Source organism: Amycolatopsis sp. FU40, assembly GCF_021903635.1.
Taxonomy (GTDB): domain Bacteria; phylum Actinomycetota; class Actinomycetes; order Mycobacteriales; family Pseudonocardiaceae; genus Amycolatopsis; species Amycolatopsis dendrobii.
On record NZ_CP091381.1, the window covers coordinates 6274804 to 6331712 of the forward strand.

At 69.2% G+C, this 56909-nt stretch carries 54 protein-coding genes and 1 riboswitch (2 of these 55 only partly in view); of the genes, 32 read left to right on the top strand and 22 right to left on the bottom strand.

The genetic code is table 11. The annotated features are described in order from the left end of the window. The 3 genes in view from L3Q65_RS29345 to L3Q65_RS29355 are tightly spaced (each overlapping or abutting the next) and all read right to left on the bottom strand, a layout consistent with a single transcriptional unit that may run on beyond the window. Positions 1-507, bottom strand: the 5' portion of a protein-coding gene (locus L3Q65_RS29345; protein ID WP_237597184.1) for an ABC transporter ATP-binding protein. 498 nt of this gene lie to the left of the window's left edge; 507 of the gene's 1005 nt are visible here — the first part of the coding sequence; its start codon is at positions 505-507; the stop codon falls past the left edge of the window. Further along, positions 507-2144, bottom strand: coding sequence for an iron ABC transporter permease (locus L3Q65_RS29350; RefSeq protein WP_237597185.1), 1638 nt, complete (start codon positions 2142-2144; stop codon positions 507-509). Before L3Q65_RS29350 ends, L3Q65_RS29345 begins: the two co-directional genes overlap by 1 nt. Further along, positions 2120-3187 carry a thiamine ABC transporter substrate binding subunit gene (locus L3Q65_RS29355; protein ID WP_237600950.1) on the bottom strand — a complete coding sequence of 356 codons (1068 nt, stop codon included), beginning with the start codon at positions 3185-3187 and terminating at the stop codon, positions 2120-2122. The genes L3Q65_RS29350 and L3Q65_RS29355 overlap by 25 nt, the downstream gene beginning before the upstream one ends. Positions 3188-3218: 31 nt before the next feature. Continuing rightward, positions 3219-3330: riboswitch (TPP riboswitch) on the bottom strand. Positions 3331-3354: 24 nt separating this feature from the next. On the opposite strand from L3Q65_RS29355, the gene L3Q65_RS29360 reads away from it, so the two are divergent. Next, positions 3355-3645, top strand: coding sequence for a 4a-hydroxytetrahydrobiopterin dehydratase (locus L3Q65_RS29360; protein ID WP_182889958.1), 291 nt, complete (start codon positions 3355-3357; stop codon positions 3643-3645). Between the two features lie 383 nt (positions 3646-4028). Here the strand turns inward: L3Q65_RS29360 and L3Q65_RS29365 are convergent, their stop codons facing one another. Then, on the bottom strand, positions 4029-5006 hold the full coding sequence (locus L3Q65_RS29365) for a GlxA family transcriptional regulator (RefSeq protein WP_237597186.1): 978 nt from the start codon (positions 5004-5006) through the stop codon (positions 4029-4031). Positions 5007-5108: 102 nt separating this feature from the next. Here L3Q65_RS29365 and L3Q65_RS29370 point away from each other — a divergent pair, with 102 nt between their 5' ends. Further along, entirely contained in the window at positions 5109-5699 is a 591-nt protein-coding gene (locus L3Q65_RS29370; RefSeq protein WP_237597187.1) for a cysteine hydrolase family protein, read from the top strand. Between the two features lie 48 nt (positions 5700-5747). Here L3Q65_RS29370 and L3Q65_RS29375 read toward each other — a convergent pair whose 3' ends face one another. Both L3Q65_RS29375 and ychF read right to left on the bottom strand, forming a co-directional pair. Further along, positions 5748-6155 (bottom strand): hypothetical protein, encoded by a 408-nt coding sequence (locus L3Q65_RS29375; protein ID WP_237597188.1) that lies wholly within the window; start codon positions 6153-6155, stop codon positions 5748-5750. Positions 6156-6325: 170 nt separating this feature from the next. Beyond that, the gene (gene ychF / locus L3Q65_RS29380) at positions 6326-7408 is read right to left on the bottom strand and encodes a redox-regulated ATPase YchF (RefSeq protein ID WP_182889955.1); all 1083 of its coding nucleotides are present in this window, start codon (positions 7406-7408) and stop codon (positions 6326-6328) included. Positions 7409-7510: 102 nt separating this feature from the next. Between ychF and L3Q65_RS29385 the strand changes: the two genes are divergently transcribed. Then, positions 7511-8920 (top strand): DNA-3-methyladenine glycosylase 2 family protein, encoded by a 1410-nt coding sequence (locus tag L3Q65_RS29385; RefSeq protein WP_237597189.1) that lies wholly within the window; start codon positions 7511-7513, stop codon positions 8918-8920. Between the two features lie 13 nt (positions 8921-8933). Continuing rightward, positions 8934-9437 carry a methylated-DNA--[protein]-cysteine S-methyltransferase gene (locus L3Q65_RS29390; protein ID WP_182889954.1) on the top strand — a complete coding sequence of 168 codons (504 nt, stop codon included), beginning with the start codon at positions 8934-8936 and terminating at the stop codon, positions 9435-9437. A gap of 220 nt (positions 9438-9657) precedes the next feature. On the opposite strand, the gene L3Q65_RS29395 is transcribed toward L3Q65_RS29390, so the two are convergent. Beyond that, a complete protein-coding gene (locus tag L3Q65_RS29395; RefSeq protein WP_237597190.1) occupies positions 9658-12621 on the bottom strand; it encodes an AAA family ATPase in 2964 nt (987 codons plus the stop codon). After that, positions 12618-13772, bottom strand: coding sequence for an exonuclease SbcCD subunit D (locus tag L3Q65_RS29400; RefSeq protein WP_237597191.1), 1155 nt, complete (start codon positions 13770-13772; stop codon positions 12618-12620). The genes L3Q65_RS29395 and L3Q65_RS29400 overlap by 4 nt, the downstream gene beginning before the upstream one ends. Before the next feature lie 229 nt (positions 13773-14001). Here L3Q65_RS29400 and rmuC point away from each other — a divergent pair, with 229 nt between their 5' ends. Next, positions 14002-14916, top strand: coding sequence for a DNA recombination protein RmuC (gene rmuC, locus L3Q65_RS29405; RefSeq protein WP_237597192.1), 915 nt, complete (start codon positions 14002-14004; stop codon positions 14914-14916). Between the two features lie 1255 nt (positions 14917-16171). After that, the gene (locus L3Q65_RS29410) at positions 16172-17077 is read left to right on the top strand and encodes a DUF6542 domain-containing protein (RefSeq protein ID WP_182889951.1); all 906 of its coding nucleotides are present in this window, start codon (positions 16172-16174) and stop codon (positions 17075-17077) included. Between the two features lie 298 nt (positions 17078-17375). Here L3Q65_RS29410 and L3Q65_RS29415 read toward each other — a convergent pair whose 3' ends face one another. Further along, positions 17376-18386 (bottom strand): 4-hydroxy-3-methylbut-2-enyl diphosphate reductase, encoded by a 1011-nt coding sequence (locus L3Q65_RS29415; RefSeq protein WP_182889950.1) that lies wholly within the window; start codon positions 18384-18386, stop codon positions 17376-17378. A gap of 150 nt (positions 18387-18536) precedes the next feature. On the opposite strand from L3Q65_RS29415, the gene L3Q65_RS29420 reads away from it, so the two are divergent. The 7 genes from L3Q65_RS29420 (at position 18537) to L3Q65_RS29450 (ending at position 23420) form a co-directional block, all read left to right on the top strand. Further along, positions 18537-19169 carry a lipid droplet-associated protein gene (locus L3Q65_RS29420; RefSeq protein ID WP_182889949.1) on the top strand — a complete coding sequence of 211 codons (633 nt, stop codon included), beginning with the start codon at positions 18537-18539 and terminating at the stop codon, positions 19167-19169. Next, positions 19166-20431 carry an exodeoxyribonuclease VII large subunit gene (gene xseA, locus L3Q65_RS29425; protein ID WP_237597193.1) on the top strand — a complete coding sequence of 422 codons (1266 nt, stop codon included), beginning with the start codon at positions 19166-19168 and terminating at the stop codon, positions 20429-20431. The genes L3Q65_RS29420 and xseA overlap by 4 nt, the downstream gene beginning before the upstream one ends. Further along, positions 20431-20820, top strand: a complete 390-nt coding sequence (locus L3Q65_RS29430) for a hypothetical protein (protein ID WP_182890252.1) — start codon at positions 20431-20433, stop codon at positions 20818-20820. Before xseA ends, L3Q65_RS29430 begins: the two co-directional genes overlap by 1 nt. 154 nt (positions 20821-20974) lie before the next feature. Continuing rightward, a complete protein-coding gene (locus tag L3Q65_RS29435) occupies positions 20975-21208 on the top strand; it encodes a hypothetical protein (RefSeq protein ID WP_237597194.1) in 234 nt (77 codons plus the stop codon). Between the two features lie 70 nt (positions 21209-21278). Then, positions 21279-21500 carry an exodeoxyribonuclease VII small subunit gene (locus L3Q65_RS29440; protein WP_182889946.1) on the top strand — a complete coding sequence of 74 codons (222 nt, stop codon included), beginning with the start codon at positions 21279-21281 and terminating at the stop codon, positions 21498-21500. Between the two features lie 89 nt (positions 21501-21589). Beyond that, entirely contained in the window at positions 21590-22648 is a 1059-nt protein-coding gene (gene glpX / locus L3Q65_RS29445; protein WP_043828132.1) for a class II fructose-bisphosphatase, read from the top strand. A gap of 19 nt (positions 22649-22667) precedes the next feature. Continuing rightward, the gene (locus L3Q65_RS29450; RefSeq protein ID WP_237597195.1) at positions 22668-23420 is read left to right on the top strand and encodes a trypsin-like serine protease; all 753 of its coding nucleotides are present in this window, start codon (positions 22668-22670) and stop codon (positions 23418-23420) included. 1 nt (position 23421) lies between these two features. Here L3Q65_RS29450 and L3Q65_RS29455 read toward each other — a convergent pair whose 3' ends face one another. Further along, complete coding sequence (locus L3Q65_RS29455) at positions 23422-24393, bottom strand: NAD(P)/FAD-dependent oxidoreductase (RefSeq protein ID WP_182889944.1); 972 nt, start codon at positions 24391-24393, stop codon at positions 23422-23424. Between the two features lie 112 nt (positions 24394-24505). Here L3Q65_RS29455 and L3Q65_RS29460 point away from each other — a divergent pair, with 112 nt between their 5' ends. Further along, positions 24506-25903, top strand: coding sequence for a class II fumarate hydratase (locus L3Q65_RS29460; RefSeq protein ID WP_237597196.1), 1398 nt, complete (start codon positions 24506-24508; stop codon positions 25901-25903). Between the two features lie 3 nt (positions 25904-25906). Here the strand turns inward: L3Q65_RS29460 and L3Q65_RS29465 are convergent, their stop codons facing one another. Then, complete coding sequence (locus tag L3Q65_RS29465; protein WP_237597197.1) at positions 25907-26806, bottom strand: DMT family transporter; 900 nt, start codon at positions 26804-26806, stop codon at positions 25907-25909. A gap of 88 nt (positions 26807-26894) precedes the next feature. Between L3Q65_RS29465 and L3Q65_RS29470 the strand changes: the two genes are divergently transcribed. The 5 genes from L3Q65_RS29470 (at position 26895) to L3Q65_RS29490 (ending at position 33933) form a co-directional block, all read left to right on the top strand. Next, positions 26895-28256, top strand: a complete 1362-nt coding sequence (locus tag L3Q65_RS29470; RefSeq protein ID WP_237597198.1) for a PLP-dependent aminotransferase family protein — start codon at positions 26895-26897, stop codon at positions 28254-28256. Positions 28257-28346: 90 nt separating this feature from the next. Beyond that, complete coding sequence (locus L3Q65_RS29475; RefSeq protein WP_182889941.1) at positions 28347-30026, top strand: PstS family phosphate ABC transporter substrate-binding protein; 1680 nt, start codon at positions 28347-28349, stop codon at positions 30024-30026. 69 nt (positions 30027-30095) lie between these two features. Next, positions 30096-31712, top strand: coding sequence for an ATP-dependent DNA ligase (locus L3Q65_RS29480; RefSeq protein WP_237597199.1), 1617 nt, complete (start codon positions 30096-30098; stop codon positions 31710-31712). Positions 31713-31869: 157 nt separating this feature from the next. Continuing rightward, positions 31870-33174, top strand: coding sequence for a S8 family serine peptidase (locus L3Q65_RS29485; RefSeq protein WP_237597200.1), 1305 nt, complete (start codon positions 31870-31872; stop codon positions 33172-33174). 111 nt (positions 33175-33285) lie between these two features. After that, positions 33286-33933 carry a Pr6Pr family membrane protein gene (locus L3Q65_RS29490; RefSeq protein WP_182889940.1) on the top strand — a complete coding sequence of 216 codons (648 nt, stop codon included), beginning with the start codon at positions 33286-33288 and terminating at the stop codon, positions 33931-33933. Here L3Q65_RS29490 and L3Q65_RS29495 read toward each other — a convergent pair. Continuing rightward, positions 33893-35113 (bottom strand): NADH:flavin oxidoreductase/NADH oxidase family protein, encoded by a 1221-nt coding sequence (locus tag L3Q65_RS29495; RefSeq protein ID WP_182889939.1) that lies wholly within the window; start codon positions 35111-35113, stop codon positions 33893-33895. The two genes, L3Q65_RS29490 and L3Q65_RS29495, sit on opposite strands and share 41 nt — an antisense overlap. A 94-nt stretch (positions 35114-35207) precedes the next feature. On the opposite strand from L3Q65_RS29495, the gene L3Q65_RS29500 reads away from it, so the two are divergent. After that, on the top strand, positions 35208-35831 hold the full coding sequence (locus L3Q65_RS29500) for an MBL fold metallo-hydrolase (RefSeq protein ID WP_182889938.1): 624 nt from the start codon (positions 35208-35210) through the stop codon (positions 35829-35831). Positions 35832-35907: 76 nt separating this feature from the next. Here L3Q65_RS29500 and L3Q65_RS29505 read toward each other — a convergent pair whose 3' ends face one another. Next, positions 35908-36378: a DUF309 domain-containing protein gene (locus L3Q65_RS29505; protein WP_182889937.1), complete on the bottom strand. Its 471-nt coding sequence runs from the start codon at positions 36376-36378 to the stop codon at positions 35908-35910. A 67-nt stretch (positions 36379-36445) separates the two neighbouring features. On the opposite strand from L3Q65_RS29505, the gene L3Q65_RS29510 reads away from it, so the two are divergent. Further along, entirely contained in the window at positions 36446-37885 is a 1440-nt protein-coding gene (locus L3Q65_RS29510) for a GuaB1 family IMP dehydrogenase-related protein (protein WP_182889936.1), read from the top strand. A 53-nt stretch (positions 37886-37938) separates the two neighbouring features. Here the strand turns inward: L3Q65_RS29510 and L3Q65_RS29515 are convergent, their stop codons facing one another. Further along, positions 37939-39225, bottom strand: a complete 1287-nt coding sequence (locus tag L3Q65_RS29515) for a PhoH family protein (protein WP_093573301.1) — start codon at positions 39223-39225, stop codon at positions 37939-37941. 735 nt (positions 39226-39960) lie between these two features. Here L3Q65_RS29515 and L3Q65_RS29520 point away from each other — a divergent pair. Continuing rightward, positions 39961-40209 (top strand): hypothetical protein, encoded by a 249-nt coding sequence (locus L3Q65_RS29520; protein ID WP_067576545.1) that lies wholly within the window; start codon positions 39961-39963, stop codon positions 40207-40209. 105 nt (positions 40210-40314) lie between these two features. On the opposite strand, the gene L3Q65_RS29525 is transcribed toward L3Q65_RS29520, so the two are convergent. Further along, positions 40315-41073 (bottom strand): isoprenyl transferase, encoded by a 759-nt coding sequence (locus L3Q65_RS29525; RefSeq protein WP_182890249.1) that lies wholly within the window; start codon positions 41071-41073, stop codon positions 40315-40317. A gap of 105 nt (positions 41074-41178) precedes the next feature. Between L3Q65_RS29525 and L3Q65_RS29530 the strand changes: the two genes are divergently transcribed. Next, on the top strand, positions 41179-41853 hold the full coding sequence (locus L3Q65_RS29530; protein WP_199817900.1) for a hemolysin III family protein: 675 nt from the start codon (positions 41179-41181) through the stop codon (positions 41851-41853). Between the two features lie 123 nt (positions 41854-41976). On the opposite strand, the gene L3Q65_RS29535 is transcribed toward L3Q65_RS29530, so the two are convergent. After that, positions 41977-42657 (bottom strand): peroxiredoxin-like family protein, encoded by a 681-nt coding sequence (locus L3Q65_RS29535; RefSeq protein WP_237597201.1) that lies wholly within the window; start codon positions 42655-42657, stop codon positions 41977-41979. Positions 42658-42773: 116 nt separating this feature from the next. Between L3Q65_RS29535 and L3Q65_RS29540 the strand changes: the two genes are divergently transcribed. Beyond that, positions 42774-43418, top strand: a complete 645-nt coding sequence (locus L3Q65_RS29540) for a TetR/AcrR family transcriptional regulator (protein ID WP_237597202.1) — start codon at positions 42774-42776, stop codon at positions 43416-43418. Positions 43419-43706: 288 nt separating this feature from the next. Here the strand turns inward: L3Q65_RS29540 and L3Q65_RS29545 are convergent, their stop codons facing one another. The 4 genes from L3Q65_RS29545 to L3Q65_RS29560 form a co-directional block, all read right to left on the bottom strand. Next, a complete protein-coding gene (locus L3Q65_RS29545) occupies positions 43707-44393 on the bottom strand; it encodes a class I SAM-dependent methyltransferase (protein ID WP_237597203.1) in 687 nt (228 codons plus the stop codon). Positions 44394-44412: 19 nt separating this feature from the next. Next, the gene (locus L3Q65_RS29550; protein WP_237597204.1) at positions 44413-46308 is read right to left on the bottom strand and encodes an acyl-CoA dehydrogenase; all 1896 of its coding nucleotides are present in this window, start codon (positions 46306-46308) and stop codon (positions 44413-44415) included. Between the two features lie 58 nt (positions 46309-46366). Next, entirely contained in the window at positions 46367-46921 is a 555-nt protein-coding gene (locus L3Q65_RS29555) for a hypothetical protein (protein ID WP_182889934.1), read from the bottom strand. Positions 46922-47015: 94 nt separating this feature from the next. Beyond that, on the bottom strand, positions 47016-49007 hold the full coding sequence (locus L3Q65_RS29560; protein ID WP_237597205.1) for a thioredoxin domain-containing protein: 1992 nt from the start codon (positions 49005-49007) through the stop codon (positions 47016-47018). Between the two features lie 179 nt (positions 49008-49186). Between L3Q65_RS29560 and L3Q65_RS29565 the strand changes: the two genes are divergently transcribed. The 5 genes from L3Q65_RS29565 to L3Q65_RS29585 all read left to right on the top strand — a co-directional run bounded on the left by L3Q65_RS29565 (position 49187) and on the right by L3Q65_RS29585 (position 53917). Then, on the top strand, positions 49187-50734 hold the full coding sequence (locus tag L3Q65_RS29565) for a hypothetical protein (RefSeq protein ID WP_182889932.1): 1548 nt from the start codon (positions 49187-49189) through the stop codon (positions 50732-50734). Between the two features lie 231 nt (positions 50735-50965). Next, positions 50966-51367 (top strand): hypothetical protein, encoded by a 402-nt coding sequence (locus tag L3Q65_RS29570; protein ID WP_237597206.1) that lies wholly within the window; start codon positions 50966-50968, stop codon positions 51365-51367. Continuing rightward, a complete protein-coding gene (locus tag L3Q65_RS29575) occupies positions 51364-51978 on the top strand; it encodes a DUF3558 domain-containing protein (protein ID WP_237597207.1) in 615 nt (204 codons plus the stop codon). The genes L3Q65_RS29570 and L3Q65_RS29575 overlap by 4 nt, the downstream gene beginning before the upstream one ends. Further along, positions 51978-53183, top strand: a complete 1206-nt coding sequence (locus L3Q65_RS29580) for a hypothetical protein (RefSeq protein ID WP_237597208.1) — start codon at positions 51978-51980, stop codon at positions 53181-53183. The genes L3Q65_RS29575 and L3Q65_RS29580 overlap by 1 nt, the downstream gene beginning before the upstream one ends. A gap of 20 nt (positions 53184-53203) precedes the next feature. Continuing rightward, entirely contained in the window at positions 53204-53917 is a 714-nt protein-coding gene (locus L3Q65_RS29585) for an ESX secretion-associated protein EspG (protein WP_237597209.1), read from the top strand. Positions 53918-53938: 21 nt separating this feature from the next. Here the strand turns inward: L3Q65_RS29585 and L3Q65_RS29590 are convergent, their stop codons facing one another. Together L3Q65_RS29590 and mca are read right to left on the bottom strand one after the other, a co-directional pair. Further along, positions 53939-54286, bottom strand: a complete 348-nt coding sequence (locus L3Q65_RS29590; protein WP_182889928.1) for a hypothetical protein — start codon at positions 54284-54286, stop codon at positions 53939-53941. Continuing rightward, entirely contained in the window at positions 54283-55197 is a 915-nt protein-coding gene (gene mca, locus L3Q65_RS29595; RefSeq protein WP_037816719.1) for a mycothiol conjugate amidase Mca, read from the bottom strand. The genes L3Q65_RS29590 and mca overlap by 4 nt, the downstream gene beginning before the upstream one ends. A 216-nt stretch (positions 55198-55413) precedes the next feature. Here mca and L3Q65_RS29600 point away from each other — a divergent pair, with 216 nt between their 5' ends. From L3Q65_RS29600 to L3Q65_RS29610, 3 genes are all read left to right on the top strand, one after another. Beyond that, positions 55414-55833: a DUF4307 domain-containing protein gene (locus tag L3Q65_RS29600; protein ID WP_237597210.1), complete on the top strand. Its 420-nt coding sequence runs from the start codon at positions 55414-55416 to the stop codon at positions 55831-55833. Between the two features lie 187 nt (positions 55834-56020). Beyond that, the gene (gene greA, locus L3Q65_RS29605; RefSeq protein WP_037816721.1) at positions 56021-56521 is read left to right on the top strand and encodes a transcription elongation factor GreA; all 501 of its coding nucleotides are present in this window, start codon (positions 56021-56023) and stop codon (positions 56519-56521) included. 97 nt (positions 56522-56618) lie between these two features. After that, on the top strand, positions 56619-56909 hold the start of the coding sequence (locus tag L3Q65_RS29610; protein WP_182889927.1) for an MBL fold metallo-hydrolase. It continues 513 nt past the right edge of the window; the window shows 291 of its 804 coding nt (coding positions 1-291); the start codon lies at positions 56619-56621; the stop codon falls past the right edge of the window.

Here is a 56909-nt window from a genome sequence, read left to right on the forward strand (position 1 = left end):
CTCGCGGAGTCCAGCGTCCAATCCGGACAGTGGCTCGTCCAGCAGCAGCAACCGCGGTTCCGGCGCCAGCGCGCGAGCCAACGCGACCCGCTGTGCCTGCCCGCCGGACAGCTCAGTCACGCGTCGCCGTTCGTAGCCTTCCAGACCGACGAGCTTCAGCAGCTCCTCGACGCGCGCCGCGTGCCGTTCGCGAGGCACACCGTGCATCCGCAGGCCGAACGCGATGTTCGCGGCGACGTCGCGGTGCGGAAACAGCTGTCCGTCCTGGAACACCAGACCGAATTCGCGCTTGTGCACCGGCACCGCGGCGAGATCAGCGCCGTCCCACGACACCGAACCGGACGACACCGGCTCCAGTCCGGTGATCGCGCGCAGCAACGTCGACTTGCCCGAACCGGACGGGCCGAGCAGCGCGAGCACCTCGCCGTCGGCGATGTCCAGCTTCGCGTCGCGGACCGCGGCGAACGATCCATAGTGGACAGTCAGATCCCGTACCGTCAACGCCATCAGAACTCCCCGACCGTGCTGCGGCCGCGGACCGAGCCGAACCGGTCGATCAGCGCCACCGCCACCACAGTCACCACCATGAGCAGGGCGCACGAGGCGTACGCCATCTGGTTGTTCAGCTCTCCCGGCCGGCTGATCAGCGTCGCGACGGCCACCGGAAGCGTCGGCGCGTCCGGCCGGGCGAGGAAGCTGGTCGCGCCGAACTCGCCGAGCGCCACGACGTACCCGAAGCCCGCCGCGGCCACCACCGACCGCGCGACCAGCGGAAAGTCGATCTCCCGCCACACCCGCGCCGGGCTGGCGCCGAGCGTCGCGGCGGCCTGGCGCAGCCGGACGTCGACCGCGCGCAGCACCGGCAGGATCATCCGCACGACCAGCGGCATGATCACCAGCGCTTGCGCGAACGGCACCAGCAGTGGCGAGGTGCGCAGGTCGCCGGGCAGCGCGTCGAGCGTCACGAGATAGCCGAAGCCGACGGTTACCGCGGAGACGCCCAGCGGGAGCATCAACGCGACGTCCATGGTCTCGCCCATCCCGCGCGCGAGCAGTCCGGGCGAACGGCGAAGCGCCACCAGCACGACGCTGGCGATCAGACCGACGGCCATCGCCAGCAGCGTCGCGTCAGTGGCCGCAGCGAGCGAGTTCTGTGCTGCGATCCAGCCTGACACCTGCAACGCGTCGTTCTGCCCGACGGTGTTCAGCGCCCGGTATCCGGCGAGGCTCCATCCGTCCGAGCTCGATACTGATTCGACGAGCAGCGAGACGATCGGCGTCAGCAGCAAACCGAGCACCACGACCGCGGCACCGACCGTCCACCACTCCCCGCCGCGCGGCCGACGCGCGGTGACCTGCGCGGACCGCAGCTTCACCGCGTTCTCCCGCTTCCGGCGCGCCATCGCCCCGAGCACCAGCGCCGCGACCACGGCCGCGAACTGGATCAGCGACAGCGCGGCCGCGCCGGAGAGGTCCAGCAGGTCGACCGTCCGCAGGTAAATCTCGGTCTCGAGCGTCCGGTAGCTCCCGCCGCCGAGGATCAGCACCACACCGAAACTGGTGGCGCAGAACAGAAACACCACCGCGGCAGCGGATGCGACAGCCGGGCCGAGCGCGGGCAGCGTCACCGATCGGAACGCTCGCCACGGCGACGCTCCGAGCGCCCGCGCGGCCTCGGTCGCTCGCGGATCGAGGTGCGCCCACAGGCCAGCAACCGTGCGCGCGACGACGGCGACGTTGAAGAAAGCGTTGGCCAAGACGAGCGGCAGCACGCCGCCGTCCGGCCAGATCGCCCGGAAAGCCAAGCCGACGACGACCGTCGGCAGTACGAACGGGACCAGCACGATCGTCCGCGCGAGCCCGACCCCGGGCAACCGCACCCTCGCCAGCAGGTACGCCACCGGCAGCCCGGCGAGCACCGCGACCACGGTCGACGCGGCCGCGCTGGCCAGCGTGAACCCGGCGAGCCGCCACGTCCGCGGGTCGCCGAGCACGGTGTCGACGCCGCCCGCGGAGAACCCCCGGCCGACGATCGCGACGACCGGCCAGGCGAAGAACACCACCAGGAACGCGACCGGCAGCAGGCCGAGCAGCGTGAGCCCGATAGTGCGCGCGGGGATCACGCGCCCATGAGCGAGCGCCATTCCCCGATCCACTTCTCCCGGCCTGCCTGCACCTTGTCCGCGGGCATCGTGGCCGGTGCCTGCGGCAGCGGAGCCGCGGTGGCCCAGCCAGCGGGCAGTTCGACGCCCTGGCGCGCCGGGTAGACGTACATGTTCGCCGCGACCGTCGTCTGGAACTGCTGTGACAAGAGGAAGTCGACGACCTTCTGCGCCTGCGGGATCTGCTTGCCGTTGGTGAGCACGCCCGCGTACTCGACCTGGCGGAAACAGGTGTCGAGCAGCGCCTTGGTACGCGGCTTGCCGTCCTCGCCGAGCTCGGCGGCCGGCGACGAGGCGTAGGACACGACGATCGGCCGCGGCCCCTTGCCCGACGAGCCGGAGAAGTCCTTGGTGTAGGCCTCCTCCCAGCCGCTGACGGTCTTGAGGCCGTTGTCCTTCAGCTTCTGCCAGTAGCCCTGCCAGCCGTTCTCGCCGTACTTCGCGACCGTGCCGAGCAGGAAGGCCAGCCCCGGCGACGCGGTAGCTGGGCTCTCCGCGACGGTCAGGTCCTTGTACTTGGGGTCGGCGAGGTCGTCGTAGCTCTTCGGCTCCGGAAGGCCCTTGCTCGCGAAGTACGCCGGGTCGATGTTCACGCAGACGTCGCCGAGGTCGACCGCCGCCAGCCGGTGCTGCGGGTCGACGGAGTAGCGCTGCGGGCCGCGGTCGGCCTCCGGGCTGGTGTAGGGCTGAAAGACGCCCTCGCTGAGCGCACGCGACGCGAAGGTGTTGTCGACGCCGTACGCGACGTCGCCGATCGGGCTGCCCTTGGTGAGCACGAGCTTGTTGGTGAGCGCGCCGGCGTCGCCGGACTTGAGGATCTTGAGCTTGATCCCGGACTGGCGCTGGAAGGCGTCGAGCACGTCCTGCGGTGCGGCGAACGAATCGTGCGTGACCAGCGTGACGGTGGGCGTCTGCTGATCCTGGCTCGCGGACGAGCCGCCCGAGTCGCCGCTGGACAGCGAGCAGGCGCTGGCGAGCATCGAGACTCCGGCGAGGCCTGCCACCGTGCGGACGGTCCGCGACATCATTCTTCCCCTCCTGCACTGCGCCGGATGAGGGAGAGCGATACGGCCTCCCTACGCCGGCATGATCCGGATCCAGGTGCGAACGGTCGCGGGTTGACAGCCCGCCTCTCAGCCCGGCGTACCGGACTCCCGTGGCAATGCCGCAGCGTAGCCGACACCATGGAGTGATGACGCAGCTATTGAACGACTCAGCGGTGGAGCAGGCCCTCGGCACCGTCCCGGAGTGGCAGCGCGAGGACGCCGTCATCGTGCGGACGACCGAACTCCCGTCCTTCCCGGCGGCGATCGAGGTGGTGGACCGGGTGGCCGAACTCGCCGAGGAAGCCGACCACCATCCGGACATCGACATCCGCTGGCGCACCCTGACCTTCCGCCTCAGCACCCACTATCTCGGCGGGCTCACCGAACGCGATTTCGCGCTGGCCCGCCAGATCGACGAGGTCCTCGCGGCTCGCTGACCAGGTGTGATGTCGGCAACCCTGGCAACATGCACGGCCCCTTCGCGCGTCTTCCGGAGAGACGCTCAGGAAGGAGGCCTCATGGTTCAGGCACTCGTGGTGGGAATGGGTTCGTTCGGCCTCATGGTGGCCGCCGCGGGAGGTGTGCTGTGGCACACCGCGCGCAATCGACGTGACCTTGATCACAAGCGGTAACAGTGAGCTAGATCAAGGCGCTATCCCAGCGGTAATCATCGGCACTCGCCCCGCTAGGACCCGCCATGAACAGCACATCCGCCCAGCTCACCGCCGCACAGCGCACGTGGGTCGCGGTGTTCTCGACCGCTGTCGTCCTCTTGTCGATGGTGGTGCTCGGCCTGCTCGGCTGAGCGTCACGGCAGCGGTCAACCGATCCGGAACCGCTCCCGGTATTCGTTAGGCGTCGTGTTCAGCGTCCGCCGGAAAGACCGGTTCAACGTCGACACCGTGCCGAATCCGCACGCCCCGGCGATCCGCGACAACGTCTCGTCGGTCGTCTCCAGGCGATGCCGCGCGGCCTCGACGCGCGCGTGCTCGACGTAGGCGGCAGGGGTCATGCCCAACTCCGCCTTGAACACGCGCGTGATCTGCCGATCCGTCACGTGCGCGTGCGCGGCGAGATCGGACACCGTCAGCGGGTTCGCCAGGTGAGCGGCGATGTACTGCCGCAGCTCGTCGACCCGCCGGGTCGCGGACGCGGGCTCCAACGACACGCTGAACTGGCTCTGCCCGCCAGGCCGCCGCAGGAACATCACCAGCTGACGAGCCACCCGCGAGGCTGATTCCGGACCGAAGTCGTCGGCTACCAGCGCCAGCGCCAGATCGAGGCAGGCGCTCAGCCCGGCCCCCGTCCATACGGACCCGTCGCGGATGAAGATCGGGTCCGCGTCGACGGTCACCGCCGGATGCTCCGCGGCCAGCTGCCGCGCCGTCGACCAGTGCGTCGTGGCGCGTTTGCCGTCGAGCAGCCCGGCTGCGGCCAGTATGTGCGCGCCCACGCAGACGGACGCCACCCGGCGCGTCTGCCCAGCCAGGCGGCGCACCTCCTCGACCACCGCCGGGTCGCACTGGGCGACGATCTCCCCGTACTCCCCTGCCGTCACTGCCCCCGGGACGATCAGGGTGTCGATCGCCTTTCTCGCCAGCTCAGCGAACGTCACGTCCGGCAACACGCGCACCCCGGCCGACGTGGTCACCGGGTCCAGCGTTTCGGCCGCGAGCACCACCTCGTAGCCCGTCGGACGGTCCATTTCCCGCTGCAGCAACGAAAACACCTCAGCGGGACCGGTCACGTCAAGCAGGTCGATCCGATCGAACAGGACGACGACCACCAGTCTCTTCACGCACATCTCCATGTCGGTTTCTGCGCTTTGCATGTCATTGCCGACATCCGGAGCCGAGTCTAGCGTCGACCGTGCGGAACAGAAACGAGAGGAAACCCCACCATGGCAAGGAAAACGCTGCGGGAGCTGAACGGTCTCGACCAGACCCCGGCAACGCTGGCCGACGCGACGCTGATCCTGGTCGACTACCAGAACACCTACACCCGCGGCGTAATGGAGCTGGAAGGCTGGCGTCCGGCGTTGACCGCGGCTCAAGGCTTGCTGGCCAAAGCCCGCGCCACCGGAGCGACAGTGATCCACGTCGTCAACGACGGCGGCGAGGGCACGCCGTACGACATCCGAGCCGATATCGGCAGCATCCATCCGGACGTCGCCCCGATCGAGGGCGAGCCGGTCGTCGTCAAGGGCGCACCGAACTCTTTCGTCGGCACGGATCTGGGCGAACTGGTCGACGCGGCCGGGCATGAGAACGTGGTGATCGCCGGATTCATGACCAACATGTGCGTCATGTTCACCACCGAGGGTGCCTTCCTGCGCGGCAACCACCCCACCGTCGTCGCCGACGCCTGCGCGACCCGCCCGCTGCCGGCTCCGGCCGGGGAAGTCAGCGCGGATCAGCTGCACAACAGCGCGCTGGCGACCATCGGGGACCTTTACGGTGTGGTCGTTCCGAGTGTTGCCGAGCTGAACTGAGCCCAAGGCATCTGGCCTCGGCAGGCCTGCCCTGCCGAGGCGGGCGATTCAGAAGTCGATGAACCCCGCGACGACCTCGCGCACAATCCCGTCGTCCCCCGGAATGCCGTAGAAGTAGACCGGCCCGTAGCCCCAGAGGTATTCCTCGATGACGTCCTCGAGCGCACCCGCGACCGGCCAGCCCTCTTCGTTGACCTGAAAGAGAAACTGATGCCCGTCCGCGCGTACGGCGTCGGCGTAGCTGGGCTCGTTTTGAATCAGCACCGGTTCGTCCCCGAACTGGACGAGTGCTGGCTCGTCGTCGTCCGCCGTCTCGGAGAGAGCCGCCGAACGGAGCCCAGGCCACCCGAGGTCGGCTCGCTCACCGCGCGGCGAGGGCGGGTGCACCAGCGCGCGCATCGCCATGTCCGGGTATTGGAGGTCGCTGTCGCCGATGTCGAATCCGTTGCGCAGCACCACTGAAACCTCATAGCCCGGGGACCATGGCGCTGCGGGGACAGTCAGCAGGGGTGAAGAGCACGGACATATCCGGATCTTACGAACCCGGACCGACAATTTCGCGCCCGTGCTCCCCCGGCGATCAGTCGAAGATTGACGACCGGGGAAGCGTCCAGCTGCGAAACCGGTCAGACGTTGAAGCGGAACTCCACGACGTCGCCGTCCGCCATCACGTAGTCCTTGCCCTCCATGCGGACCTTGCCCGCCGAGCGCGCGGCCGCCATCGAGCCCGCCTCGACGAGGTCCTCGAACGACACGACCTCCGCTTTGATGAAGCCGCGCTCGAAGTCCGTGTGGATGACGCCGGCGGCCTGCGGGGCGGTCGCGCCCTGCGGGATCGTCCAGGCGCGGGATTCCTTCGGACCGGCCGTGAGGTACGTCTGCAGGCCGAGCGTGTGGAAACCGGCGCGAGCCAGCGCGTGCAGGCCCGGCTCCAACTGGCCGACGGACTCCAGCAGCTCGCGCACGGACTCCTCGTCGTCCAGCTCCAGGAGCTCGGCTTCGACCTTCGCGTCGAGGAACACCGCGTCCGCCGGCGCGACGAGCTTCGCCAGCTCCTCGCGGCGCGCCTCGTCGGTCAGCACGGACTCGTCGGCGTTGAAGACATACAGGAACGGCTTCGTGGTGAGCAGGCTCAGCTCGCGCAGCGCCTCGCCGTCGATGTCCTTCTGCGCCTGGAACAGCGTGCGCCCGGAGTCGAGGATTTCCTTGGCCTTCTGGGCGTTTTCGAGCGCCGGTCGCGCTTCCTTCTTGGTACGCGCCTCTTTCTCCAGCCGCGGCAGCGCCTTCTCAAGCGTCTGCAGGTCGGCGAGGATCAGCTCGGTGTTGATCGTCTCGATGTCGGACATCGGGTCGATCCGGCCGTCGACGTGCACCACGTCCGGATCGTCGAACACGCGGATGACCTGGCAGATCGCGTTGGCCTCGCGGATGTTCGCGAGGAACTTGTTGCCGAGCCCCGCGCCCTCGGACGCGCCCTTCACGATGCCCGCGATGTCCACAAAGGACACCACGGCGGGCACGGTCTTCTCCGACGAGAAGATCCCGGCCAGCCGGTCCAGCCGCGGGTCCGGCAGCGGCACGACGCCGACGTTGGGCTCGATCGTGGCGAACGGGTAGTTCGCGGCGAGCACGTCGTTGCGCGTCAGCGCGTTGAACAGGGTGGACTTGCCGACGTTGGGCAGGCCGACGATACCGAGGGTGAGACTCACGGCCGGTAAGTCTACGTGCTGCGCGCGGACCGTCGCCGACCCGGTAACGTCGTGTCGATTTTCCGCCAGTCAGGGCTCTCACCTGCTGGCATCATCGACCACATGGCTACCTCGACCATCCCGATCTGGCGCGACACCGAGCGCTGCTACCGCGCGGTGACCGCCCGCGACCAGCGGTTCGATGGCCAGTTCATCATGGCGGTCCGCACCACGGGCATCTACTGCCGCCCGTCCTGCCCGGCGCTCACGCCGAAGGCGCAAAACGTCCGCTTCTACCCGACTTCGGCCGCCGCACAGGCCGGTGGTTTCCGCGCCTGCCGCCGCTGCCTCCCGGACGCGGTCCCCGGTTCACCGGACTGGAACGTGCGCGCCGACCTGGCCGCCCGCGCGATGCGGCTGATCTCGGACGGCCTGGTCGAGCGCGAAGGCGTGCCCGGCTTGGCCCGTCAACTCGGCTACTCGGAACGCCAGCTCGGACGGGTTTTGACGGCCGAACTGGGCGCAGGCCCGATCCGCCTCGCCCGAGCCCATCGCGCCCACTCGGCGCGCTTGCTGATCGAGATGTCGCAACTGCCGCTCACCGACGTCGCGTTCGCAGCCGGGTTCTCCAGCATCAGGCAGTTCAACGAGACCATCCGCGAGGTGTTCGCGACGACGCCGTCACAGCTTCGGGCAGCCTCGCTCCGCCGCGGAAACCGCAACGAACCCAGCGGCGCGACCCGGCTCAGCCTTCGCCTGCCGTTCCGTGCCCCGTTCGACGCCGCGGGCGTGCTGAACTACCACGCCTCGCGCGCGCTGCCAGGCATCGAAGCCGTCTCCGAGGACGGCTACGGCCGCACCCTGCGCCTCCCGCACGGCCCGGCGTCAGTGTGGGTCAGTCCGCATGCCGGTTACGTGCAATGCGACCTGGCTCTCTCAGACCTGCGTGACCTGAGCAGCGCCGTCAGCCGCGTACGACGGCTGCTGGACCTGGACGCCGACCCGGAAGCCGTCTCACGCGTACTCTCCGCCGACGAGGCCTTGGCCCCGCTGGTCGCCGCCACCCCAGGCATCCGCGTGCCAGGTGCTGTCGACGGCCCGGAAGTCCTGCTCCGCACCCTGCTCGGTGAGGACGTGGCCGACGTCGTTGGCCTCGGTGAACCAGTACCGCCCGCCGACCCGCCCATGGACGCTCTGACAACCCTCTTCCCGACCCCGTCCACCATCGCCGAGGCGGACGTAAAACCGCTGGTCAAGAAGGTTGCTGCGGCAATCGTCAGCGGCGACCTGGACCTGCACGTAGGCCGCGACGCCGACGAACTCCGCGCCGAAATGCTCGCGGCAGGCGTCGATCCCGCCACCGCCGACTACGTCGTGATGCGCCTGCTAGGCGCCCCCGACGTCCTGTTGACCGCCGACCCAGCCGTCCGCCAAGGCGCGGCCGAGCTGGGCATCGACCTGGCGACGTCCGCGCGCGGCTGGCAGCCGTGGAGTTCGTACGCCAGCCGCTATCTCAGTTCCCGAACCGCTTGAGGAGACTTTCGCCGTGCCCACCGCCTTCTGGTCCACTTTGGACACCAAAATCGGCCCGTTCACCGCAGTGGTGACCGGCGACGGCGCCGTTCTGGCCTCCGGCTGGACCGCCGACGTCGCCGAGCTGACGCCCCTCATCTCGCCGTCCCTGGCCCCGTCAGCCATCACTGAACGCCGCGACCTAGGCCCCGTGACGACCGCGATCCGCCGCTACCACGGCGGCGACCTCGACGCCGTCGCCGACATCGAGGTACGCCAACGCTCAGGCCCGTTCCGCGAGCACGCGTGGGAAATGCTGCGCAAGGTCCCAGCAGGCAGCCCAGTGAGCTACGCGGAGTATGCCGCCCTGTCTGGCAACCCGTCGGCGGTCCGCGCCGCAGCAACCGCCTGCGCCCGCAACGCGGCGGCTCTGTTCGTGCCCTGCCACCGGGTGGTGAGGACCGGAGGAGCGATCGGCAACTTCCGCTGGGGCGTGGACGCCAAGCGGTGGCTCCTGCACCACGAAGAGTCCGCCTGACGGCCCGCGTGGGTTGGGTCGGTCGGGTCGGGTTCGCTGGGCGAGGTCCGCTGAGCCGGGTTCGCCGGTCGGCCGGGCCGCGCGCTCGCTGGTCGACTGGGCTGGATTGGCTCGGTCGGGTCGAGTTCGCCCGTCGGCTGGGCCGGGGTTCGCCGGGCCGGGCCGCTGGGCCGGGTTGGCCGACGCGGCGAGCGAGGTCGAGGCACCAGGCCTGCTCTCGTCAGGCCATTTGCAACTCCACTCTCGACCCGGTGCGGGACTTCCGCACCCGCAGCCGCGTGGGGATGCGCTGGCGGAGTTCCTCGACGTGCGACACCAAGCCCACCACGCGGCCGCCGGCGCGGAGTTCGTCGAGGATGCTCATCACCACGTCGAGCGTTTCGGCGTCCAGGGTGCCGAAACCCTCGTCCACGAAGAGGGTGTCGAGCAGCGCGCCGCCGGTTTCGCCTGCCACCACATCGGCCAGGCCCAGTGCGAGCGAGAGCGACGCGAGGAACGACTCGCCGCCCGACAGCGTTTTCGCTGGGCGCACCGCGCCGGAGTAGTCGTCCAGCACGTCGAGGCCGAGGCCGCCCCTCGTGCCGCGTGCACCGGCCGCGTCCGAGTGCACGAACGAGTAGCGGCCTTGGCTCATGGTTCGCAGTCGCGCGGTCGCCGCGAGCGCGACCTCTTCCAGCCGAGCAGCCAGGACATACGAGCGCAGCGACATCTTCCGCGCGTTCTGCCCTCGTCCATTGACCACTTCGGACAGCGCCCGGAGTTCGGCGTGTTCCTCCTCCAACGGCGCCAGCTCCGCCAGCGCTTTGCTCAACCGCCCGGCCAGCTTGACCAGTTCGCGGTGCTGCGCCGAAACCGCTTGCTGCGCGGCGAAAGCGGTGTCCGCGCGAGCCCGCGTCTCCTTCGCCCGCTCGGCCAGCGGCGCGACGTCCACCGCATCGTCCGGCGAGATCCCGAACAGTTCCGGTTGCGCGAGCATCTCCCGCGCACCGGCGGCGGTCGCTTCCGCCTCGGCAAGGCCCTGTTCGAGCTTCGTGATCTGCTCGTCGGTCCGGACGGCGGCGCGCATTTCCTCCAGGGTCGAGAACCCCTTGGCATGCAACGAGATTTCCACCAGATCCCGTTGCTCCGCGAGCCGGGCCTCCGCTCCGGACACCGCGGTGTGCGCCTCCGCCGCCAAGTCGAGCGCGCCGGCGAACGTGAGCAGATGCTGCCGCCTCGCGGGAACGTCCGGGAACTCTCCCCGGCCCGCGACCAGCCGCTGCTCGCGTTCGGCCATTCGCTCGTCCAACGCCCGGATCTCGCCGTTCGCCTCGGTGACCGTCTGCTCGGCGAGGCGCCGCTGTTCGGCCAACTGCTCAGCGCCGCGCTCCAGTTCGGCGACCTTCGCGTTCAGTTGGTCCTTGCGCTGTGCCTTCCCGGAGAGTTCCGCGACGAGTGCCCGGGCTTCGGTCAGCTCGGTCGCGATCTCCTCCGCGGTGCGTCCGTCCAACCGTTCGCGCAGGGAGACAACCCGCGCCTTGGCCTCCTCCAACGCGGACACCACTCGCTGGCGCAACGCCGACGCCTTCTGCTCGGCTTCTTCCGCAGCACGTTCTTCGGCCGCGTCCACCAGTGGTGCGTCATGGTTCGCCGGTGCCGGATGTTCGGCCGACCCGCACACCGGGCACGCCGTTCCCTCGGCCAAGCCAGCAGCCAGCTCTGCTGCCATGCCGTCGAGACGCCCTTCGCGGAGATCGAGCCGGCGTTGCCGAGCCGCCTGATGCTCGTCGACCACTTCGCGCAGTTTCGCTTCTCCGCGCTCGACTCTGGCTTCAGCTGGCGGCAACTCCTCGGCCGCACGAGTGAGTACCGTCAGCTCTTCGACGCGGGCTTTCGCGCCGTCCAGCTTCGCCGCTGCTTCTCCGGCTACCGTCGCTTCGGTACGCGCAGCGGCAATCCGACCGGGCAGCTCGGTCAACCGCTCCGCGAGCCCAGCAACTTGCCCGGCGGCTTTCTCGACGGCTTTTTGCCGCTCCGCACGGCGTTGCTCGTCCTTCTTCTGCTGGTCGGCTTCCGCGGCCAGCTCGGCGAGAGCACCCGCCTCCTCGCGCACGGATCCCGCACGCTCGCGCAGGTCCGCGACCGCGAGCCCGACCGCGTCGAAACCGAGGTCGGCGAGATCTCGGATCCGGTCGGCCACCAGCACCTGTGCATCGCCGAGTTCGGCCGTGCGCCGGTCCATCAACTCGGTCTCGGGAACCACCGCGGCAGCGCGCCGAGCCGCCGCGATTTCTTCCGTCCACTCAGCACGTTCGGTCGCCTGTTCGGCGATCTGCGTCAGCCGGGTGTGCGCGGTGCGGACCCGGCGGATCTTGTCCGCGTCCTCTTCCGCTTCGCGCAGCGCGACCTCAGCGGACTTCGCCGCCGAACGTGCTTGCGCTGCCTCGGTTTCCGCCGCCTCGGCCCGGGCGGCGACTTCGGCCAGCACAGCCTCGACCCACTCCGGCTGCTTTTCCTCCGGCGGTTCCTGCTGCGCCTCCTGAGCGTAGCGGGCGAGCAACTCGCGGACCTCCTGCTGCCGCTTTTCCAGCGCACGGCCGCGTTCCGCGCGAAGGTCCGCGAACCAGCGTTCGACATCGGAGAACCGTTCGGTGCCGAAAAGCCGTTCCAGCAGCTTCTCGCGCTCCGTGGTGTCACTGCGGAGGAACTTCGCGAATTCTCCTTGCGGCAGCAACACGACCTGGAAGAACTGCGGTGCCGTCATGCCCAGCAGCCGCTCGACGGTGCGCGCCACCTCGTCGATGCGGATGCTCCCGTCCGGCGGCAGCCCGGCGGGCGGTTCGCCGACCCAGGTCAGCGAAACGCGCGCCTGCTGCGTGGTGAATCCGTCGCCGCGTTTCTTCGGCCGCTGGTACTCCGGGCTGCGCACGATCCGCAACCGCTGACCCTGCACGGTCAGCTCCAGCACGACCTCCGTCTGCGAATCCGGTTCGGCGAGATCGCACCGCAACCGCTTGACGTCGCCGCGCGCGCCCGGCACCACGCCGAACAACGCGAACGCGATCGCGTCGAGCAGCGTGGTTTTGCCCGCTCCGGTGTCGCCGTGGAGAAGGAAGAGACCGTCGGTGCCCAAGGCGTCGAAGTCCACCACCTCCCGCCCCGCGTAGGGGCCGAAGGCTTCTACCTCCAGCAGATGCAGTCTCACAGTTTCTCCACCGCCGCCCGGTTCGCCGCTTCGAGCGCCAGGTGCACGAGCCGCTCCTCGCGTTCGGTCGGCGGAGCACCACGGCAATCGTCGAGGAAGCTGCGCGCGATCTCGATGTCGCTGCGCCCGCGCACCGCCTCGGCGTACTTCAGTTCGGTGCCGGCGACCCCGCCGTCGGGCCGCCAATCCATGTGCACTGCATAGGGAAAACGGTCCTGCAGCAACCGCATCGCGTCGATCGGGCGCACTCGATCCGTGACCGTGATCGAAAGGAAATGCTCGCGCCATTGCTCGTGTTCCGGGTCTTCGAGCAAACCGGCGAGCTCGCCGGAGAGCGTCGCGAGCGGCCGCGGCACCGGCAACTCGTGCCGGCGGACCTCGGCCAGGCCGGCCGCGTCGAGATCCACGAACCACACCGATTTCCGTTGCCGCGATTCGGAAAACGAGTACGCCAGCGGGCTCCCCGAGTACCGGAGGTGTTCCGCGAGCGTCTGCGGTCCGTGCAGGTGCCCGAGCGCGACGTAGTCCACGCCGTCGAACACCGAGCCGGGAACCTGCTCGACTCCGCCCACCGCGATGGTGCGTTCCGATTCGCTGGCCTCGCCGCCGGTGACGAATGCGTGTGCCAGCACTACGGATCGAGTTCCCGGACGACTGGCCAGGTCGTCCCGCACCCGCCGCATCGCCTCGCCGAGCACGCCGGTGTGGCCGCGCGCCTCCGGCACGCCCAGCGCGTGCCGCGACGGCTCGGGTTCGAGATACGGGATGCCGTAGAACGCGACCGCGCCGTGTTCGTCTTGCAGCACAACGGGTTCCGCGATGCCTTCGACGGTCGCGCGGACGTGCAGGCCGCCCGCCGCCGCGAATTCGGCGAACGCGCCCAGTCGCGCGGCCGAATCATGGTTGCCGGGCGTGACCACGAGTTCCGCGCCTGCCCGGCGGATCCGGGTCATCGCGGCCGTGGCGACGCGGACAGCTTCGGCGGACGGCACCGCTCGGTCATAGATGTCACCGGCCACCACCACGACGTCGACCGACTCGCGGTCGACGAGTTCGGCGATGTGCGTGAGGGCGGCCTCCTGTTCGGTAAGCAGATCGGCGCCGTGGAACGTGCGGCCGATGTGCCAGTCAGACGTATGGAGGACTCTCACGGCGACCACGTTAGGAGCAGACCCCGACGAAATCCGGGAGGCACGCCGACACCCCACTCGAACGTGTGTACGAAGCCGATCAGGTCCACTGCGGACACGCCCAGCCTCGAATTTGGAAAGTCGCAGGTCAGCTACGCAGCGCGACCGCGGGTGCCGGTTTTTGTCGGTGGGGTCCGCCATGATGTCTCGCGTCCGGACACCCGCCGGACCCGACGGAGAGGAGGACCGGGTGGAGACGGTGATCACCACCGCGGCCGTCGTGCTCGCGCTGCTCCTGTGCGTCGCGGTTGTCGCGCTGTGGCGGCTGTACAACGACGGAATGCGCCGCGCCGACGCGGCCGCGCGGCTCGTGGCGGCGGAGCGCGCGAAAGGCGACCAGCAGCAGCTCGCATTGCGCCGGTACGAGGTCGCGTTCGCGTCGATCCACGGCCGCGGCGAACTCGGCGAACAGGTGCTTGTGGAAACCGCGCGCGCACTCGGACTGCGGGAGGGACTGCACTTCACCCTGCAGACCGATTTGGGCGGCGGCGGAAGCGCGAAGCCCGACCTGGTGCTGAATGTCGGCGGCGGCCGGGCGGTGCCGGTCGACGCGAAGGCGAGCATGGCCATCTGGGCGGAGGCGGTCGAGACCGACGATCCGGAAGAACGGCTCGACGCGCTGCGCGTCCACGTCCGGCAGCTGCGCTCCCGCGCGGCGGAGCTGGCGGGCAAGGGCTACCAGCGCTGGGCGGACGCGATCTACGGAACCATCATGTTCGTTCCGTCCGACGCGGCCGTGGTCGCCGCGCTCGACACCGACCCCGAACTGCTGCGCTGGCTGATCGACCGCCGCGTCTTCCTGTGCGGCCCCACGGGATTCGGGGTGCTCGCGTCGGCAGCGCTGTTCGCTGCCAGCGACCGGGCTCTCGTCGAAGACGTCGAGCAAGTGCGCGAGGGCGCCGCCGCCGCGCACCGAGCCGCGGGCAATGCAGTGGAGGCGCTGAACCTGTCCTCCACGCACCTGCAGCGCTTCGTCTCGGCCCGCCGCCGGGAACTTGAGGCACTGGAGTCGTTCCGTGCGACGGTCGCGCCGCTCACCGACGCGTCAGGCAGTCCGGCGCCGGTGCCGCAGCTTCGGAAGGGAGACGAGGTGGCAGCTGGTTGAGGTCGCGGCGCGATGGCCGCGGGCTCGACAGTCGCGATCGGATGATCGACGGCATCCTCGTGCGGGACGGGTCTGGAACGTGGCTTGTTGCCGCCGGGACTACGGCCCTTGCGATCACCGGAAGTGGGCTGATGCTTGAGGCCTGACAGCGCTGTTGGGTGGGGCGAGGTTTCGGATAGCCAGTCTGGCGACGCGACGTCCGCGCCTTCAGTGGGCGCAGGCGCGGTGGCACAGGTTGGCGGCAGGAGACTGGGTCCCCGGTCCGGCAGCGCGATCCTAGGCGGGCCCGGTCCGGCGCAACGAGCCCTGCGGCGCGGTCTGGCGCAACGAGCCCTGCGGCGCGGTCTGGCGGAGCAAGCCAAGACGGCGCGGGCGGTCGGCCGTGGGCCTCGGTGGTGCGATCCGGCGGGCAAGGGTGGTGCTCTCGACGCGGAGCGCCATCCGGCGGGCGAGGGTGGTGCTCTCGACGCGGAGCGCGCGATCCGATGGGCGAGCTTCGACGATGCGAGCGGGTTCGGCGCAGTCTGGCGGGCGTGAGCTTGGCTGCGGGACCCGCCGGGCGTCCTGGCGCGCTCTGGTTCGGACGCCCTGCGGTCTAGCGTGGAGAGCGCGGTCTCGCTCGGACGTTGCCGTGAGCGGTGATGTGGCGAGTGCCCGCGGCCAACTGAGCGCCGTCCCGGTGAGCGGTGATCCGTGAACATGTGTCGGGCGGTCAAGGCGATGCTGCGGTCCGCGCGGTCGTGGCCTGCCGATGCCGAGAGCGTCCGGCCGCGGCTCTCGGCCGGGTGCGGCGGCGCAGGTCGGACGGGACAGGCACCGAAGTCCGGATTGCCCGGAACGAACGGCGAAGTCCAGGTTGGACACTGCCTCCGGAGCGAGCGAAAGGGCATGGTTCCGACGTCGCGCGGGCAGGATCCGGACGCTCAGGCGGCTCACGGGAACGTCAATTCCCGGTCAAGTTCCAGAACGGCGAATGTTCCGGAACAGGACCGGTGGCGCCGCCGTCGCGGGCGGCGGCTGGTGGCATAGCCTGGGGTCAGCGCAGGGCCGGGAAACGGGCAGCTGGACCATACCGTCGGTATCACCGCTGGTCAGAGGTCTGGTCCACTGGTTCCCCGTCCGGCGGAGCGGTGCGGGCAGGCCGTACCGCGGGTACCGCTCGACCGTACGAAATGTCATGCGGTCGAGTGGCTGCTTCATGCTGTCCTCGGCAGTGCCAACAAGATCGTGACAAGTACGGGCTACGGTGTGCCTCGTGACCGCGATACGCGATCGCCAGAGCGATCCCGATGCCGATGACGCCCCCGTGCCGTGGGACGAGCGTCTCGTCGTCGGCACGAGGCGCGGCCTGCCCTGGTGGGCGGCTGTGCTCGTGGGCTTCGGCTTGGCAGTGCTCGGCGCCATCATCGACGAGAAGTCCACCGGCAGCCTCGGTTTTGTTTTCAAGGCGGGCTACTTCCTCGGGGCCGTGATCGCGGTCGGCGCGGTGCAAAGACGCGGGCTGTTCGGTCCGATGGTGCAGCCGCCGCTGGTGCTCGCCGTCACCGTGCCGGGTGTGGTGCTGCTGACCGGCGGGGGTCCGGAAGCCAGCGACACTCTGTCGAAGCTGCTCAACATCGGGACGCCGCTGATCAAGGGCTTCCCGACAATGGCGGTCACCACCGGTGTCACGCTGCTGTTCGGCTTCTTCCGCATCTACCGCGAACGCGACCCGGACGCGCCGGTCAAGATCAAGGACGGCAAGCTTCCGCGCACTCGGGACGAGGACGACGACAAGGCCGCCAACCGTCCGCGCTCGCGGCCGCCCGCCGGTCGTGCTGGCCAGTCTGGTCAAACGCCGCCTCCGGGCAACCGGCGCCGTCCGCCGCGGGATCGGGATCTCGACGCTCCGCCGCCGCGACGGCCGCGGCCGCCTGGTGAGCCGGGTGCCCGTCCGCGGCGCGAGCCGATGGACCCGAACGCTCCGCGAGGCGGCCGCAAGCCGCCGCCGGAGGGGCGTCGTCCGCGGCCGCCGGAGGGCGACCCTCGCCGTCGCGATCCGCGGGGTGACGCACCGCCGCCGCGTCGTCGGCCACGTGGGGACGAGCCGCCGCCTGGGCGTCCGCGGCCGCCTCGCCGGGAACCGCCGCGCCGTCAGCGTCCTTGGGAAGACGAGGGCTGACCGAGCGCGTCGTAACTGGACGACAAGGCGAGGACTGACCGAGCCCCCAAGTCCAGGCAACGCAAGGCAAACGAGAAAGGCCGCCGATCCCCGCGCTGGGGGTCGGCGGCCTTTTCGTTGCGGCTAAAGGGATTGTCCCGAGCCGTGGCTCAGCACGAAATACGGCACAGCAGTCAAGCCCGTCGAGTGCGGATCAGTTCTCACGACTCCGCGATACAGGCGGCGCGCTCCAGACACCTCGCCCAATACCGCAAGGCACCTAACGAAAGTCCGCGGCAAGGCAAGCGGCAACCAAGCCTCAGGACTCCGACTTAGCAGCCTTCCGAAGCTCCTTGGGCAACGCGAACGCGATCTTCTCGTTCGCCGTGGTCACCTCGTCCACCTGTCCGTACCCGCGCTCGGCGAGCCACTTCAGCAGGTCCATCACCAACACGTCCGGCACCGAGGCCCCCGACGTGACCCCGACCGTCGACACGCCTTCCAGCCACGCCTCGTCGACCTCCGAAGCGAAGTCGATCAGATGCGAAGCCGACGCGCCGGCCTTCAGCGCGACCTCCACCAGCCGCTTCGAGTTCGACGAGTTCTTCGAGCCGACGACCAGCACCAGATCGCATTCCGGGGCCATCGCCTTGACCGCGACCTGACGGTTGGTGGTGGCGTAACAAATGTCGTCGCTGGGCGGGTCGGCCAAGGTCGGGAAGCGGTCGCGCAGCTGGTCGACGCGCTCCATCGTCTCGTCCACCGACAGCGTGGTCTGCGACAGCCAGATCACCTTCGACGGATCGCGCACGTCGACCTTGTCGACATCCTCGGGCTTGTCGACCAGCTGCACCTTGTCCGGTGCCTCGCCAGCCGTGCCCTCGACCTCCTCGTGGCCTTCGTGACCGATGAGGAGGATGTCGTAGTCGTCCTTGGCGAAGCGGTTGACCTCTTTGTGGACCTTGGTGACGAGCGGGCAGGTCGCGTCGATGGTGCGCAGGTTCCGCTCGGCGGCCTCGGCGTGCACCGCCGGCGAGACGCCGTGCGCGGAGAACACCACGAGCGCGCCCTCGGGCACCTCGGACGTCTCGTCGACGAAAATCACGCCGCGTTCGCGCAGGGTCTCGACGACGTGCCGGTTGTGCACGATTTCCTTGCGCACGTACACCGGCGGCCCGTACAGCTCGAGCGCCTTCTCGACGGCGACGACCGCGCGGTCAACGCCTGCGCAATACCCGCGCGGCTTCGCGAGCAGCACGCGTTTGGCGGCGCCGGACCGGGAAATCGTCGGGGTACCGGCGGGTTCGGTTCCGGGACTCGCAGAAGTCATGCCTCCAGGGTACGGGCAGTGCCGATCCGGGGTTGAAGTCCTCGTTCGGATGATGGCGGCGGCCATTCAGGCTGTGCCGGGCGTCACGTCCGGCGCCTCTGGCCACCCGTTCGGTTGGGCAGAACAGCGCTGATGCGGCACGCTGGACCCATGAAGCCACTCCCGCTCCCCCTCCGGGTCGCCGCGGGCCTCGCCGTCACCACCGCCGAGCGGGTTCGTGAGCTCCCGAAGCAGCTCACCGGCCTGCCGGTCACCGTTGTCAGCCAGGTGCTGCAGCTGTCCATGCGCGTCCAGCAGCAGGTCACCGAGCTGGCCATCAAGGGCGACGACGCGCTGTCGATGCTGCGCCCGGTCGAAGACACGCCCAGCTGGGCCACGTTCGACGAGGACGCCGAACCCGAGTTCGCCCCGTCCCGGCCCACGCTCGTGCCGGTCGACGACCTGCCCGAGCCGCGTACCAACGGCCACCGGACGCAACCACCGGACCTCGCCGCGGAAACCATCGACGATCCGTGGGTCGAGGAGACCCGTGCGCTCGCCGAGGAGCACCCCGAGGGCGAGAACGACAGCTCCGGCCCGGCCGGGCTCGGCAATTACGACGAGCTGACCCTGCCGCAGCTGCGCGCCCGGCTGCGCCGGCTGACCGTGCCGCAGCTGGAAGAACTGCTGGAGTACGAGAAGGCCAACGCCGACCGCGCGTCGTTCGTCGGCATGCTCGCGCGGCGGATCGGCAACGCGCGCAAGGCGGAGGAACAGCCGGGCGACCCCGCGGAAGGCCAGTGAGCAACGACCCCGCCACCAGCGCGGAGAACCCGTGGCCGGTCCGCACCGTCGCGCGCAAGATCGGCGACTGGGTCCACCGGCTCGGCGACGTCTGGGTCGAAGGCCAGGTCACGCAGATGAACGCGCGGCCCGGCACGCAGACCGCGTTCCTGACCCTGCGCGACCCGTCCGCGGACGTCTCGATGTCCGTGACCTGTCCGATGTGGCTGGTGCGTGAACTGCCGACGCCGCTGCGCGAAGGCGACCGCGTAGTCATCCATGCCAAGCCGTCGTTCTTCTTCGGCCGTGGCACGCTGAGCCTGCGCGCGGACCAGATCCGCGCGGTCGGCATCGGCGAACTGCTCGCGCGGATCGAACGGCTGCGCAAGCTGCTGGCCGCCGAAGGCATGTTCGCCCGCGAACGGAAGCGGCCGATTCCCTTTCTGCCCAAGGGAATCGGACTGATCACCGGACGCGCGTCGGCGGCTGAGCGGGACGTGCTGGCGAACGCGCAAGCACGCTGGCCGCACGTGTTGTTCAAGGTGCTGAACACCGCCGTGCAGGGTTCGCAGGCGGTCCCGCAAATCCTTCGCGCACTGTCCATTTTGGACAAAGACCCGGACGTCGACGTGATCGTCATCGCCCGCGGCGGCGGCAGCGTCGAGGACCTGCTGCCGTTCTCCGACGAAGCGCTGTGCCGGGCGGTCGCGGCCGCGGGCACGCCGATCGTCAGCGCGATCGGGCACGAGCCGGACACTCCGCTGCTCGACCACGTCGCCGACCTGCGCTGCTCCACTCCGACCGACGCGAGCAAGCGCATCGTGCCGGACGTCCGCGAGGAGACCGCGCGGGTGCGGCAGATGCGCGACCGCGGCCGTCGCGCACTGCACGGCTGGGTCGACCGGGAGACGCGGCTGCTGACCCAGCTGCGCAGCCGTCCGTCGCTCGCCGATCCGCTGGGCCCGATCGAACGCCGCCTCAGCGACGTCGAGATGCACCGCGAACGCGGCCGTCGCGCGATGCTCAGCCTGCTCGCCAAGGATCAGGCCGAAGTCGCGAACGCGCGGGGCAAGCTGGCCGCGCTCGGCCCGGCGGCCACGATGGAGCGCGGATACGCCGTCGTCCAGTTCACGGATTCCACAGGCAACCTCCACGTGCTCCGCTCCGTCTCCCAGATCGAGGACGGAGCGCAGTTGCGCGTACGGGTCGCCGACGGGGCGGTCCACGCGGTGGCCGAGTCCGTCGAGCCGACGACACCCGCACCGGAAGGAGACCGGCCGTGATGCACCGGGCCCCGGCGTTCCTCCCGCTCACGGTGGACGCCGCCGCTCGGCTCAACGCCGGTCTCCTCCTGCGGCAGGCCCTGGTCACCGACCGGGCCGCCGACGAATGCTGGACGGCCCTGCTCGCCGGCTGCGGTACCGCGGCCAGGCGCGGGCTGGCACCGCAGCTCAGGCGGCTGTCCGAGGCGACGTCCGAGCACGTCGGCGTCCGGTGGTGGTTCGCCGAAGGGACCGGGCATCGGCGACGCGTGGCGAGCGCGCAGGAAAACCTCGAGGACGCCATCGCGGACGGTGACGGGCAGGAGTTCGCACTGGCTTTCGTCGGATACGACCATGCGATGGCCAGCGCGGTGGTCGCTTGCCCGCGGCGAGCGCGTTCACCTCGTTAGCGGCTGCTCGATCGGGATCCAGCGGCAGGTCACCCGATGTAACAGCTGACTGATCAACACGTCTATTCGCTCATTCACGACGAAGAGAGCGGGACAGGACGATGACAGCCGACCCGGGCACAGATCCGCAACCAGTTTCGGTGAAGGCGCGCAAGTGACCCTCGTAGACGAGACTGGCCGAGTCGTAGCCACCACCGCTTTGCATCGCAGCGGAGGTGCGTCCGACATCGTCGACGGCGTCTGGGTGCGGACCTTCACCTTCGAATTCACCGATGTCCCCAGCGCCGAGCGTTACGGCGTGCATTTCGGCAACGACCACCGCGGCACGATGTGGAAGGACGCGGATGACGCCAAGCGCAACGGCTGGCAGCTGAGTCTCGGAGACTGACCCTCCCCGGAATGTCGGCCGAACGCGGTAGTCTGCGCCGACAGCCCCGTGCACCACAAGGTCGGAGAACGTGAGCGAAGCAGACACCGCCGGACTCGGTTACGAGCAAGCCCGCGATCAGCTCGTCGAGGTGGTGAAGGAGCTGGAAGCCGGCGGGCTTTCCCTGGAGCAGTCGCTTGAGCTCTGGGAGAAGGGCGAGCAGCTCGCCAAGGTGTGCGAACGGCATCTGGAAGGCGCCCGCGAGCGGATCGAGGCCGCGCTGGCCTCGGTGGAGACCGACGACGCAGAGTGACGTGCACCATGCGTGGCTGAATCGGTCAGGTGGTTCCGGGATCTGACAGACTGGGCACCCGCTGACGAACCGTGTTCCGGGAGGCCACCATGACCACCGCCAGTGACCGCAGCCGACGCGAAGCGCCTGATCGCAACCTCGCCATGGAACTGGTGCGGGTGACCGAGGCAGCCGCGATGGCCGCCGGCCGCTGGGTCGGCCGAGGCGACAAGATCGGCGGCGACGGGGCGGCCGTCGACGCGATGCGCCAGCTCGTCTCCACCGTCTCGATGCGCGGCGTCGTCGTCATCGGCGAGGGCGAGAAGGACGAAGCGCCGATGCTGTTCAACGGCGAAGAGGTCGGCAACGGCGACGGCCCGGACTGCGACGTCGCGGTCGACCCGGTCGACGGCACCACGCTCATGGCGAAGGGCATGCCGAACGCGCTGGCCGTGCTCGCGGTCGCCGAGCGCGGCGCGATGTTCGACCCGTCCGCGGTGTTCTACATGGAGAAGCTGGCCGTCGGCCCGGACGCGGCGGGCAAGGTGGACATCTCCGCCCCGGTCGCGGAGAACATCCGGCGGGTGGCGAAGGCGAAGAACTCCAGCGTCAGCGACGTGACGGTCTGCATCCTCGACCGGCCGCGGCATGAACAGCTGGTCAAAGAGGTCCGCGAGGCGGGAGCCCGGATCCGGTTCATTTCGGACGGCGACGTCGCCGGCGCGATCGCCGCGGCCCGGCCGACCACCGGCGTCGACATGCTGCTCGGCATCGGCGGCACGCCCGAGGGCATCATCGCCGCGTGCGCGATGAAGTGCCTCGGCGGCGAACTGCAGGGCAGGCTGTGGCCGAAGGACGACGCGGAGCGCGAGAAGGCGCTCGCCGCGGGCCACGACCTTGACCGGATCCTGCTCAACGACGACCTGGTCACCGGCGACAACGTGTTCTTCTGCGCGACCGGCGTCACCGACGGCGACCTGCTGCGCGGCGTCCACTATCGGGCGGGCGGCGCGACGACGCAGTCGATCGTCATGCGGTCCAAGTCGGGGACGGTCAGAATGATCGACGGCTACCACCGGCTCGAGAAGCTGCGGGCGTACTCGTCCGTCAACTTCGACGGCAACCTCGACCTCGACGAGGACGAGCGCGCGGTGCCTCCGCTGCCCTGATCTGCCAAGGAGTTTCCCGGTGCCGAAACGGCTGTTCGCGCTGGTGCTGACTGTCCTCACCGGAGTCGTGCTCAGCGCGGGCACCGCTTCGGCGGGCTCTTCGATCGTCGGCGGGACCGATGCGGACCAGCCGTACCCGTTCGCGGTGTCCCTGCACACCTCGGGCGGCGCGCTGTTCTGCGGCGGCTCGCTGATCACGCCGACTTGGGTGGTCACCGCGGCGCACTGCCTGTCCGCGAAGGACCCGGCGACGATCGGGTTGCGCGTCGGCAGCAACGACGCGGACGAGGGCGGGGAAACTCCGAAAGCGGCGGAATTCGTGCTGCACCCGCATTTCAACGCCGAAACGCAAACCGGCGACGTCGGCCTGATCCGGCTGACCGCGCCGGTGAAGGCCGCGCCGATCGCGATCGGCGGTTCGGCGTCGCCGGGCACGGCGGTCCGGGTGATCGGCTGGGGCCAGACGTGCGCGACGCCGAACTGCGGCCCGGTCTCGAAGACGCTGCGCCAGCTCGACACACACCTGGTGCCGGGCGCGAAATGCCCGGCGACGTTCGACGGAACCTCCGAGCTGTGCACGGAAAGCCCCGGCGGATCCGGTTCGTGCTACGGCGATTCCGGCGGTCCGGAACTGATCCGCGACGGCGACCGGTGGCTGCTGGCCGGCATGGTCAGCCGCCCGGGCAACCGCTCGTCGACGTGCGGATCGGCTCCGTCGATCGCGACCTCGGCGGTGGCGTATCAGCCTTGGCTCGCGGAGAAAACCGGCTGATTCACTCGACGTTGCTCGAATGCCCGGGGAACAAATGCGCCTCGGGATTCAACGCCACCGCGATATTGTTCACCGCCGTAGCCGCCTCCCCGAATCCCGTCGCGATCAGCTTCACCTTCCCCGGATACGCCGCCACGTCGCCCGCCGCGTAAACGCGGGGCCGGGCCGTCGCCATCGTCGAGTCCACCGCAATCGCGCGGTGATCGATTTCCAGTCCCCAGCTTTCGATCGGCCCCAAATCCGCGGTGAACCCCAACGCCGCGACCACAGCGTCCGCGCGCAGCTGCTCGTCCGCGCCGCCCTTCACCGTCACGTCGACCGCAGCCAGCGAACCGTCCGGGGCTTCGACAAACCGGGCCACCTCAGCGTCCGTGACCAGCCGCACGCCCAGCTCCCGCACCTGCCGCACGATCGATTCCGCGGCCCGGAACTTCGCGCGGCGGTGCACGAGCGTCACGCTCGCCGCGACCGGATGCAGCGCCAGGCACCAGTCGAACGCCGAATCCCCGCCGCCGACCACGACGACGTGCTGTCCGGCGTGGGCAGCGAGCGTCGGGACGAAATGGACCATCCCGCGGCCTAGCCAGCCGTCTCCGGCGGGCAGCGGACGGGGCGTGAACTCGCCGATTCCCGCCGTGATCAGGACCGCGCCCGCGCGCAGGACGTCGCCGCCGTCGAGGGTCAGTTCGAGACCGCCGTCGACGCTCTCCAGCTTCTCCGCCTTGCGGCCGAGCAGGTAGTCCGGCTTCCACGGCGCGGCCTGGTCCACCAGTCCCTGCACGAGATCCCGGCCGCGGACCGCGGGGAACCCGCCGACGTCGTAGATCATCTTCTCCGGATACATCGCGGTGACCTGGCCGCCCGGTTCGGGCAGTGAATCGACTACGGCCATCGACAGGCCGCGGAATCCCGCGTAGTAGGCGGCGAAGAGGCCGGTGGGACCGGCTCCGATGACGACGAGGTCGTAATCCATGAGGCTCGCTCCATGCCAGTGGTGGGTGGCGGTGATCGAGAACACAACCGAGCGTACCGGGGTGGGCGACAACACCCGGCCGGTTGCGCGAAACGGGGCCAGAATCGGGGGTATGGCTGAACAGGAATACCGGATCGAACACGACACGATGGGTGAGGTCCGCGTCCCGGTCGACGCGCTCTACCGCGCGCAGACCCAGCGTGCCGTCGAGAACTTCCCCATCTCCGGCCGCGGTCTCGAGCGCGCCCAGATCCGCGCGCTGGGCCTGTTGAAGGCCGCCGCCGCCCGCGTGAACGCGCGCCTCGGCGTCCTGGACGCCGACGTCGCCGACGCGATCGCGAAGGCCGCGGACGAGGTCGCCGAGGGCAAGCACGACGCGCACTTCCCGATCGACGTCTTCCAGACCGGCTCGGGCACGTCGTCCAACATGAACGCGAACGAGGTCATCGCGACGCTGGCCACTCGCGCGCTCGGCCGCGACGTGCACCCGAACGACCACGTCAACGCCTCGCAGTCGTCCAACGACACGTTCCCGACGACGATCCACGTCGCCGCCACCGAGGCCGTCCTCACCGACGTCGTCCCGGCGCTTGAGCACCTCGCCGGCGCGATCGAGGCGCGCGCGCAGGACTGGCAGGACGTCGTCAAGTCCGGCCGCACGCACCTGATGGACGCCGTGCCGATCACGCTCGGCCAGGAGGCGGGCGCGTGGGCCGCGCAGATCCGGTTCGGCATCGAGCGGCTGCAGTCCGGTCTGCCGAGGCTGGGCGAACTGCCGATCGGCGGCACCGCGGTCGGCTCCGGCCTGAACGCGCCCGACGGCTTCGGCGCGGCTGTGTCGGCCGAATTGGCGCAGATCACTGGGTTGCCGCTCACCGAGGCACGCAACCACTTCGAGGCGCAGGCGACGCAGGACAGCGTGGTCGAAACGTCCGGGCACTTGCGTACGGTCGCGGTGTCGCTGAACAAGATCGCGAACGACCTGCGCTGGCTGGGTTCCGGCCCGCGCACCGGCTTGGCCGAGCTGGCGCTGCCGGACCTCCAGCCGGGTTCGTCGATCATGCCGGGCAAGGTCAACCCGGTCATCCCGGAGGCGACGCTGCAGGTCGTCGCGCAGGTCGTCGGCAACGACGCGGCGGTCGCGTTCGCCGGTGCGGCGGGCAACTTCCAGCTCAACGTGAACCTGCCGGTCATCGCGCGCAACGTGCTCGAGTCGGCGCGGCTGCTCGCTGCTGTCTCGCGGTTGCTGGCGGACAAGGTGTTCGCCGGGGTCACCGCGAACGTCGAGCGCGCGCGGCAGTACGCCGAGGGGTCGCCGTCGATCGTCACGCCGCTCAACAAGTACATCGGCTACGAGGAAGCGGCCGCGGTGGCGAAGCAGGCGCTCAAGGAGCTCAAGACGATTCGCGAGGTCGTGCTGGAGCGCGGGTACGTCCGCGACGGCAAGCTCACCGAAGCGCAGCTGGACGAGGCACTCGACGTGCTGCGGATGGCGCGCGGCGGCAAGTAGCGTTCAGCCAGTCGCAGCGGCTCGTTCGGACAATTCCGGGCGAGCCGCTTCGCGTTTCCACAGTCCACATGCGACTCCCGCGGCGACCAGGGTGACGCCGGCCAGATCCTTCAGCTCGAACTGCTGCGCACCAATCAACACCGCGACCGCCAGTCCGGATACCGGCATCAGCCCGATCAACACGCCCGCCCGGTCCGCGCCCAAGTCGACGACACAGCTGTACCAGAGCACGAAAGCCACTGCGGTCACCACGACCGCCAGCAACAGCAACGCGACGAGTTCGCGCGCGTCCGGCCACCGCCAGGCTCCCGCCGGATCGACCACCGTCCCGACCACGGAACCGCTTGCCGCAGCCGTGAAACAGCCCCACGTCGAGGTCGCCAACGGCCCGAGCCGGCGCAGCAATCCCACCGCGAGCAGGGTGAACGACGCCTCGCACAACATCGCCAGCGCAGCCAGCAGCAGTCCTGGCGCGGAAGCGGATCCGCCGCCGGACAGCACCACGATGCCGAGCCCGGCGAGCACCGACCCGAGAACCGGAGCAGCGGACGGACGGCGACCGTCGAGCAGCGGGGCGAGCAACGCGAGCACGAGCGGACTGGCCCCCAGAAACGCCGCTACCGCACTGGGTTCCGCGTAGCGCTGCGCCAGCAGCAGACAGGCCTGGAACCCGATCATCCCGGTCGCGGCGAGGCCGAGCAGGGTCGGCAGATCGCCCAGTTTCGGCCGCGGCAGCGGACTGCGCGTGACCTTCGCCCAGCCCAGCAGCAGAAGGCCGCCGAGCGCGTACCGCAACGCCTGCCCGGTGATCACCGGATATCCGTCCAGCATGCCGGTGACCGGCACCGATCCGCCGACCAGCACCGCGCCGGCCACCCCTGAAAGCACCATCGACCGTTTCACGCCGCTCAGTCTTCAGCGGCGAGTGGTCTATTCAGAAGGACCACTCCACCCTGGTCTAATTGGACCACTTCGCCGTACTGTCGTGCCCGTGGAAACCATCCGCGAGTTGCTCCTGCCCGCCGCCACCGGAGGACGCCGGGGCCGCTCCGTCGAAGCCGCGTTGCGCGACGCGATCCGCACCGGACGGCTGGCGGTCGGCACCCGGCTGCCGTCGAGCCGCGATCTCGCGCGCCAGCTCGGGGTCGCTCGCGGCACCGTCACCGCCTTGTACGAGCAGCTCACCGCAGAGGGCTACCTGCTGAGCAAGCACGGGTCGGGCACTCGCGTCGCGCCGATCGACGGTGCTGCGCCGAATCCCCGGGTCAGTGCGGCGAAACAGCCGACCTGGGAGTTCGACCTGCGTCCCGGACTGCCCGCGTTGTCGGCGTTCCCCCGGGCCGAATGGCTTGCCGCCGAACGAGAAGCCCTGAACGCGACGCCCGACCTCGGTCTCGGCTACCCGGACCCGACCGGCCATCCGGCCTTGCGTGCGGAACTGGCCGCCTACCTCGGACGCGTCCGGGCGTTGCCGACGAATCCGGACGACATCGTGATCACCAGCGGAGCCGCGGAAGCGTTGTCGTTGCTGGCCGACGCCTTGCCGGACCAGCGCATCGCCGTCGAAGACCCGAGCCACCACGGCCAAGCGAACCTGCTGCGCGACCACGGACTCGCCCCAGTCGGAATCCCGGTCGACGACAAGGGCATCAACGCCGATGCACTGTCCACTTCAGACTGTTCCGTTGTGTTGGTGACCGCTGCGCACCAGTTCCCGCTCGGCGTCGCGTTGCATCCGGAACGCCGTCGGCAGCTGCTGTCCTGGGCGGCGGAAACCGGCGGGCTGATCCTCGAAGACGACTACGACGCCGAGCATCGCTACGACCGTCCCGCGCTGGGCGCGATGCGCGCGCTCGCACCGGACCACGTCGCGTACATCGGCAGCGTCAGCAAAGTACTCGCGCCAGCGCTGCGGATCGGCTGGCTCATTCCGCCGCGACGATTGCGCGACGCCGTGGCCCGGGTCAAGGAAATGCACGACCTCGGCTGTCCGCCGCTCCCGCAAGCCGCGCTCGCGCACCTGATCGCCACCGGCGGTTACGACCGGCATCTGCGCCGCACTCGACGGCTGTATCGCGCTCGTCGTGACGCGCTTATCGACGCCCTGACCCAACGTCTTCCACAGTGGCAGCCGGTCGGGATCGCCGCCGGACTGCACCTGGTCGTCCGGCTCCCGGACGGCACTGACGACGTGCGGCTGCAGGAAAAACTCGCCGCGGCGGGCGTGCACGCCCCGGCCTTGTCGACTTATTCCCATACCTCCTCCGGATATCCGGGCCTCGTGCTCGGGTACGCCGCACTTCCGCCGGACCGGCTCCGCGCCGCCGTCGAGCGGATCGCGTCGGCCGGTTGAACCGCTGGTGAACACCTGGTGCACCGGGGAGGGGTCCCTCGGCTGACGCTTAGGGTTGGCCTTCTCGGGAGCGGCAAGGGGGAGGCGACCGTGAGCTTCGGGGAGATCGTGCGAACACTCGCCGACGTGCTCACGTCCAGCCGCGGCATGGTGCCCATCGCCGTCGTCGCGGGCGCGACAATCCTCGCCCCGATCATCGACCGTTACGTCGTCCGCCGCAGGCGCGTGATCTACCGGGAGCTCTACAACTCCAAGATCGGCCTCAACCCGGTCACGCTCAGCGACTCGCACAACGGCGCGGTGCAAGCGGATCCGGAACTCGTGCGCACCGTGCAGCTGCTGGAACCGCTCAGCGTGGTCGTGATCCGCATACGCAACACCGGCAGCTTCGACATCGGCCCCGACGACTGGGAACACCCGCTGCAGTTCACCTTCGGCAGGCGGGTGGTGTGGGACGCGCGCGTGTCCGACGCCAAGGACGGGTTGCGCGAGGTGGTCCGGAACGGACTTGAATTCTTTACTCATGATCAGCCTACGCCGGAAAACGGAACCGCGCGACTGTCCGGCGTGCGAGCGTTGCTGCCGCAGCGGCTGACCGCGCTGCTGCGGCAATCCGACACACCGGCCGCCGCGGCACCGCAATGGCACGGCGTCCGCCTTGAACAGCTTTCGCTGAAGCGACGGGAAAAGTTCAAACTCGTCGTCGTGCTGCGCGAGCCGGACGACTGGCGCGGCGGGCCGTTGTCCAAGGAACTGGACGTCACCGGACGACTGAGCGGCGGGCGGATCAAGGACGAACGCAAACAGCGCTGGCTGTCGTGGCCGGTGGTCACGGGAGCGATCGGAGTACTGCTGACCGGGGCGTTGCTGAGCATGCTCCTGGTCGCCGTATCGCGCGGCTCCGAACCCGGCTGCGGCACCGGATCCCTTGCGGTGCACGGATCCAGTGCGTTCGCGCGGATCATGAACAGCGTCGCTGCCGAGTACCAGAAGCTGTGTCCCGGTGCGACGATCACGACCCAAGCGGACGGAAGCGTGTCCGCAGTGCGCGAACTGGGGCCGTTGCCCGCGGAACAAAAGGACAGCATGGCAGTGCTTTCCGACGGTAAAGCTTCCGACGCCGGGCCGGATCTGGTCACACAACCGGTCGCGGTGCTCGTATACAGCTTGGCAGTGAACAAAGCCGTCGGCGTCGACCGGTTGAGCGGCGAGCAAGTCCGCGGCATCTTCAGCGGGAAGTACACCGACTGGGCGCAACTGCGCGAGGGTCCGTCGATCCCGATTCGGGTCGTCGGACGCGGGCAGGAATCGGGGACGCGCAAGACTTTCGAGGAGAAGGTGCTGGGCGCGGCCGAGCCGGGACTGTCTTCAGACGACTGCCGGACGCCGACCCGCGACCCGCACGCCACAGTGGTGCGCTGCGAACGCGGCAAGACCGACGAACTGCTGCGCGCCGTCGGCGACACCCCCGGAGCGATCGGCTACGCGGACGTGCCCGCGGCCAAGATCGCCGCGGTGCAAGGCCGGGTCGCGATGGCGAAGCTCGACGACCGCTATCCCGATGTGACCAGCATCGACGCCGGCTATCGCTTCTGGACGGTGGAGTACCTCTACACCAAGGGCGTGCCGGAGAACGATTCGCTGCTGAAGCAGTTCATCGACTACCTGCGCAGCAGCACGGCGCGGGCGGAACTGCAGGACGCAGGGTACACGCCGTGTGTGACAAAACAGGGGCTGCTGGACCAGTACTGCACTCGTCCGGATGCCTGACCAGCTCTTTTTCACCCGGTCGAGGCTGGGGCGGGGGTTTTTGTCGGTGGCGGGGGCGATGATGGCCGGGTGTTGTTCACCGACCTCGTCACCGCCTCCGCCGAACTGGCGGCCACGCGGTCACGGAAAACGAAAATCGCCGTGCTGGCCACCGTGCTGCGTGCGGCCGAACCCGGCGAACTGCCCGCGGTGATCGCGTATCTCACCGGGCAGACCGCGCAGGACCGGCTCGGAGCCGGCTGGCGCACGCTCGCCGACCTCGCCGTCGAACCCGCGGCTGCCCCTGCCGTCTCGGTGGCGGAGGTCGACGTCGCGCTCACGGAGGTCGCGGCCGCGGCGGGTGCGGGTTCGGTGAAGCGACGAGCGGAGGCGCTCGCCGCGTTGTTCTCCCGGCTGACCCGTGCCGAGCAGGAGTTCGTGTTCCGGCTCGTCACCGAGGAGCTGCGGCAGGGTGCGCTGGAAGGCGTGATGGTCGACGCGGTCGCGGCGGCGGCCGAGGTGGAAGTCGACCAGGTGCGGCGCGCGTTCATGCTGTCCGGGCGATTGCCGGTCACCGGACAGGCGGCGTTGACCGGGGGCGCGGCGGCGCTCGCGGAATTCGGACTGGAGCTGGGCCGTCCGGTGCGGCCGATGCTCGCGTCGCCGGCGGAATCGCTGGAGGAAGCGGTGACAGAGCACGGGAACGCGATCGTCGAGTACAAAATGGACGGTGCGCGGATCCAAGTGCACCGCCACGATGCGGAAGTGCACGTGTACACGCGCACGCTGCGGGAAATCACCGGCAGCGTAGGCGAATTGGTCGAACTGGTGCGGGCGCTGCCGTGCGAATCGGTGGTGCTGGACGGCGAAACGCTCGCGCTCACCGACGAAGGGCGGCCGCGGCCGTTCCAGGAGACGATGAGCCGGTTCGGCAGCACGCGGGACGAACAGGTGCGGGCGTTGCTGCTGCGGCCGTACTTCTTCGACTGCCTGCACCTGGACGGGGTCGATCTGCTCGACGCGCCGTTGTCCGAACGCAACGAGGCGCTGCGCCGGGTGGCGGGCGAGCACGTGATCCCCGGTTCGATCCGGCCGGAATCGCCCGCGGCGGTGCTCGACGCGGCGATGGACGCCGGGCACGAGGGCGTGATGGTGAAGGACCTCGACTCGATCTACGCGGCCGGGCGGCGCGGGCGCGCGTGGCTCAAGGTGAAACCGGTGCACACCATCGATCTGGTGGTGCTGGCGGCGGAATGGGGACACGGGCGGCGCACCGGGAAATTATCGAACCTGCACCTCGGCGCGCGCGATCCGGACGGCGGGCCGCCGATCATGGTGGGCAAGACGTTCAAGGGCCTCACCGACGAGTTGCTGGCCTGGCAGACCGAGCGGTTCCAGGAGATCGAGACGCATCGCGACCGGTGGGCCGTCCACGTGCGACCGGAGACGGTGGTCGAGATCGAGCTGGACGGGGCGCAGGTCAGCACGCGGTATCCGGGCGGGCTGGCGCTGCGGTTCGCGCGAGTGGTGCGGTACCGGCCGGACAAGGATCCCGGCGAGGCCGACACCATCGACACCGTCCGGGGGCTGCTGCGCGGCAGCCGTCCGGCGGAGCGCACCGCGGCCGAGGGTTCCGCCGCGCAACCCGCTCCCCCGGCGTGGACCGGTCCGGAAGATCAGCCCGGTTCCGAGGAGGAGTCCGGATGACGCTCGCCGGGCATCGCCCCAGGATGAGTGGGCACATTACGGACATCGGGCAGCTTTCCCCGCTGTACTCGGGAAAACGCCCGACGAAAGTCGATGTCGCACCCGTGGCCGCGTACCCGAGAGTGGGGGCACTGGCCTGCGTCGATAGGAGAAAAGCATGACGTTCCGGGTGAAATCAGCCGTCCGGCGATTCGGGCGGCCGATGACCCTGCTGGCGGGCGTGGCGCTCGCCGCCACCGTGGTGGCGGCACCGGCCAGTGCCGCGCCAACGCCGCCGCGGCAGCCGTCGCGACACCACTTCTCGGCTGCCGCACAGTCGTTCGTCGGCGCGACCACGGTGCAGGATCGGGTGGCGCGGCTCAACGCGGCGATGGCCAAGCTGCCGAAGGAAAGTGGCGCGTACAACGCCACGAAGCTGTGGAACCAGGGCATCACCGGCGCTGGGTCCACTGTGGCCACGCTGGTGTCCTTCGGCGACGACAAGGTCAAGCAGGTGCTGGACGAGTACTCCCGGCAGCACGGTCTGCCGCCGGCGAACGTCGAGGTGCTGCAGCCGTCCGGCGCGGTGCCCGCGTGCACCGATCCTGGCGTGGACACCGCCGCCTGCCAGTCGTGGGGCGGGGAGACCGATCTCGACGTCACGATGATGCACGCGATGGCTCCGGGCGCGAAGATCGTCGTCGCCGCGACCCCGATCGCCGAGACCCAGGGCTTCGCCGGTCTGCCGGAAATGATGCACGCCGTCGACTACCTGACCGAGCACCGGATCGCGGACGTGGTCTCGATGAGCTTCGGCACCACCGAGGAGAACTTCCCGTCGTTCGAGTCGATCAAGACCCTCGACCCGGCGCTGGAGCGGGCGAGCAAGGCGGGCGTCACGCTGGTGGCGTCGTCGGGTGACGACGGCCCGACCGGGGCGTACCTGCAAGGCCCCGGCCGGTATCCGTACCGCGTGGCGAGCTGGCCCGCCAGCGACCCGAACGTCACCGCGCTCGGCGGCACCCAGCTGCACCTGGACGCGAACGGCGTCCGCACCCAGCCGGACGACCTCGTCAACGCGGCGGACAACGGGTTCAGCGAAGGTGCGGGCGTGTCGAAGGCGTACGCGCGGCCGTCCTGGCAGAACCACGTCAAGAAGATCACCGGCAGCACGATGCGGGCGTACCCGGACATCAGCATGGAAGGCGTCCAGGGCACGTCGCAGTCGGCGCCGTTGTTCGCCGGGGTGCTGGCGCTGGCGGTGCAGGCCAAGCACGGGCGGCTGGGCCAGATCAACCCGGCGCTGTACTCGAAGCTGGGCCCGCAGGGCGCCGCTGCCGGGATCGTCGACGTCACCAAGGGCGACAACAGCCAGTGGGACGTCGAAGGCTTCAAGGCCGGTCCGGGCTACGACATCGCGAGCGGCTGGGGCACGATCGACGCGTCGGTCTTCGTGCCCGCCCTGGTGAAGGCGGTGCGGTGATGCGGTAGTCGCCAACCCGCGCCGCGGACGGGCAAGTTCACCCGGCCCGGCTCGACCGGTCATGGTCGTGTCGGGCCGGGCGGGCCGCCCCGGAGCCGTACTGTCAGCGGCATGTCCTCGAAAGCGTTGGCCCGGCTGTGGTTCGGGGTGACCGCGGTCGTCGTGCTGGCCGCGCTCGTGATCCAGATCGTCGCGCTGGTGCCGCCGCAGGGACGGTACGTCAGCTTCGGCGGACGAGTGGCGAACCTGTTCACCTATTTCACGATCATCTCGAACGCCCTCGTTCTCGTCACCAGCGCGGCTTTCGCTCGCGGACGCGGCACCTCGCCGCTGATGCGCGTGCTGTGGCTCGACGCGCTGGTCGGGATCGTGGTGACCGGGGTCGTCTACCAGGTCGCGCTCGCCGGGCTGTACGAGTTGCACGGGCTGAGCCTCGCCGCGGACATCCTGCTGCACCGCGTCACCCCGGTGCTGTGCGTGCTCGGCTGGCTGCTCTTCGCGCCGCGGGTGCTGGAGTGGCGCACCGTGTGGTGGTCACTCTGCTACCCCTTGGCGTGGCTGGTTTTCACGCTCGTCCGCGGGGCGATCGACGGCTACTACCCGTATCCGTTCGTCAACGCCGACAACCTCGGCTACGGACAGGTCGCGCTGAACTGCCTGCTCATCGGCGTTTTCTTCATCGCGCTCGCCAGCGGTGCCCGAATCGCCGACCGGCGGCTCACGCGCGCACCCGGCGAAACGCGTTCAGCGGATCGCTGAGCCCGGCCTGGGCCAGCGCCCGCCACGCGCCGCGCTTCAGGTCCACCGGTTTGCCCGCGGCGACGCGGTGCATCTGCTGGGTGTGCCACTGGATCTCGAGCAGGCTGTCGGCGAGCCGGATTCCCGTGTGCGGGCACCGGCGTTCGGCTCGCACGTCCTCGCCCGCGAGCAGCCGTCCCGGCAACGCGGGGTCCACAGTGAACGGACGACCGATCCCGATCACGTCCAGGGCACCGGACTCCAGCGCCTCCGCCATCCCCGCCGCCGTGGTGAACCCGCCGGTGACCATCAACGCGACGTCGCTGATCTGGCGGGCTTTCGCCGCGTAGTCCAGGAAATACGCTTCCCGCCGCTGCGTGCTCGCCCGGCCGGACCCCATCATCACGGCCCGTTCGTACGTGCCGCCGGAAATCTCCAGCAGGTCGATCCCTGCCTCGCCCAGCGCACGGACGACCTGCAACGACTCGTCCTCGTCGAAGCCGCCGCGCTGAAAGTCCGCGCTGTTGAGCTTCACCGAAACCGGCACGCGATCGCCCACCGCGCCCCGAACCGCCCGCACCACCTCAAGCAGGAACCGGCTGCGGTCGCGCCCCCACTCGTCGTCGCGACGGTTCACCAACGGCGACAGGAACTGCGAAATCAGGTACCCGTGCGCGCCGTGAATCTGGATCCCGGCGAACCCGGCATCGACGAACGTCCGCGCCGACAACGCGAACCTCGCCACCACCGCTTCGATCTCGTCCCCGGTCAACGCCCGCGGCGCCGCGAACGCCGTCCGCACTCCTCGATCGCCGAACGGCACCGCAGACGGCGCGACCGGCTGGCGCGACAAATACCGAGGACTCTGCCGTCCGGGATGGTTGAGCTGCACCCACAACTGCGCGTCCGTGCCGTTCACGGCCTGCGCCCACGACCGGTACGCCGCCGGGTCGGGCTCGGCAGGCACCGCGACGTTGCGCGGTTCGCCGAGCGCGGTGGGATCCACCATCACGTTGCCGGTCACCAGCAGGCCCGCGCCCCCGCGCGCCCAGGTCCGGTACAGCTGCGCGAGTTCGGCGGACGGCGCGTTGCGACGGTCGCCGAGTTGCTCGCTGAGCGCCGACTTCGCGAGCCGATGCGGCAGCACGGCCCCGCATTGCAGTTTGAGCGGTTCGGCGAGCAGGTCCCGAGGGTCGGTCATGAGCAGTCCCGTCGTCGCAGCTAACTTACCGCGAGTAAGGATACTCGAAAGTAGGTACCGGCGGTATGCCTCGCGGGCCACTAGGGTCTGCGGCATGACGGCCATAGTGCAGAACCTGGTCACGTCGGGCGTGTTCGAGCTCGACGGCGGCAGCTGGGACGTGGACAACAACGTCTGGATAGTCGGCGACGGCTCCGAGGTGATCGTGATCGACGCCGCGCACGACGCGGACGCCATCGCGGACGTGGTCGGAGACCGCACGGTCCGCGCGATTGTCTGCACCCACGCGCACAACGACCACGTCAACGCCGCCCCCGCGCTGGCCGACCGCACCGGCGCCCCGATCCTGCTGCACCCGGCCGACCGGGTCGTCTGGGACCTGACCCACCCGGACCGCGCCCCCGACGGCGACCTGGCCGACGGACAGGTCATCACCGTCGCGGGCACCGACCTCACCGTGCTGCACACGCCCGGCCACGCCCCCGGCGCGATCTGCCTGCACAGTCCCGACCTGGAAGTCCTCTTCACCGGCGACACCCTGTTCCACGGCGGCCCCGGCGCGACCGGCCGCTCGTACTCCGACTACCCGACCATCGTGAAGTCCATCCGCGACCGCCTCTTCCCCCTCCCCGACGCGACGATCGTCCGCACCGGCCACGGCGAAGCGACGACCATCGGCAAGGAAAAGGCCGGATCGGCGGACTGGCCCGCTGCCTGACCGTTGCGGCCCTCGTGAGTGTTTATGCCGGTTCTAACCGGCATAAACACTCACGACGGCCACCATCGCCCCGCGCCTACCCGGCGGCCAGCCGAGGAACCTCCGGAACCACCCGCACCCGCTCCCGGGCCTCCGCCGCAAGCGCTTGCGCCCACTGCTGCAATCCGGCCACGTCCACCCCGTGCGGCGGCTCCTCCCGGAACGGCGCGATGTTCTCCGCGCCCCGCTCCAGCAGCGCGACCGCCCCGTTCCCGTTCCCGCGCAACGCGTGCGTCAGCCCCACTGCCAGCTGGGCCAGGCCGCGCCACAGCTCACGCTCCGGCCCGTCCGTCGCCTTCCAGGCGTCCTCGAAGACCTCGTGGGCGTGGAACGGGCGGCCGGCGTCCAGCAGGTCCTGCGCCTCGGAGAGGGTCTCCTCCGGGGTCCGCTGCACGCCTTCGGGCTGACGCGGCACGCCGTCGGAGCCGTACGGCAGCGGGCGGCCCAGACCATCACGAGGACGGGCGTTGCGGGCTCGTCCCTGGTCGTCGCGATCACGGCTGTCCACCTGGCCATTGTCCCACGTGCCACGCCGGGTTAGCGTCTCGCGCGCAAGCCACGTAGCCTGGTGACTCGTGCGCTTTCTGGATGGGCACGTGCCCGCTCACGACCTGACCTACGACGACGTGTTCCTGCTGCCGAACCGTTCGGACGTGGAATCCCGCTTCGGCGTCGACTTGTCCACTGTGGACGGCACTGGTGCCACGATCCCCTTGGTGGTGGCCAACATGACGGCCGTCGCCGGGCGGCGGATGGCCGAGACCGTCGCTCGCCGCGGCGGGCTCGTCGTGCTTCCGCAGGACGTCGACACGGCCGCGGTGGCCGAAATCGTCTCCTGGGTGAAGTCCCGCCACGCCGTCTGGGACACGCCGCTGGTCCTCACCGGCGGCGACGCGGTGGCCGACGCCCTCAACCTCGTGCACAAGCGAGCACATGGCGCGGTCGTCATCGTCGACGGCGACGGCAAGCCGGTCGGCGTCGTGGACGAGGCCGCCTGCGCTGGTGTCGACCGCTTCGCGCGACTGGCTGACGTCGCCGAACCCGCCGTCGTCACCGTGCCGCTCGACACCCCGCCGCGCGAGGTCTTCGAACTCCTGCACAGCCACGGCGGACGGCTCGCGCTCGGCCTCGACGCCGAGGGGCGCCTCGCCGGCGTCCTGACCGCGGTGGGCGCGTTGCGTTCGGAGATCTACACCCCAGCCGCCGACGCACAGGGCAAGCTGCGCGTCGCCGCCGCGGTCGGTGTGAACGGCGACGTCGCGGCGAAGGCCGAAGCGGTGCTGGCCGCGGGCGTCGACACGCTGGTCGTCGACACCGCGCACGGGCACCAGGAAAAGATGATCGCCGCGCTCAAGGCGGTTCGTTCGGTGTCGCCGAAGGTGCCGGTCGTGGCGGGCAACGTCGTGACCGCCGAAGGCACCCGCGACCTCATCCACGCGGGCGCGGACGTCATCAAGGTCGGTGTCGGCCCCGGCGCGATGTGCACGACGCGGATGATGACCGGCGTCGGCCGCCCGCAGTTCTCCGCGGTCGCCGAGTGCGCCGCTGCCGCCCGCGAACTGGGCAAACACGTCTGGGCCGACGGCGGTGTGCGGCACCCGCGCGACGTCGCGCTTGCCCTGGCCGCGGGCGCGTCGGCGGCGATGGTCGGCTCGTGGTTCGCCGGCACCCACGAATCCCCCGGCGACCTGCGCTACGACGAGCAGGGCCGGCCGTACAAGGAGTCGTTCGGGATGGCGTCGAAGCGCGCCGTCGGAGCTCGCACGCGCACGGACAACGTCTTCGACCGCGCCCGCAAGGCGCTGTTCGAGGAGGGCATCTCCACGTCGCGGATGGCGCTGGACCCGGCCCGGCCCGGCGTCGAAGACCTGATCGACTCGATCTGTTCGGGCGTCCGCTCGTCCTGCACGTACGCGGGCGCGCGCACGATCGAGGAGTTCCACGAGCGTGCGGTGCTGGGCGTGCAGTCAGCGGCCGGGTTCGCCGAGGGACGTCCGCTGCCGGCTGGCTGGTGAGACCTCGTGAGTGGCAATCACGGTTAGAACCGTGATTGCCACTCACGACCAGATCAGCCGTGGTCCTCCAGCATTTCGGTCACCAGCGCCGCGATCGGCGAGCGCTCCGAGCGGGTCAGGGTCACGTGCGCGAACAGCGGGTGTCCCTTCAGCTTCTCGATCACCGCCGAGACTCCGTCGTGCCTGCCGACGCGCAGGTTGTCCCGCTGGGCCACGTCGTGCGTGAGCACCACCCGCGACGCCGAGCCGAGCCGTGACAGCACGGTCAGCAGCACGTTGCGCTCCAGCGACTGCGCCTCGTCCACGATCACGAACGTGTCGTGCAGCGAGCGGCCCCGGATGTGTGTCAGCGGCAGCACTTCGAGCATGCCGCGGTCGAATACCTCGTCCAGCACGTCCTGGCTGACCAGCGCGCCCAGCGTGTCGAACACCGCCTGCGCCCACGGCTGCATCTTCTCGCTCTCGGACCCGGGCAGATAGCCGAGATCCTGACCGCCGACCGCGTAGACCGGGCGGAACACCACGACCTTGCGGTGCTGCTGGCGTTCCATCACCGCCTCCAGGCCCGCGCACAGCGCCAGCGCCGACTTGCCGGTGCCCGCGCGCCCGCCGAGCGAGACGATGCCGACGTCGGAGTCCAGCAGCAGGTCGAGCGCCACGCGCTGCTCAGCCGAGCGGCCGTGCAGGCCGAACGCCTCGCGGTCGCCGCGCACCAGCCGCACCCGCTTGTCCGCCGTGACCCGGCCGAGCGCGCTCGAACTGCCCGCGAGCAGCCGCAGCCCGGTGTGGCACGGCAGTTCGCCCACCTCGCCGAGGCCGAATTCCGCCGGATCCGCCGAACCGCCCGAGAAGAGCGCGTCGATCAGTTCCTGCGGCGCGTCCACGTCCGCCATGCCCGTCCAGCCCGACGGCGTGACCTCCTGCGCCCGGTACTCGTCCGCGGTGAGCCCGACCGCACCCGCTTTGACCCGCAGCGGGATGTCCTTCGTCACCAGGGTGACCGCGGGCTGCTCCGTCGCGAGGTTGAGCGCGCACGCGAGGATGCGGTGGTCGTTCGAGTCGGTACGGAAGCCCACTGGGAGGACGGACGGATCGGTGTGGTTCAGCTCGACCTGGAGGGTGCCGCCCTGGTCGCCGATCGGGATCGGGGCGTCGAGCCTGCCGTGCTTGAGCCGGAGGTCGTCCAGCAGCCGGAGGGATTCCCTGGCGAACCAGCCCAGTTCGGAGTGGTGGCGCTTGGCCTCCAGTTCGCTGATGACGACCAGCGGGAGCACCACCGCGTGTTCGGCGAACCGGGTGACCGCCCACGGGTCGGAGAGCAGCACCGACGTGTCGAGCACATAAGTGATGCGTGGGGATTCGGGCGAGATCGAGGCTTTCTCCGGCGCTTGAGCACCGGTCGAAGAACGGCCTGAGGCCTTGCGGGGTGAACGCTGCGCAGTCACGACGGCATCTCCCTCGAGGGCGTGTGCACCCCACGCCCGCACTCGCTGGGCCGGGCACCTCCCTGGCTGGGTCCGCACTCCCTGACGCTGGCTGCGTCAGGCGGCACGGCCACGAGGGCCGGGTGCCGGCCCCCTCGTGCATCTCGTGGGCGGCTGAGCCGCCCCCTCGATCAACGCCACGACCAGGGCCTCCCGCGAGAACCCGCACGGAACGCGAGCCCTCTATCCCGGAAGGTACCTACGTCCGCCCCGTCGTGCAGGCAGCCACACAGGTGATTCGCCGATTCGTCATCCCACCGTCGGTCGCCCGCAACAGAGTGTCCACAGTGCTCACTCAGCGTCACAAGGTCCGGCGATCGGGGGGTCGCACAGAAGGATGATCATGGAAAATTAATCACCGAGTGCAGGCAATTCCCAGGTAAAGGGCCTTGTACCACGGGCCAGACCGGAATGCATTTCGCGTCCTGGACACTGAACCGTACCGAGTGAACTGGGCCTTCAAGCGCTCACACAATGGGCGTACGCACCATTCGCTAGAGGCCATTCGGGGGTAATTTCCTTACTGCGGGACACACCACCGGAACACTCCGGTGCCCCGAATCCCAGTATCTCTACCTAGGAGTGTGCGAAGTGCTGAAGAAGGCTGGAATTGTCGCCGGTGCCGCCGCGGGTCTGATGATGATCGGCGGGACGGCGTTCGCTTCCCCGGCCGCGACCCAGGGCGCTCCGGACCCGACGTTCGGCGACGCCTACGCCACCTTCATCGAGGGCGGCGGCGCGCTGGGCTACGGCGCCGCTTCGCTGGTCGCCGGCGCCTACACCGGCGTTGCGCTGACCCCGGCGCTGGTGGCCCACTCGATGGAGCACCACCACGGCTGAGCCGTCTCGCGCGAAGGCCCCGGAGCCCTGCTTCGGGGCCTTCGCGGCGTTCGCGGCCGGGTCGACCGGCCCGGCTGGGTGGGTCCGCCGGGCCGGTTCGCCGCGTCAGGCCCCGAACCGCCGGTGCCGCCAGGCGTAGTCGCGCATCGCGCGGAGAAAGTCGACGCGCCGGAATGCCGGCCAGTAAGCCTCGGTGAACCAGAATTCCGAATGCGCGGACTGCCAAAGCAGAAATCCGGAAAGCCGCTGTTCACCGGACGTTCGGATAATCAGATCCGGATCCGGTTGACCGGATGTGTACAGATGTTCCGAGATGTGGTCGACATCGAGGATTTTCGCGAGTTCGCGAATCGAAGTGCCCTCGTCGGCGTGTTGCAGCAGCAGCTTGCGGACGGCGTCGGCGATCTCCTGCCGCCCGCCGTAGCCGACCGCGATGTTCACCTCCATGCCCGAGTGGTTCTCGGTCCGCGCCGCGGCGGCGGTGAGCTTCTGCGCCACCTCGAGCGGCAGCAGGTCGAGCGCCCCGACGATGCGCAACCGCCACGGCATCTCGGCCCCGGCGAGCTCGTCGGTGACGTCGGTGATGATTTTCAGCAGCGGGGTGAGCTCGTCCGGATCGCGGTTGAGGTTGTCGGTGGAGAGCAGCCACATCGTCACGACCTCGACCTCGGCCTCCTGGCACCAGCTCAGGAAGTCGGCGATCTTCTTGGCCCCGGCGCGGTGCCCGTCGGCCACGTCGGCGAACCCGGCCTCGCGCGCCCAGCGGCGATTGCCGTCGAGCATGATCGCGATATGCCGCGGATGACGGCCCGCCGACTGCTGGATCAGACGGCGGCTGTAGATGCTGTAGACAACGTCGGACATGAAGGACCGGAGGCTCACGCCGCCCGAGCGTACGCACCCCTGCGTTAGTGGTGTGACGCGCCACGGGGGCTGGCAAAAAACCTACGGTCCCGTAGCCTTGGCTCGGTGAGCGTGACGATCGAGCCCCCACCCGTCCCCGAGGACACTCGCCCCCGGCTGCGCGGCCATATCCACTTCTGGTCGTTCTTCGGCGCGGTCGCCGCGGCCGCCACGCTGATCAGCCTCGCCGCGTCGACGGTCTCGCCGGTAGCCGCACTGGCGACGTCCGTGTACGGCCTCACCGTGCTAGGCGTCTTCGGCGTGAGCGCGCTGTATCACCGCAGGCTGTGGAGCCCGCGCGCGTACAAGTGGATGAAGCGCGCCGACCACTCGATGATCTTCCTGTTCATCGCCGGCACGTACACGCCGTTCACCCTCCTGGCCATGTCGAAGCCGACCGGATACATCGTCCTGGGCATCGTCTGGGGCGGCGCGATCCTGGGCGTGGCGATGAAGATGCTGTGGCCGCACGCACCGCGCTGGCTGGGCGTGCCGATCTACATCGCGCTCGGGTGGGTCGCGGTGTTCGTCCTGCCGGAACTGCTGAGCCATGCCGGGGTTGCGGCTTTGGTGCTGCTTTGCGTGGGCGGGCTGTTTTATACCGTTGGGGCCGTTTTTTACGCGGTCAAGTGGCCTAATCACTGGCCGGAGACCTTCGGGTACCACGAGTTCTTCCACGCTTGCACAGTGCTGGCGGCGGTTTCGCATTACATCGCGATCTGGTTGGCGATGTACTCCTAGCTGCGGCTTGGTTTCTGTCGAGCTTTCTCAGGCCGTCTCCAGGCCGTCACACTGCCTGGGGACGGCCTGAGTCGTTTCCGAAGCGGCGACGGGGCCCGCTTCTTCGGAAAGAGGCCGTGGCGCTCAGAGCAGATCGAGCGCTGTCGCGATCTCCTCGACCTCAGTGCGAGTGGTGTAGTTGGGGTGCACATCGATCCACCGGATCGTGCCTTCGGCGCCGACCAGGACGACCGTCGGCATCGGTACGCCATGACTGCCGTCGGCGTTGGCCGCGGTGAGGTCCAGGCCGAGAGTCGCCTGCGCGGCGCGGGCGCTCTCGGTGGGGGCGGTGAGCACGCCGAGGGCGGCGGCGATCTGGTTGCCGGGATCGGACAGCACGGTGAAGCTCAGCTCGTTCTTCTCCGCCATAGACAGCGAGCCGTCTGGCTTCTGCGGGCTGATCGCGATCAGTTCAATGCCCCGTTCGGCGAGCACAGGCACGAGCTGCTCCTGGTAAGCGCGCAGCGCCACGTTGCAGTACGGGCACCACGCGCCTCGGTAGGTCACGACCACAGCGGGCCTGCCATGCCGGGCGGATTCGAGCGTCGCCGGGTTGCCGTGAGCGTCGAGCAGCTCTCCGTCGGGCATCGCCGCGCCTGCGGCGAGCACACCCTCGGGCAAGCCGGCGGCGTCCAGTTCCGCCTGCTCGCCGCCGAAAGCCGCCTGGACCTCGGCTGGAAGTCGACCTGCGATGCCCTGCTGCATGGCGGATACCCGCTCGGCGATGGTGCTGTTGATGGTGGTCACATCAAGCCTTTCGGACACGGGAGGTGCTTCACGGGACAGGGGCCGAGCCCCAAACTGGATTGAGCTATCCAGTAGTACCGGCGGAAAACTGGATAGTCAAATCCAGTTTTGGTGAACTTCCGTATCCTGCAGGGGTGAGCGAGACCGTGACCCCGGCTGCCGAGGGCGCCGGCGCGACGAAACGGACGACCCGCGGGCTCGTCACGCGTGAGCGGATCGTCGCCGCCGCCGCACAGCTGATGTTCGAACGCGGCGTCGCAGGCACCAGCACACCCGACGTCCGGGACGCGGCTGGGGTCAGCTCGTCGCAGATCTACCACTACTTCGCGGACAAGAGCGCTCTCACCCGCGCGGTGATCGAGTTCCAGACGGCTCGCATCCTGACCGGACAGCGAGTGCTCCTCTCCCGCTTGGACAGCTTCGAGGCGCTGCGCGACTGGCGAGACGCGATCGTGCAGATCGAACACGATCTCGACTGCCGCGGCGGCTGCCCGCTCGGGAGCTTGACCAGCGAACTCGCTGAACACGACCCTGCCGCGCGCACCGCATTGGCGGAGGGCTTCACCCAGTGGACCGATGCGATCCGCGACGGCCTGCAGGACATGCTCGACCGGGGCGTGCTGCGCGACGACGCCGACCCGCACCGCCTGTCGTTGGCGACGATGGCCGCACTGCAGGGCGGCCTGCTCCTCGCGCAGGCCCAGCGCAGCACTGCGGCGCTGGAAGCCGGGCTGGACGCGATGATCGAACGCATCGCGTTCCACGCTGTCGCTCCCTGACGGGCCGGGCAGACGGCTGCGCTCAACTTCGTGAGATCGCGGCGAGTCCGCTGGCCGTAGGCCTGGGCACCGTGCTTCGCGGCCAGGATTCACCTGTCCGGGCCGACGAGGAAGTTCGCCCGGAAGCCCGCGGTGGCGTCCACCGGTGCCGACGGTCCACCGCCAACCTTCGTGCCGAGTCGATCGAGCGATGCCACGCAGTACGTGATGTGGCTTAATCGCTGTCGTCGCACTCGTATCGAGAAGAATCCATGACCGCTTCGTCGCGATCTGGTTGGCGACGCACTCTTAGCGAACCGCGCGCACGTACAGAAACACCGGTGTTGTCCGCAAGATCCTGTCCAGTTCCGGGTCTTCCACTCCTGGGGCCGGTTGCGGTTCCTCCACCGCGTCGATCGCGAATCCGGCTTCCAGCAGCGACGTGAAGACCGCCGATACCGGGCGGCGGTACATCCGCCCGGTCACAGTCTTTCCGTTCCAGTCCCAGTTTTCGCTGATCAGCTCGACGCGGTGGTAGTCCGTGCGATCGGAACGGAGCCAGCCGGTGATCGGGTGGTGGATGGAGAACACCAGGGCACCGCCCGGTTTGAGGCAGCGGTGCAGTTCCGCCAAGAGCGGGCCCCAATCCTTGAGGTAGTGCAGGACCAGCGACGCCACCACCACGTCCGTCGAGGCACTCGGCACCATGGTCAGCGGTTCGTTCAGGTCCGCGGTTTCAAGCCTGGCCCGGGCGCCCAATCGTTTCCTGGCGAGGTCGACCAGGCGGGGATCGTGGTCGAGCCCCAAGACCTCAGCGCCGGCCGCGGCCAGATGCTCGGTCAGACCGCCGCCAGCGGAACCTAGTTCCAGGATCTGTTTGCCGGCCGTCTCACCGGCGAGACGCATGATCGCTGGACGGTCATAATGCGCGTTCGGCCCGCTGTTTTCGACAAAACTCGTGTATCGCTCGGCATGATCTCCGAAGAGTTTCGACACCTCGCCAAGCGTACCGATTTCAGCCGTTCAGCATCGGGGCTGCCAGGAACTGCTCCGGAACCGCGAACCCATCCACCAACGTCCGCGCATGGGGCCGCAAAGCCCCGCACAGCGCGTTAACCGCCGCAGTCACCGCCTTGGAGCGGCTTGCTGAGATGCGGCCGTGCTCAAGGAACCACGCGCGGTCTGCTTCGATCGTCGACAGGGCGTACAGGTCGCAGAGCCTCGAAAGCAGCGCAGCCGCGTCCGGGTCACTACAGCTGGAGACAGCGCGGGCGAAGGCGTCGAGGATCAAGCGGTCCACGTGTACGCGGCCAGCGAGCAGCACATGGTCCTGTACAGAGTTGAAGACACCAAAAGGATCCGAAGCAGCACCGCGGAGACGGTTGGCCACACCACTCAGCACGTGCTCTTCACGGTCCTCGAAGAGACGCTGTTGCCACTCCCGGTCGAAGAGCACCGAAGCATCGTCAGACTCTGTAAGGCGCTCCAGGAACTTCCACGCGGCCGACCGTTCCATGACGGTGTCCACCAGTTGCTCAGCGACAAATCGCGCCGTCGCCAGGGGGCTGAGGTCCTCGAAGTGTTCCTTGTACTGCGTCAGCAAGCCCTTCGCGACCAGTTGCAACAGCACGGTGTTGTCGCCTTCGAAGGTGGTGAAAACATCAGTGTCGGCTTTCAACCCGGCCAGCAGGTTCTCCGCCAAGTATCCGCTGCCGCCGCAGGCTTCGCGGGCCGTTTGGATCGCCGCGGTTGCGTGCCAGGTGTTCAGGGCCTTCAGACCGGCGGCGCGGGATTCGAGTTCGCGTTGCTCTTCTTCCGGCGCGTCGGAGGCGATGTCGTGCAGGGCGGCGACCAGTTCCTCCTGCGCGAAGTGCAAAGCATAAGTCTTCGCCAACGCTGGCAGCAGTTTTCGCTGGTGCCCCAGGTAATCGAGGATGACCACCTCGTCACCCTCCGGCCGCTGGAACTGCCGCCGCTGGTCGCCGTAGCGGATTGCCAGGGTCAGGGCTCGTTGGGTGGCGCATCCGGCGCTGCCGCCGACGCTCACGCGGCCGCGGATGAGCGTCCCCAGCATCGTGAAGAACCGGCGGCCGTCGCTCTCGATGGGGCTCGTGTAGGTGCCGTCTTCGGCTACGTCGCCGAAGCGGTTCAGCAGCGCTTCCCTTGGCACGCGGACCTGAGCGAAGGTCAACCGTCCGTTGTCGACGCCGTTCAAACCCGCTTTCACGCCGCAGTCCGCGATGGTGACACCAGGAGCCGGAGCACCCGAATCGTCGCGGATCGGGACCAGGAAAGCGTGTACGCCACGGGATTCGCCGCCGGTGATCAGTTGCGCGAAGACCACCGCGAGTTGCCCGTCGCGGGCGGCGTTGCCGATGTATTCCTTGGTGGCGCCGGGATCTGGGCTGTGCACGACGAATTCGCGCGTCGAAGGGTCGTAGGTCGCGGTGGTGTGCAGGTGCTGGACATCCGAACCGTGGCCGTGTTCGGTCATCGCGAAGCACCCGAGCAGGTCCAGATTCATGATGCGGCGCAAGTATTTCTCATGGTGCGCCGCGGTGCCGAGCAGCTGCACCGCACCGCCGAACAGGCCCCATTGGACCCCGGCCTTGACCATCAGCGACAGGTCGCCGTAGCCGAGCATCTCGAACGACATCACCGACCCGCCGACGTCGCTCAGCCCGCCGTACGCGGCGTCGAAGCCGAGCGCGGGACGGTCTGTCTCAGCGAGTTTCCGCAGCTGGTCCAGCACCTGGACGCGGTGCGCCTCGACGTCGAGGCCGATCGTGTCCCGGAACTTCTCCGTGCTCATCTGCGCGCGCACGTCGCGCTTCAACCCGGCCCAGCGTCCATCGAGGACGGCGGTCAACGCGTCCGGGTCCACTTTCTCGGGCACAGCAGGGACGTCCACGGTTCCTCCGATACAGCAGGCTGCCTCCAGCCTGCCGCAGCGGAGGAAATCCCGCAGCTCAGCCCAAATCGGGCCCCTTCGACCGCAGGTCGTCGACCTTGGTCATCGCTTCGCGCAGTTCGGACAGCCACGCGTCCGCGTGCTCGCCGACCAGCCGCACCGCCCAGGCCAGCGCCTCGGACCGCGACCGCGCGACGCCGGCGTCCACGAGCGTGTCGAGGACCAGGCGTTCGGGCTGCCGCAGCCGGGTCATCACCGGCACGGACAACGTCGTGAAGTGCACCGTCGTGCCGCCCAGCTTCGCGCCCCACGCCACCTTGCGCTGGTAGCGGTGCTCAGCCTGCCGCGCGATCTCGATCCGCTCGTCGCGGGTTTCCTCGCGGAACCTGCTGATCCGCCCGTCCGCCGCCGCCGCGCGGGCCGCGTCGTCGGCGTAATCGCCGGTCAGCGCGGGCAGCTCGCCGACGATGAGGATCTCTTCGCGGTCCACGGTGAGTTCCGGGTCGCCGGTGAACCAGCCGTCCGGGAGCCTCCCGCCGAACCACGCCGCCGCGTCGTCCGCCGACGGCACTTCGGCCTGCTGCCAGCCCCGGCCTTTCCAACCTCGCCCCATGACGTCCACCATCCTTGATTACATGATTACGTCACTACTGAAGCTACGCTGATTCCACCGAAGCAGGTAGTGCGTTCACCAGGGGCGGAATTCGTCAGAGCTGGGCGATGAGCTGGTCCGCCGCGGTCACCGGGCGTTCGCAGACGTAGCCGCGGCAGACGTATGCCGCCGCCTCGCCGTCGACCAGCGGCCGATCGGCCAGCAGCGGGACGCCGGACGCGTCCGGCTCGCCGCCGAGCACGATGCCGCCGCCGTGGATGTGCCGTGCCGCGGCGGCCATCAGCTCCGCACGGTCCGCGCCGACGACCGCGACCTGCACCGGCCCGGACTGCGCCGCCTCCGCCACGGACAGCCAGTGCCCAGCGAACCGCGGCACGCGCGCGGCGAGCAGACCGACGCGACGCAACGCGAGTTCAGCCGCGTCGCGGTAGCGCGCCGCCTGGTCAGGCCCGGCCAGCGCGGACGCGGTGAGCAGCGCGCCAGCCAGCGCCGAAGCACCGGACGGGCTGGCGTTGTCCGTCGGATCGGACGGGCGCTGCACCAGGATTTCGGCGTCGTCGGCGGTGTCGTGATACGCGCCAGGTGCGGAGTCGGACGCGAAGTGCGCCAAGGCAACGTCCAGCAGCCGGGTCGCTTCGGTGAGCCAGCGCGGTTCGCCAGTGGCCTGGTGGAGGGCGAGAAGACCGTCGGCGAGGCAGGCGTAGTCCTCCAGTACGCCGACCGGTGCGCCGACCGCGCCGTCCCGCGAGCTGCGGCGGAGTCGTCCGTCCACGATGTGCAGGTCCAGCAGCAGGGACGCCGCGCCACGAGCGAGTTCGATCCACTGTGGACGTTCCAACGCGACGCCCGCTTCGGCCAGCGCGGAAATCGCGAGACCGTTCCAGGCCGCGACCACCTTGTCGTCCCGTCCCGGTTGCGGACGCTCCGCTCGCGCTTCGAGCAACGCCTGCCGGACGCGCTCGAAACGGTCGAAATCATCCGGGTCTGCCCGCAGCTGAAGGGTCGATGCGCCTTCTTCGAAAGTGCCCTCTTCGGTCACGCTGAACAGCTCAGCCGCCCACGGACCGTCCACGCCGAGCACGTCGTTGAGCTGCGCAGGAGTCCACACGTAGGTCAATCCCTCGACACCTTCGGTGTCCGCATCGAGCGACGCGGCGAAACCTCCTTGCGGCGTAAGGAGATCGTGCTCAAGGAACCGGACGATGCCTTCCGCCACCCGACGCGCCGACGCCGACCCACGACGCGCGAGATGCGCGTACACTCGAAGGAGCAACGCGTTGTCATACAACATTTTCTCGAAGTGGGGAACGATCCACTCCGCGTCCACGGAGTAGCGCGCGAACCCGCCGCCCAGCTGGTCGTGAATGCCCCCGCGCGCCATCGCGGCCGCCGCGGACTCGGCGAGATCGCGCGCCTGCGCCGAACCCGTGCGCTCGTGGTGGCGGATCAGGAACTCCAGCACCATGGACGGCGGAAACTTCGGCGCGCCACCGAAACCGCCGTGCACGGGATCTGCTTCCTGCGCGAGTTTCGTCACCGCGTCCGCCAAAGCGTCGGCATCGACGGCGGCTTCCTTCAGCGGACCGCTCTGCTCGGCAAGATGCCCGACGATCTGTTTCGCACCCTCGCGCAGATCGTCCGGCCGCTCTTCCCACGCCTCCGCGACCGCCACCAGCAGCTGCGTGAACGAGGGAATCCCCGGACGCGGCGCGGGCGGATAGTAAGTGCCGCAATGGAATGGCTCGCCCTCGGACGTGAGGAAGCACGTCATCGGCCAGCCGCCCTGCCCGGTCATCGCCTGCGTGGCGGCCATGTAGACGGCGTCGATGTCCGGCCGCTCCTCGCGGTCGACCTTGATGTTGACGAAGTGCGCGTTCATCAGGGTCGCAGTGCCTTCGTGCTCGAAGGATTCGTGCGCCATGACGTGACACCAATGGCAGGCGGCGTACCCGACGGACAGCAGAATCGGCACCCCGCGACGACGCGCCTCGGCCAGCGCTTCCGGACCCCACTCCCACCAGTCGACCGGGTTGCCTGCGTGCTGCAGAAGGTACGGGGACGTCGCATCGGCGAGGCGGTTCGTCATGGTGCCGAGTGTGCCTCATGCCGCGCGAGACCGGTCCCGTCCCCGCGACACCAGAAGATCCGGCTTGCCCGGCACTCGCCACGCGCTCTCGTCAGAACGCCGAAATCGACCGATAAATCCGATGAATCACGACGATCGGCCTTGTCGTGCGAAAATCAAGATCGCTAGAATCCTTCTCCATGAAGCGATTCCTTCGCGCAGGCTCGACGCGTTCCGTCACCGCGATCGCATTCATCGGATGTCTTGGTTTGTCCGGTTGCAGTGCCCATGCGGCTTCCGCAGCACCGAACTGGATCAGTTTCGCCCACGGCCGCCTCTCCTACGGCACCGACGCGCAAGGCAACCGGGTCCCCGATTTCTCCCGCGTCGGCTACCGCGACGGCGACGCTCCGCCGCCTGAACTGCCGGCCGCGGCGACAGTCGGGCCGCAGCCGTCCGGCGACGACACCGCACGCATTCAGCAGGCCATCGACCAGGTCGCCAGCAGCGGCAAGCCCGGCGCGGTCCAGCTGACAGCGGGCGACTACCGGCTCGAAGGAACCTTGCGCATCGGTGCCAGCAACATCGAACTGCGCGGCGCGGGCAGCGGCCCGAACGGGACCAGGCTGGTCGCGGCGGGCAAGCTGCACACGCTCGTCACGATCGCCGGCACCGGCTCGCGCGCCTCCGCCGGTGTCGCGGTACCGGTCACCAGCGGCTACGTCCCGGTCGGCGCCGACCAGCTCGACGTGAGCGATGCTTCCTCCTTCCACGTCGGCGACCACGTCATCGTGCAACGCCCGCAGGAACAGTCGTGGATTCACGCGATCGGCATGGACCGGATCCCGCCGCGGCCGAACGGAACGCCGAGCAAACAGTGGACCCCGAACTCCGGGCTGCAGTTCGACCGGACGGTCACGGCCGTCAACGGCAAAACCGTCCGCTTCGACGTGCCGCTGACCAACGCACTGGAAAGCCAGTACACCCACGCCACCGTCACTCGCTACTCGTATCCCGGCCGCATCAGCGGTTCCGGCCTCGCGCACCTGTCCGCGGACGGCGCCGAGTTCGAGCAGGATCCCGCCTGGCACGACGACGGTTTCTTCAAGTCCCAGCTGGCGTCCGTGGACGCCGCGCAGGACAGCTGGATCGACGACGTGGTCGCGGACCATTTCGGTTCCGCCTTCGCGATCGGGCAGAACGCGCTCCGGGTCAGCCTGCTGCGCACCTCGTCTCTCGACGAGTCCGTCCCGCAGGACATCCACGATCAGCCCGCCGCCTACACCATCAGCGGCCAGGAAACCCTGATCCGGCAGTGCACCGTCACCGGCAGCAACCTGCACGCCTGGGTCACCCAGGCCAGGGTGCCCGGCCCCAACGTGGTCAGTCGCTGCACGGCGACGAACACCGGCTCCCGGATCCTCGACGCCGGCCCGCACCAGCGCTGGGCCAGCGGCACTCTCTACGACGACCTGACGATGAGCCCGCCATCGGGACATCTCCAGCTGTCGGACCGGCAGTGGATGGGCAGCGGCCAAGGCTGGGCAGGCGCGAACTCGGTGCTGTGGAATTGCTCCGTCGGCTCGTATCTCGTGGAAAACCCGCCGACCGCGCACAACTGGGCGCTCGGGTGCACCGGAACTCAGGACAAGCCGCAGCCGGACCACCGGAGCGGAGAGATCGGCTCGCCCGGCAAGCATCTGCCGCCGGAAAGCCTTTACGACGAGCAACTGGCTGAACGGCACTGACGAGGCCTTCCCCACTGTCTGCGGCTTAAGACATTCGAGTGATGCTTGTTGTTGGCCGTACGACAGCCGCCCTGCTCAAGTCCATAAACGGCGAACTCCCTTGCGAGTTGCAGTTCGCAAATGCAGACAGGCTTAATCGCGGCGACTAGAGTAACTACCCGGCTCCATAGGGTGACTAACCACCTGGGCCCAGCGGACCCGGGACGATCTACGCAAGGGGAGGCGTACATCGTGGCCGACAATCAGCAGTCCAGCCTGCCTCCGATCCAGCGATTCGGCGGCGCGTCGATCGAGACGATGGCGGTGGCGCCGTTGCTGGGCGACGGGTACTCCTACGACAGAGCGACGCTGGAAGAAATCGCGAAACTCTACGAAAGCCTCGCCGACAAGTACTACCTCGACAGGGACCACGCAGGAATCATCGCGCGAACACAGCCACCCGGGCTGGAGTTTTCCAGCACGGACAACGCGACCATCTTCCGAAATTCCGGGGAAGTCCTGAAAGGTTCGCTGGAGCAATGCGAACGGTACTGTCGTGATCAGGCAGCCAAACATCGCGCGGCACTCAAAAAATACGCGGATGCCGAGCACGCGCACTCGGCCGAAATACGCCGGGCCGGGGGACATCTGTGAGACGTGCCCTAGCGCTCGCCCCGTTGGCCCTGCTCATTCTCGCCGGCTGCTCGGACACCACTCCAGGACAAGCCGTTCCGGCCGACCGCACCGGTCAACCAGCGCCAAGAAGCACCTCGGCGAACCAGGTACCCGGCCCCGGCGTGCCGAAAGTGCCGAACCCCATCGACATCACCAGATTCAAACAGAACCCGTGCGAATCCCTGACCTCGGCGCAAGTCGTGGACCTGCTCGGCGACGAGGCCCGGATCACCCCGGACCCGAACGGCCCCGGCGGGCCCGGCTGCGGCTGGTTCTCCCAGGCGAAAATCGCGGTCGTGTTCCCGAACGTGGACAAGCTGGGCCTGACGTCTGTCTACCGGGCCAAGGGCGGAGCGTATCCCTTCTTCATGCCCCTCGCTCCGGTCGAGGGATATCCGATCGTCGCCTACGGCACGGAGGACGTGCGGGCAAGGCTCGGCGAATGCAACGTCGCGCTGGGCACAAGCGACCGCGAAACCCTGGACGTGTCGATCACTCAATCACCGGCGCACAAAGGCGAGAAGGATCCGTGCGATTCCGCCCGCGACGTCGCGGACAAAGTACTCGGCAATCTGCGAGGAGGACGCTGATGGCCGGTCGATCATTGACCCCGGCGGAGATCTACGAGCAAGTCACCGGCGGGCAAGGAGCCGAATCGCTTGGCGAAACCCGAAAAACCGCCGAGGACCTCAGCCAGCGACTGGTGGAACGGATCGACGAAATCGCCGCCCTCGCAGAAAAAGTGCGTGCCGGATGGCACGGCGTCACCGCCGAGGAGTCAGCGAGCGCGACCGCTCCCCTGATGGCCGCATCCGCGGCCATCAGCGCCAATCTCGGGTTCGCCCGGACCGCGGCGGACGGGCAGGTATCGGCCTTTCACGCTGTCAAGAACACCGTGAAACCGATCGGCGACCGACCGGAAATCAGCATGCAGGACGTGTACGACCTGCTCCACGGCAAACCCGGTTACTTCGGCAAACTCCACCAATGGCAGGCCGACGCCCAGCACAACATCGACGCCTACACCGGCTATCACTCGGCTACGGGGACAAACTCCGACCGCATCCCGGCGCACTACGCGGAGCTGAGCGACACCGGCGCGTCCATTGGGCTCGCCAGTACCAGCACGCCGCGGAAACCGGTCGAGGCGCCTGGCGGACCGGGCGGTGAACCGCCTGACGGCCGCGGTCCTCGTGCGGTCGAGCCGCCTCCTGGCGTAGCGGGACCAGCAGCGGGGCCGGCCGGCCCCGTTCCGAAGCGACGGGAGCCAGTGCCGGCGACCCGCGGCGACCGCCCCTCGACGCACGCTGGCCGCCGCGGACCTGACCCCACGGGAAGCGGTTCTCCGGCGACGCCGTCCGAAGCGGCCAAGCAGTCCGATGCGACTCACACGAGTTCGTACCGTCCCAGCCCGATCGCATTGCCGCCTGGATATCAATTCGGGCCCTCCGGCCAGTCGATCAACCCTCTCGCTACCGAATTCGATCCGGTACCCGGCAGCGGCTACGACTTCAGCAGCCCCGGCGGCAACCCGAACGGCGGCCAAGGCAGCGGAAACCGGGTCGGCGCCCGCACTCCCGGCGAACCGGCTCCGGCCCGCGGCGGCCAAGCCGGAACCCCAGGCGCGGCAGCGAAAAACGGCAACCTGGTCGGCAACGGCATACCGGGGAAAAGCAAGGAAAAGGACAAGGAGAGAACCGCTCCGCCCTACCTCCGAGAGACCGATCCGGACGTGTTCGGCGGGAGCGACGGCAAACCGACCCCGCCGGTGATCGGGGACCGGCCGGTTCGTTAGGCCGGGAGGAAGCGGTGCGCGTGACCGAGCTGTCCCTCGACGCCCTTCTCGGCGCGCTCCGGGAAGCTGGGTTCGCCGAGCCGCATCCGGTGTTTTCGGGGCGGCTCCGGTTCACGGCCGACGATCGGCGGCTCGACCAGACCGTGCGCGACGAGCTGGCCTGGCTCGGCCTGATCGAGCACGGGCGGTTCGTCGACGAGTTCGAGGACGTGCTCTGCGCGCTGGGCCGCGCCGACACGGAATATGTCGCCCACGTCGAGAATCAGGACGTCCGCTACGGCGTGCTCGTCGCCGTCCGGGGCCGGACTGGGGTCAAGGCGTTGTGTCGCAGCGATCGGGTGCGGCTGAAGGTGCTCGACGGCACCCGCACTCCTGCCGGGGCGCTGGTCGCGAGCCTGCCCCGGTACCGGCCAGCTCAGCTGAGCGCGTTCTCCCTGCCGCAGGAGGACTTCCAGGCGGATTTCTCCGACGAGCGCAGCCCGGCCGCCCGCGCGGTCGACGCACTGTTCCAGCAGACCTGGTTCGGGGTCGGCGAAATGGCCGTCGCCGTGCGCGAACCGGGCCGGCCAGGGCGCACGGAAGCCGGGCCGCTGAGCTACCTCGACCTCACCGACGGCCGGGTCGCGTTCGAGGTTGCCGGGCCGGAAGGAAACCGGTACATCACGGTGCTGCCCGGCGAGGACAGCCTGCTCACGGCCAAGCTCGCCGCTCTCCGCGACGGGCTGACCAGCTAGTCCAGCCCCGTCGCGGGGAACTCAGTCGCTCTTCTTGGCCGCCGCCGCGTCCGGCTTCTTCTCCGCCGCAGCCGTCTCCGGTGCCTCTCCGGCCGACTCCGGACCAGCCTCGACGGCCTCGGAACCGGACTCCGAACCAGCCTCTTCCTTGTCGAAGCTCTGCGGCACCTTCTTCAGGTGCTTGCTCATCGAGCGAACCAGGAAGACGACCGCGATCAGGAACAGGATCAGCACCAGCAGGCCGACCGGCGAGGACTTGCCGAAGTCCTCGCCCTGGCCGCCGTTGTCCCCGCTGTCCGGCTGCTGGGCCAGTACCAGCGCCGACGCGGTGAGCGGGACGACCGCGACGGCCGGCACACCGAAACTCATGGGCTCACCTTCTCCTTGATGCCTGCGAACAGATCGTCCTCCGGCAGCGTGCTGTCCACCAGGGAGCGGTTCAGCTCGTACTCCTCAGTGGGCCACACCTCGCGCTGGATCTCCAGCGGCACGGCGAACCAGCGGCTGGTCGGGTCGATCTGCGTGGCGTGCGCCTTCAGCGCCTCGTCGCGCACCTCGAAGTATTCCCCGCACTCGATCCGGGTCGTCACCCGCTCCATGATGTCGGCGCGGTTCGGGTCCCAGGACTTGAGCCACTCCTCGTACGGCGACTCCAGCCCGGCCTCCTTGAGCGCGGTGTCGAACGCCACCATCCTGGCCTTGGAGAACCCGTGCATGTAGTAGAGCTTGAGCGGCTGCCACGGCTCGCCCGCCTCCGGGAACCGCTCCGGGTCGCCCGCCGCGTCGAAGGCCGCCATCGACACCTCGTGCGTGCGGATGTGGTCCGGATGCGGGTACCCGCCGTTCTCGTCGTAGGTCGTGATGACGTGCGGGCGGAACTCGCGGATCACGCGCACCAGCGCCTCGGTGGACTCCTCCAGCGGGATCACCGCGAACGAGCCCTCCGGCACCGGCGGAAGCGGGTCGCCCTCGGGCAGCCCGGAGTCGATGAATCCCAGCCAGCGGTGGCTCACGCCGAGGATCTTCGCCGCGCGCGCCATCTCCTCGCGGCGGATCTCGGTCATGTTCGCCAGCACGTCCGGCCGGTCCATGGCCGGGTTGAGAATGCTGCCCGCCTCGCCTCCGGTGCAGGTCACGACCATGACCTCGTGCCCGTCGGCGACGTATTTGGCCATCGTGGCGGCGCCCTTGCTCGACTCGTCGTCGGGATGGGCGTGCACCGCCATCAGGCGCAGTCGCTGCTTGCGGTCTTCTGTTGTCAGCTCGTCGGCTCCCACCATGGTCCGAACGGCCCTTTCCTGTCCTGTTATTCCGTGACACCTGGTTGCGCCGCGGTAAACCGCCCCGGCTCCGCGCCGCCGGAACGGGTCGCGGATACTCGACCAGGGTGGTGCCCCGGACCGGCCGCACTGCCTATTGTCCCCAGGGGTACGACAAGTTTGACCGGAGGCCCGGATTTGCAGAGCGGGGAGACCGTGACCGCCGAGGGTGGCGCCGTGCCGGCGCGGCCCGCGGACCGGTACGGCGCCGCGGGCAAGGGCAAGCCGTCGAAGCGCTGGCGCAGGTGGCTTTTCGTGGCCGTCGCGCTGGCCGTGAGCGGCGCGGTCGGCTTCGTCTACTACCTCAATCTCGGCCAGACCCCGATCGAGGCGGAGCGCGTCGGCTTCCAGGAACTGCCGAACGACGCGATGCAGGTCACGCTCAACGTCACCCGGGACGACGACAGCAAGCCCGGCGTGTGCGTCGTCCGGGTGCGCGACCGCTCCGGCGCGGAAAGCGGCCGCCGGGAGGTGCTGGTTCCCGCCGGGGCCGGCCACAGCAGGCTGAACACAGTGGTGAAGAGCATCGGGACCCCGGTGACCGCCGACGTGTTCGGCTGCTCGTATTCCATACCACGCTATCTGTCAACCCCGTAGCGGCCAACGGAGTGAAATGCGCGGCGAGCGTCCGCGCGGCGTGAAATGGACCGGCGTCGACCTGTCCTGCCGTGATACGCTCGTACACCAGCACGGCCCCCGACGGGCCGTGTTTTTCCTTTATCTCAGCCGCGTGCGTACGCGGTGGCCGGCTTGTACACCCAAGCCTGGCAGGCCCTACGAGGAGATGGTGACCGTGAGCGACACCAAGGTGACCTGGCTGACCCAGGATGCCTACGACAGGCTCAAGCACGAGCTCGACGAAATGATCGAGAATCGTCCGGTCATCGCCGCCCGCATCAACGACAGCCGCGAAGAGGGCGACCTCAAGGAGAACGGCGGCTACCACGCGGCCCGCGAAGAGCAGGGCCAGGCCGAAGCCCGGATCCGGCATCTCCAGGAGCTGCTGCGCAACGCGAAGGTCGGCGAGGCTCCGGACGACGACGGCACGGCGGGCCCCGGCAAGGTGCTCACCGTCAAGTACGACGGGGACGACGAGGAGGAGAAGTTCCTGCTCGCCACCCGCGAAGAGGGCGCGGAGGGCGCGCTCGACGTGTACTCCCCCGAGTCGCCGCTCGGCAAGGCGCTGCTCGGCGCCAAGGAGGGCGAGTCCCGCGAGTACGAGCTGCCCAACGGCAAGACCATGAAGGTCACCCTGGTCAAGGCGGTGCCTTACAGCGAGTCCTGACTCGTTTCCGCCGAACGCGCGCCCGCCCGGTTTTCCGTGGCCCGGCGCGCGTTCGGCGGTCTAGCGTGTCTTTCAGCAAAACCACTGGAGGACACCGATGAGCACCCAGCCGCTCTGCCTGACCTGCGGGACGCAGTACGCCGCTCCGCGCGCGGACTGCCCGATCTGCGAGGACGAGCGCCAATACGTGCCGCCGGGCGGGCAGCAGTGGACCGATCTGGCCACGCTCCGGGCGGACGGCGACCTCAAACCGCGGGTCGAGGAGCAGGGCCCGGGGCTCATCGGCGTCGGTTCGGATCCGCGGTTCGCGATCGGCCAGCGCGCGTTGCTGGTGCGCGCGGCGAGCGGCAACTTCCTCTGGGACTGCTCCGCCTACCTCGACGACGAG

Excerpts from the sequence above, each read along its gene's own strand:
- L3Q65_RS29350 (WP_237597185.1), bottom strand. The coding sequence starts at position 2,144 with ATGGCGCTCGCTCATGGGCGCGTGATCCCCGCGCGCACTATCGGGCTC.
- L3Q65_RS29355 (WP_237600950.1), bottom strand. The coding sequence starts at position 3,187 with ATGTCGCGGACCGTCCGCACGGTGGCAGGCCTCGCCGGAGTCTCGATG.
- L3Q65_RS29360 (WP_182889958.1), top strand. The coding sequence starts at position 3,355 with ATGACGCAGCTATTGAACGACTCAGCGGTGGAGCAGGCCCTCGGCACC.
- L3Q65_RS29370 (WP_237597187.1), top strand. The coding sequence starts at position 5,109 with ATGGCAAGGAAAACGCTGCGGGAGCTGAACGGTCTCGACCAGACCCCG.
- L3Q65_RS29385 (WP_237597189.1), top strand. The coding sequence starts at position 7,511 with ATGGCTACCTCGACCATCCCGATCTGGCGCGACACCGAGCGCTGCTAC.
- L3Q65_RS29415 (WP_182889950.1), bottom strand. The coding sequence starts at position 18,386 with ATGACTTCTGCGAGTCCCGGAACCGAACCCGCCGGTACCCCGACGATT.
- L3Q65_RS29420 (WP_182889949.1), top strand. The coding sequence starts at position 18,537 with ATGAAGCCACTCCCGCTCCCCCTCCGGGTCGCCGCGGGCCTCGCCGTC.
- L3Q65_RS29430 (WP_182890252.1), top strand. The coding sequence starts at position 20,431 with ATGCACCGGGCCCCGGCGTTCCTCCCGCTCACGGTGGACGCCGCCGCT.
- glpX (WP_043828132.1), top strand. The coding sequence starts at position 21,590 with ATGACCACCGCCAGTGACCGCAGCCGACGCGAAGCGCCTGATCGCAAC.
- L3Q65_RS29455 (WP_182889944.1), bottom strand. The coding sequence starts at position 24,393 with ATGGATTACGACCTCGTCGTCATCGGAGCCGGTCCCACCGGCCTCTTC.
- L3Q65_RS29460 (WP_237597196.1), top strand. The coding sequence starts at position 24,506 with ATGGCTGAACAGGAATACCGGATCGAACACGACACGATGGGTGAGGTC.
- L3Q65_RS29485 (WP_237597200.1), top strand. The coding sequence starts at position 31,870 with ATGACGTTCCGGGTGAAATCAGCCGTCCGGCGATTCGGGCGGCCGATG.
- L3Q65_RS29490 (WP_182889940.1), top strand. The coding sequence starts at position 33,286 with ATGTCCTCGAAAGCGTTGGCCCGGCTGTGGTTCGGGGTGACCGCGGTC.
- L3Q65_RS29495 (WP_182889939.1), bottom strand. The coding sequence starts at position 35,113 with ATGACCGACCCTCGGGACCTGCTCGCCGAACCGCTCAAACTGCAATGC.
- L3Q65_RS29500 (WP_182889938.1), top strand. The coding sequence starts at position 35,208 with ATGACGGCCATAGTGCAGAACCTGGTCACGTCGGGCGTGTTCGAGCTC.
- L3Q65_RS29525 (WP_182890249.1), bottom strand. The coding sequence starts at position 41,073 with ATGTCCGACGTTGTCTACAGCATCTACAGCCGCCGTCTGATCCAGCAG.
- L3Q65_RS29555 (WP_182889934.1), bottom strand. The coding sequence starts at position 46,921 with ATGGGGCGAGGTTGGAAAGGCCGGGGCTGGCAGCAGGCCGAAGTGCCG.
- L3Q65_RS29560 (WP_237597205.1), bottom strand. The coding sequence starts at position 49,007 with ATGACGAACCGCCTCGCCGATGCGACGTCCCCGTACCTTCTGCAGCAC.
- L3Q65_RS29565 (WP_182889932.1), top strand. The coding sequence starts at position 49,187 with ATGAAGCGATTCCTTCGCGCAGGCTCGACGCGTTCCGTCACCGCGATC.
- L3Q65_RS29580 (WP_237597208.1), top strand. The coding sequence starts at position 51,978 with ATGGCCGGTCGATCATTGACCCCGGCGGAGATCTACGAGCAAGTCACC.
- L3Q65_RS29590 (WP_182889928.1), bottom strand. The coding sequence starts at position 54,286 with ATGAGTTTCGGTGTGCCGGCCGTCGCGGTCGTCCCGCTCACCGCGTCG.
- mca (WP_037816719.1), bottom strand. The coding sequence starts at position 55,197 with ATGGTGGGAGCCGACGAGCTGACAACAGAAGACCGCAAGCAGCGACTG.
- greA (WP_037816721.1), top strand. The coding sequence starts at position 56,021 with ATGGTGACCGTGAGCGACACCAAGGTGACCTGGCTGACCCAGGATGCC.